Consider the following 57506-nt stretch of genomic DNA (forward strand, 5'->3'; position numbering starts at 1 on the left):
CCCGAGTTCTGGCGATGTCACCGCGAAGCCGGTCACGTCGTCGTCGGCGAAGTCCCCGATTCGGCTCATGGCCGAAGTGTAACGCGTTCTAGTTTGCGCCCACGCTGGGCGGACGGGAGACGCACTGGGCCAGGTACAGCTCCTCGCCCAGCTTGCCCATCAGCTCCAGCTGTGTCTCGAGATAGTCGATGTGCAGTTCCTCGTCGGCGAGGATCTCTTCGAGGAGCGTGGCCGACGTGGCGTCGCCCTTCTCCCGGCACATCATCACACCGGGCCTCAGCCGCCCGACCACCTCGTACTCGATCGCGAGGTCGGCCTCGAACTGCTCGCGCACGGTCTGACCCACTCGCAGCGAGAACAGCCGCTGATAGTTGGGCAGACCGTCGAGGAGCAGGATGCGGTCGGTGATCTTCTCCGCGTGGACCATCTCTTCGAAGGATTCCTTGCGGGTGTGCTCGGCCAGCTCGGTGAAGCCCCAGTTGTCCTGCATCTTCGAATGTAGGAAGTACTGGTTGATCGCCGTCAGTTCGCTCGTCAGCTGCTCGTTGAGCAACTTCAAAACCTCGGGATCCCCTTGCATGGTCAGCTCCTCGAAAGCGGGTGTGGCGGCGTCACGGGCCGTGTGCCGAGCACGTTCAATCTAGTGCACCCAAAACGCTCTGCCACGTAAGTCTGCCCTCAGTGGCGCGACCGTGAGCCTGGACCGTTCGCAAAAAGTTAGGCTAGACTCCGCTACCGTAGGTAAGGCTAGACTCAGCTTGGTTGTGGCACCGACAGTGAGGATGGGCGTAGCGGATGTTCGTCTGCCTGTGCACCGGCACCACCCACCACGCCGTCGGCGAGTTGGTGGCCAACGGGGCCCGCACCTCGCGGGATCTGGCCGAGGCGTGCGGCGCCGGCGGTGACTGCGGCCGTTGCCGGCGCAATCTGCGGGCGATCATCGAGGCGCACTTCGCCGAGAAAGCAGTCGCGTCCGTGGTCAGCGTCGCTGGCTGAACTGGTCCAGCGCCGCGGCATTCGCCACCCCGCCGAGCAACTCGGCGAATTCGGCGTTCTCTCGTGCGGTGGCTTCCGCGATTCCCGGTCGATACCCCTGCGTGATGGTCCGCTTCACGGCCGTCAGGCTCGAAATGGGTCGGGCGGCAAGCACATCGGCGTGCCGACGGGCCTCTGCCATCAACTCCTCGGGCGCGCAGACCTTCCAGGCGATGCCCATCCGGTGCGCCTCCTCGGCATCCACCCACTCCGAGGACAGCAGCATCCAGGCCGCGTTCTGCCGGCCCATCAGCTGTGGCAGCAGATAGGACGACGCGGCTTCCGGGGCGACGCCGAGACTGGTGAACGGGCACTTCAGACGCGCCGTGGACGACATGAACACCAGGTCCGCGTAACCCAGGATCGTGGTCCCGATCCCCACCCCGACGCCGTTGACCGCGCAGATCAACGGTTTCGTCAGCTCCGCGAGCGCGGTGATCATCGTCGGGAAATTGCTGCCGCCGGTGTAGGAGCCGTCGGCGATGCGCGCCTGCATCTCCTTGAGGTCGTTGCCCGCGCTGAACGCGCGGCCCGCGCCGGTCAGAAGCACCACGGCGACATCGGGGTCCGCTGATGCCTCGGTCAGTGCCGTGGCAGTGGCGAGGTAGAGCTCCTCGGTGAACGCATTGAGCGCCTCGGGCCGGTCGAGCACGATCGTGCGAACCCGATTGTCATCGCTGATCTGCAGAGTCACGGTGCCACCGTAGCGAACGGGTCACGCAGCACGTAGCGACTGCTGGGCACGGTGTCGACGTTCTCGTTGGCGCCGAAGGCCGAGGTGCTCGCGATCATTCGCGTCATCCGGTCGGACAGATCGTCGTCGTCGCGCGCACCGAAGAAGGCATGCAGGTCGGTGGTCGCCGCAAGGGGGAAGAGCTCCTCGACGATCGCCGAGATCGGTTCGGCCCCCGCCGTGAGCGCACGGACCACCGTGTTCTGGGTGTAACCGAACGTCGCCTGGGTGTCGATGGCGACCTGGGTGTGTTCACGGTGCCACCGGGTCAGCCACGTCGCCTCGTCCAGCGCAGCCGGCCGGCGCAGCAGCGCGACGTTGGCCAGGCCCGGTGTCCGCTCTCCGGCCGGGGTCTGCGGGGGCTTGAGCGGAACGGACTCGGTGACCAGATACGCCGCGAGCCCATCGCTATGTGACTCCAGAATTTCTGTGGCAGCAGCGATCTGGCTGCCGTAATACTGGTCGGTCCAGATACTGACGACGCCGATCACGGGCGGGTCCAGCGTGGTCAGCGTCATCAACGAGTCGGTGACGGCCGCGTCGCGCACGTTCACGGTGAGACCGGCGACGCCGGTGCCGGCCACCTGATCGGCGATGTCGGTGCGCAAACGTGTGCACCACGCCTCGTCGCCGGGCGCGCCACGCAACGTGATGATGACCTTCTCCACTCCGCGACGATAACCCCGCGCCAGAATGGGGAGATGATCACGGGCGAGTCGGTGCGCGCGGCACTGCCGGAGGCTGCTCCGGTCCTGCGCAGCGTCGTCCTCACCGTCGTCGCCGCGCTGTGTGCGATCCGGTGGGGCCCGGCCGGTTCCGCGACCGCGGTCGCCGGCACCTCGGTGATCGCCGGAGTCGTGGCGCTGCAGCAGGATCCGCGCGGGCGAACCCTGCGGGTGCTGTTCGTCTCGGTGGTGATGGGCATGGCGATCCTCGTGGGCACCTCCGCGTCGGTGTTCTTCGGGCTCTTCGTCGCGGCTGCCGGCATCTGGTGCGCGCTCGCCGCGCTGCCCTGGGTGTGGGGCACATTCGCAGGACTCGTCGCCTCCGCGTCGGGATCTCTCGCGATCGCGGCAGGGCTGACGGCGCCGACGTGGGCCTCGACGATCGGGACGGCGGCGCTCGCGGTGGGTGCGGGTGCGCTGCAGGCCGCGGTGACCGCGGCGTCGCCGCCGCGACGCTGGCGGCGTCAGCGGGAAGCGCTGGCCGCGGCATACCGCTCGCTCGCCGAGGATGCGACACGACTGGCTGCCCATGCCCAGGAGTCGGTGGCCAGCGCCGAGCCGATGATCGCGCTGCGCGCCGCCTTCACCGCCGACGCGGCCCGCCCGACGCGCCGAACCGCCGGCTACCGCAACTGGTACGTGGTGCCCGGACGCATCGGCGCCAGCCTGGCCGACGTGGCGGCGGGCGCAGAGACAACCGACGTGTTGCACGCGGCCGCAGCCACCCTGAACGCGCTCGCCGACCCCGACCGATCAGCACGGGACAGCGTCGATACCGCACTCGCGAAACTCGACGCCGCCGTCGCCGCGTCGAAGGGCGATGCGGCACCCGCCGCCCAACGACTGTCCGCACACCTTCACCTCGCCGCAGCGCGGCGGCCGAACGACAGACTCCACGTGCGGCCGGCTGACCTGTGGACACGGGTGCGGATGGCGGTCAACGGGTTGCGAGACCACATCGACCGGCACTCCCCCGTGCTGCGCCACGCCGCGCGTCTCGGTGTCGCTGTGGCCTTGGCGTTCCTGCTGGGGCGTGTGGCGGCCGTGGGCGACGGGACGTGGATCGCGTTGACGGTGCTCATGGTGTTGCGTCCGGAGACGGCGCACACCTACACCCGCTGCGTGGGACGCACCGCGGGCGTGGCGGCCGGGGCTTTGCTGGTCTCGTGCATCGCCGTGGTGGCACACGCCGCGCCGGCAGTGTTCGCAGTCCTCGCGGGCGTCGCCGTGGGTGCGGCTCATGCGGCGTCGCGGTACGGGTACGTGGCGGTGGCCGCCGTGGTCGCCGCGGCCACGGCGTTCATCCTGGGCATCGATCACGCCGCGGTACTCGTCGACCCGCGCGAGGTGCTGATCGCAACCGCGATCGGCGGGGCACTCGCGGTGCTCGCCCACGTGCTGATGCCCGACGACCCGCTGACCCGGCTGGCGCAGCGGGCCGGGGAGCTCCTCAAGACCGAGATCGATTACGCGGCAACGGTGGTGAAGGTCTACCTGCACGAGATCGACAGCGCGACGGAGGTCCGTGCCACCGCGTGGGAGCGCACGTTCCGTGCTCGGGCGGCGTTCGAGGCCGCCTCCGGCGCGGCACGTCTGGTCTCGGCCGAGCAGCGGCGGTGGTTGCGGTGCTATCGCACGGTGCTGAACTCGATCACGGGGTCGTGCGCGACGCTCGAGGACAATCTTCCGGTCGACGCGTTCCCCCAGCTGCACCGGCCGTTCGTCCGTGCGGTCGACGAGTTCGTCGAGGTCCTGTGCGGTGAACCGATGACGGCCACCGACCCGTGGAGTGTCGACACCGATGAACTGACCGCCGCCGCCGAGCGGGTGCGGCGGTCGGTGCCCGGGCACGAATCGGTCGAGGGTTCGGCCCGCGTGCTGGTGTCCGAGATCGCGGCGATCACCCGTGCGCTGTGCCTGGTGGCCGAGACCCCGTGGCCGGCTGCGCGCTGAGTCACGTCAAGTCATCAACTGTTGACATCCGTGCGGATCGGCCTACAGTCGAAGTCAACAAACGATGACTTTCTGAGGAGATCCGATGACTGCACGCATCCAGGTACTCGTCGTCGGCGCGGGCCCTACCGGCCTGACCGCGGCGGTGGAACTCTCCCGCCTCGGCGTGAGCGTTCGGATCGTCGACCGAGCACCGCATCCGGCGTCGGAGTCGCGGGCGCTGGCCGTGCAGGCGCGCACGCTGGAACTGCTCCGGGTCCGCGGGGTCGGCGAGCAGATGCTGCCGCTGGGCAACCAGGTGCGCGCTGCGGCCCTGCATGCCGGCGGGCGCGATCTCGCGCAAGTCGAATTGAGTCGGATGCCCAGCGCCTTCAACGGCATTCTGATGCTCGCGCAGTCGGAGACCGAACGTCTGCTGACCGAGCAGCTCAGCCGCCAGGGGGTCAAGGTCGAGCGCGGAGTCGAGGTGGTCTCGGTGCGCAATGATGCTTCTTCGCAGTCTGTTTCGGCGGTTCTACGGTCCGCCGAAGGTGCCGAGGAGCACGTCGAGGCGCAGTACCTGATCGCCGCCGATGGTCCACACAGCACGATCCGCACAGCGTTGGGCGTGCCCTTCCCCGGGCGCATACTGCCGCACGACTACGTGCTGGCCGATCTGCACATCGCCGGACCTGTGCCTGAGGACGAGGTGTCGATCTTCCTGGCCCGCAACGGTTTTGTCGCCGTGTTCCCGATGGGTCACGGCCGGTTCCGCATGATGGCCACAGATCCTTCGGGCGTACTGGCTCGAGGATCGACGCCGACGGTCGGTCAGATGCAGGAGCTCTTCGACCGCACGGTCGGCGTGCCGGCGCGGCTGCACGGGGTGAACTGGAGTTCGCAGTTCCGGATCAACAGCCGCGCGGTGCCGGAGATGCGCTCGGGCAGGGTGTTATTCGGTGGCGACGCCGCGCATGTGCACAGTCCGGCGGGCGGGCAGGGAATGAACCTCGGAATCCAGGACATGATCAACCTGAGCTGGAAGCTCGCGATGGTGCTCGACGGGCGGGCGCGCCAGGAACTGCTCGACACCTACTCTTCCGAACGCCTGCCGGTGATCCGAAAGGTGTTGCGATTCACTGAGATCGGGACCCGAGTGTTCAACTCGACCAATCCCCTGGTCCACGCGCTGCGTATTCGCATGGCACCGCGGGCGCTGGCGCGCGACGCCGTGCAGAATGCGGCGGCCTCGATGTTCGGGCAGCTGTCGGCTGGGTATCGGGGGGACGCCCTGGCTGACGGTGCGGGTGGCCTGGGCGCCCTGCGGGCCGGTGACCGCGTGCCGGATGTGGACGGTCGTTATGACGCGCTTGACCTCGGTGCATTGACGCTGTTCGCAGGCGCGGACGCGGGTGCGGTGGTCGACGTGGCGCGGGCGTGGGACGGGGTGGTGCGCGTGCGCGACGGCGTGGATGCGCAGGGTTGGCTGCTGGTGCGGCCAGACGGCTACCTCGCTGCCGCCGGCGGGCCGAGCGACGGGCCCGTTCTCGAAACGTGGCTGCGGCGGTGGTTCGTCCGCCCCTGATTTGTCGGACCTTCGAACTAGTGTTCGATATATGGATGTGGTTGCCGGCGCGGTCGAGGTGATGCGGGGTCAGTTGGCGATCCTGCGCGACGCCTCCGACTCCCTGTCGCATCGTGAGCTGGTGGCGCTGATGGCCGAGGTCACGGCGGTCGTGCGGTCGGTGCCCGCGCTGGAGCATCAGATCCTGGCCCGGCTGACCACCGAGACGGAGCCGCGGCGGCTCGGGGAAGCGTCGTGGAAGAAGGTACTGACCACCACCTTGCGGGTGTCGGAGACGGACGCGAAACGTCGCCTCGCCGAGGCGTCCGCGTTGGGGCCGCGGCAGGCCATTTCTGGCGAGCCGTTGCCGCCGGTGTGGGAGGCCACCGCTAGCGCCCAGGCTTCCGGGGCTCTGGATGCCGACCACGTTGCGGTCATCGCGAAATTCCATGATGGGTTGCCGGTGTGGGTGGATGTCGACACTCGCGCGGCCGCGGACCGCCAACTCGCGTCACTGGGCGCGGGATTGACGCCGGAGGATTTGAAGAAGGCGGCGGATCGGTTGGCGGCGATGATCGACCAGGATGGGCCTGAACCCACCGACGCCGACCGCGCCCGCCGCCGCGGCATCCAGCTGGGTGCCCAGCAGGCCGATGGGATGAGCCGGCTGACCGGGTGGCTCACCCCCGAAGCGCGCGCCCACTACGAAGCCATCCAAGCCAAACTCGCCGCACCGGGGATGTGCAATCCCGACGACGAAAAGCCCTGTGTGGAGGGCGAACCCGCAGACGAGCAGCGCCGGTCGGACACGCGGAGCGTGGCGCAGCGCAATCACGATGCGTGGCTGGCGGTCGGCCGGATGGCGTTAAGCTCGGGTGAGCTGGGGTCGCACAACGGGTTACCCGTGACGGTGATCGTGTCGACGACGCTGCAGGAGTTGGAGAAGGGGGCGGGGGTGGCGGTCACCGGCGGCGGCAGCCTGTTGCCGATGGCCGATCTGATCCGCATGGCCGCCCATGCTCACCACTATCTGGCGGTGTTCGACCGCCACACCAACCAGCCGCTGTATCTGGGCCGCAGCAAGCGCCTCGCGTCTCCGGCGCAGCGGATCATGCTGCACTCCTCAGCCCGCGGCTGCACCCGTCCCGGCTGCAGCGTGCCGGGCTACTGGACCCAGGTCCACCACATCGACGACTGGAAGACCGGCGGCCCGACTGACATCACCAACCTCACCCTCGCCTGCGGCCCCGACAACAGGATGGTCGAACAGACCGGCTGGCCCACCCGCATCAACAGCAGGGGCCAGACAGAATGGGTCCCCCCACCCAACCTCGACACCGGAGGGCGCCGAACCAACGGCTACCACCACCCCGAACGCCACCTTCTCCCCGAAGACGACGATGATCCATAGGTCAACGTGCGCAACAACTTTCATTGCGGGGCAGGGGCTGTCGCTGCGGGCATCGGCAATTGTTCCTACCATTGTGTGCCATGGCAGCGCCGAGCGAAGGTCCGTCGCGGCCGGTGCTGCCCGCGACTCTGGTCGAAGTGGCCGGCCACCGGCTGCGCGATGCGATCCTGTCCGGTCAGCTCGCACCCGGCGAGAAGATCGTCGAAGAACAGCTGTGCGCCGACCTGGGTATCAGCAGGGCGCCGCTGCGCGAGGCGCTGCGTCTGCTGGCCCAGCAGGGACTGGTGGAGCACCTCCCGCGGCGCGGATCGCGAGTCACCGAATGGTCCCCCAGCGACATCCTGCAGCTGTTCGAGTTGCGATACGTCCTCGAACGGCACGCGATCGACACCGCGCTCCCCCTGGCCGATCCCGACCGTCAGCTCGAGCCGATCCGCGCTGCGTTGGATCACATGGTCAGTGCCCAGGATGCGCTCGATCGCGATGACGCCCACCGCGCGTTCCACGCCGCGGTGGTGACCTTGGCCGACAACCGACAGCTGGACATCGCGCTGGCGCCGATCCTGCTGAAACTGCAGCTGCCGATGGCGAAGAACCTCCGTGCGGAGGCGCTGCAGGGCGACCCGGCCGACGGCGTGGAGCGGCATCGCGCGATCCTTGCCGCTCTGGAGTCCAACGATGCGGGCGTCGTCGCGGCAGCACTGCGCGAGCACGGCCACCTCGACTACCTGGGACTCGACACGGACGTCAGCACGGAGCCGTAACGCGGTGCTGAAGCTGTAACACAGCAGCAGAGCGCTTACACAAACGACACATTCTCGACCCGCGATCGCCATGATTCTGTCGACAATCGACAAACATGGAGGAACACCGCGGCCCGTCGATCGGGCCATCCGTGGCCGAGATCCTGGCCTCCCACGCCAGCGGAACCGGATCGCCGACCAAGACCGCAGCCCGCGTCGCCGATGCGATCGAGGCCCGCGGAGACGACGGCACCTGGCTGTCCACCGTCCCTCGCTACGAGCTGATCGCGGCCGCCGAAGCCATCGAACGCCGGCCCGGAGCCCGCACGCTCCCGCTCTACGGCGTCCCCTTCGGAGTGAAGGACAGCATCGACGTCGCCGGCGTGCCGACCACGCTGTCGTGCCCCGACTTCGCCTACGTCGCCGACGCAACCGCACCCGCCGTCCAGCGTCTCCTCGACGCCGGGGCGCTGTACGTGGGCAAGACGAACCTCGACCAGTTCGCGACGGGCCTCAACGGCACCCGCACGCCGTACACCATCCCCCGCAGCGTGTACGGACGCGACATCATCTCCGGCGGTTCGAGTTCCGGCTCCGCACTGGCCGTGGCTCTGGGGCAGGTGCCGTTCGCCGTCGCCACCGACACCGCCGGGTCCGGCCGCGTCCCCGCAGCACTCAACGGCGTCGTCGGCGTCAAACCATCCCGCGGCTTGATCAGCACTGTCGGACTGGTACCCGCGTGCAAGTCGCTCGACTGCCTCACCGTCATGGCTGGCTCCATCGACGACGCCGACCGCGCGCTCGACATCATGATCGCCCGCGACGACGGCGATCCCTGGTCCCGTGACCGCGGTCCACGCGTGACCGGCGCACCCCTGCGCGTCGGACTGCCGCCCGTCGACGACCTGGAATTCTTCGGCGACACCACGATGCGCGCGGCACACCTCGCGTTCCGCGACCAGCTCGCCCGCAAACACCAGATCGTCGACATCCCCCTCGAACCCTTCCTCGCCGCCGGATCCCTGCTCTACCAGGGACCCTGGGTGGCCGAACGTCTCGTCGAATTCGGGGACTTCCTCGCCGAGCATCCCGAGTCGATCCATCCCGTGGTGCGCGAGATCTTCGCCAGCGGCCACCGCTACACAGCCGTCGATGCATTCGCCGCACTGCAGCGCCTCCAGGAACTCAAAGCCGAGGTGGGCAGGCTGTGGCGGCACATGGACGTCTTCGTCCTGCCCACGATCGGTACCACCTTCACCGTCGACGAGGTCCAGGCCGCCCCGATCGAGGCGAACACCGTGCTGGGCCACTACACCCACTTCGGGAACCTCCTCGACCTCTGCGGGGTTGCTGTCCCCGTCGGCGTCACCGAGAACGGAAAGCCCTGCAGCGCCATGCTTCTCGGCGCTGCTCTCTCCGACGACACCGTGCTGCACCTCGCCGCCCAGATACTCGACGAATCCCGGCCCGTCCGGCATCCCTCCCCCACCCCGATACCCTCAGAGGAGCTGCTGTGAACCCGATCCCGATCGCGGCGGAACCGTCGCCGTTCCCTCTCGTCCCCGGCAAGACCGCGCTGATGCTCATCGACATGCAGCGAGACTTCCTGCTGCCCGGCGGTTTCGGGGAGAGCCTCGGCAACGATGTCGGCCGTCTCGCCACCGTCGTCCCGCCGCTGGCGGCGCTGCTGGCCGCGGCACGCTCGGCCGGCCTGATGGTCATCCACACCCGCGAAGGTCACCGGCCGGACCTGTCGGACTGCCCGCCGGCCAAGCTCCGTCGCGGCGCGCCCTCCCAGCGGATCGGCGACCCGGGCGCGTTCGGACGCATCCTGATCCGCGGCGAATACGGGCACGACATCGTCGACGAACTCGCGCCCATCGATGGTGAAGTGGTGATCGACAAGCCGGGCAAGGGCGCCTTCTACGGAACAGACCTGTCCGGCGTTCTGACCGACGCGGGCATCACCCAGCTGATCGTCACTGGCGTCACCACCGAGGTCTGCGTCCACACCACCACGCGTGAGGCCAACGATCGCGGCTATGAGTGTCTCGTGGTATCCGATTGCGTCGGTTCGTATTTCGACGATTTCCACCGCGTCGGTCTGCAGATGATCACCGCGCAGGGCGGCATCTTCGGCTGGGTCGCCGACAGCGCGGCCGTCATCCCCGCACTGCAACAACTCGCCACTACGGCCGCCTGAGGAGATCCGATGAGCACCGACGTCACGACAGGCCCTCAGATGGGGACCCCCGAGGAGAAGTCCGTACCGCTGCCGTGGTGGTCGCGCGGAGATCTCAACGCGTTCTTCGGCCTGGGTTTCAACATCCTGGTCAACGTCTTGACACTGACCGGCCTGATGATCGGCGTCGTCAAGATCCCCGCCGGCGACGTCCTGGGCACCGTGCTCCCCGCTCTCGGGGTCGCACTGATCCTCGGCAATCTGTACTACACCTTCCTGGCCCGTCGGCTTGCCAAGCGGGAGAACAGATCCGACGTCACCGCGCTACCCTACGGCCCCAGCGTGCCCCACATGTTCATCGTGGTGTTCGTCGTGATGCTGCCCGTCTACCTCAACACCGACGACGCGATGCGGGCCTGGGAGGCCGGGTTGGCGTGGGCGTTCATGATCGGCGTGATCGTGATGATCGGTGCGTTCGTCGGCCCGTACATCCGTCGGCTCACCCCGCGGGCGGCGATGCTGGGCACGCTGGCAGGCATCTCGATCACGTTCATCTCGATGCGTCCCGCCGCACAGATGTGGGAAGCCGCATGGATCGGGCTGCCCGTTCTGGCGATCATCCTGATCGGCTTCTTCACCGACATGAGGCTGCCCTTCGGCATCCCGGTCGGGCTGGCGGCACTGCTCGTCGGCACCGCGATCGGCTGGCTCGGCGGCTACATGTCCGCACCGGATGTCAGCCAGGCCGTCTCCGACATCGCGATCGGTGTCCCGGATCTGCGCGTCGACATGTTGGTGTCCGGCCTGTCGAATCTGGCGCCACTGTTGGGGACCGCGATTCCGTTGGGTGTCTACAACTTCACCGAAGCGATGAGCAACGTCGAGAGCGCCGCTGCTGCGGGTGACAACTACAACCTGCGCAGCGTGCTGCTCGCCGACGGTGCGGGCGCGGTCGTCGGATCGGCGTTCGGCTCACCGTTCCCGCCGGCGGTCTACATCGGGCACCCCGGGTGGAAGGACGCCGGTGGCCGGTCGGGCTACTCACTGGCCAGCGGCGTCGTCATCGGAATCCTCTGTTTCCTCGGCCTTTTTGGCGTTCTCGACGCTTTACTGCCGGTTCCGGCGATCGTGCCGATCCTGCTCTACATCGGCCTGCTGATCGGTGCGCAGGCATTCCAGGCGGTGCCCCGGTTGCACGCGATCGCAGTCGTGGCCGCGATCCTGCCGAACCTCGCCCAGTGGGCCAGCGGTCTGATCGACAACGCGCTCAACGCTGCCGGCACGTCGGCCAGCAAGGTCGGAATGGAGGCGCTGGGCAACGCGGGTGTGGTGTACGACGGACTGCTCACGCTCGGCGAGGGTGCGGTGCTCGTCGGCCTGATCCTGGGCACGATGGTCACGTTCATCCTGGAGAAGAAGTTCCTCTTCGCCGCGATCGCTTCGGCTGTGGGTGCGGTGCTGTCGTTCATCGGCCTCATCCACGCACCTCAGGTCGCGTGGGCGGCGAATCCTCAGGTGGCACTGGGCTATTTGCTCTTCGGTGTGGTCTGCCTGCTGTATTCGTTCCTGCCGGGCGCCAAGAAGCCGGTCGAGGTGGACGAGTCCGACGTGGTCGCCGGTCACTGAGGGGGCGTATGCCGCGCGGCTTCCCGGGCCAACTGCACGCGGGAGGCAATGCCGAGCTTGGCGTAGATGTGTGTGAGATGCGTCTGCACCGTGCGCACCGAGACGAACAGCCGGGTGGCGATGTCCTTGTTGGCCATTCCCGTGCTGACCAACTGGGCGACCGCGACCTCGGTCGGCGTCAGCGACTCCCATCCGGTGCTGGCTCGTCTGCGTTCGCCACATCCCCGTCGTGCATAGGCGATTGCATCCTCGCGAGCCAGCGCCGCTCCCTCCGCCCAGGCGGACTCGAACGCGTCGTGGCCGAGCGCTTCCCGCGCGGTCGCCACGGCGGCCGCTGCGTCGGCGACGAACACCGGATAGCCCTTCAGCCCCATGTCTTCGCGAATCGCACTGGCTGAGGCGAGAAGTCGGCTGGCCACCTGATGATTGGCGTGTGCGACCGAGACTGCGGCGAGGATGTCCAACAGGTCGGAGACCGGCTGGTAAGCCTGCACGCGAACGACCTCATCGAGCGCTGTGACCGCATCGCGTCGCGCCTGTTCGATCTCGCCCTGGCGCAGCGCCACGCGCGCCCGATCACCAAGCGCAGTCGCGAGGTGCCATCCGCGCCGCGCCGCGACGGCTGCGTCGGCCTGCGCCCGAGCGTCGGAAGTCCGCCCGTCGAGCAACGCCACGATCGCCGCGGGGTTGGCGCTGATGTGCGCGAAGGCTGGCTGCGGGCCCAGACGCTCCGTCGCCGCCGAACTCGCCGCCACTGCGGCGGCTGTGTCACCGGCTGCCAGTGCGGCCGTCGCAAGGGCGCCGTAGGACAACCCCTGCAACCAGGGACCGAACTGGGCTGACGATTCGACCGCATCTGCTGCTGTCGTTCGCGCCTGCTCGGTCAGCCCCAGCGACGCCAGCGGGTAGGCGAGAAGGATCTGAGCGCTGACTCTGGCCTGCACGTCGTGCGCGGAGTCGGCAGCATCGATGAGCGCCTGGACCACCGAGACCGACTCGGCGCATTCGCCGTTCATGTAGAGCGCGTCACCGATGGACCACCGACTCCAACGGGCCGCCGAGGAATCACCGACCAGATCCGCGATGTCGCAGCCTTCCCGGCCGTAGCGCAGCGCGGCGGTCGGATCGCCCTCGCCGGTCGCCGCGGCATACGACGAGAACGCGAGAACCTGTCCCAGGCCCACCACGTCCCCCGCTGACCGAGCCAGCGACCGCGCTTCCCGCAGGTGGGCCGCGGCGACATCGGCATCGTAGGCGGCGACCGCTCCGCAGGCGGTGAGTGCGCGGGCGACCAGAGCATCATCTCCGACGTCCCGGGCCAGTGCCAGCGCCTGTTCGGCCTGTGCGACGAAGTCGACCGCGACGAGGTGGGCCGCGAGAATTGCCCGGTTGGCCAGAGCCCACGCTCGGGTCTGAGACGTCGCGTCGACGGCGCCGGCATCGGCGAGTGCGGTGTCGAACCACGCCATGCCTTCGAGGATCCTTCCCGTCCCCAGCCAGATCGGCTGTAACGACGACGTCAGGCGCAGCGCGCGATCGCCGGCTCCGCTGTCGCGACTCCACACGAAGGCGGCCAGCAGGTTGTCCATGTCACGCGCGGCCCGGTGGACCCGCTCCCGGTGACCGTCGACACTCGAGGCATCGAGGGCCCGTGCAACATCTGTGTAGTAGTCGCAATGACGTTGCCGTACGGCGTCGGCGTCGTCGTGTTCGTGGAGCCTCTCGGCGGCAAATTGGCGCATCGTCTCCGCCATTCGGTAACGCGTGATGCCAGAAGCGTTCTCGGTGAGCACGAGGGACTTGTCCACCAGAAGCGTGACGAGGTCGAGCACCTGGGCGCGCTCGATATCGCCAGTCGTCGGTGCCGCCGTCACGGCCTCCACCGCCGCGAGATCGCAGCCGCCGGCGAAGACGGCCAGCCGCCGGAACATCGTCCGCTCGGAGTCGGTCAGCAGGCCGTAGGACCACTCGACCGACGCGCGCATCGTCTGATGTCGCCGTACGGCGGTGCGAGCGCCGCCCGTCAACAGTCGGAAGCGGTCGTGTAATCCCGCGGCGATCTCCGACAGCGACAGCGACCTCGAGCGGGCCGCGGCCAGTTCGATGGCCAGCGGCATCCCGTCCAGGCGACGGCAGATGTCGGCGATCGACACGATGTCCCCGCCGCTCACGGGCAGCTGCGGGTTCACTCGCCGGGCACGGTCGATGAAGAGTTCGACGGCCTCGGTGGCCAGCGGCAGCGGTGGCAACCGCCAGGTGACCTCCCCTCCCACGTTCAACGACTCCCGGCTGGTTGCCATCACCACCAACTGTGGGCACCGTCCGAGAAGTGTCGTGACGATCGATGCGACGGAGTCGACCAGGTGTTCGCAGTTGTCCAGCACGACGAGCATGGACTGCTCCCCGACACTGTGGGTGAGAGTGTCGAGGGTGGTACGTCCCGGTTGATCGGGCAACCCGAGGGCACGCGCGAGCGCGATCGGTACCGACTCTGCTCCGGTCACAGTTGCGAGATCGACAAACCATGTGCCCCCGCTGAATTCGGCGGTCATGGAACTGCCGAGCTGGGCGGCGAGCCGCGTCTTGCCGATCCCGCCAGCCCCGGTCAGTGTCACCAGCTGGTGCGTCGCGAGAAGGCGACGCACGTCCACGAGGTGGTCCTGCCGCCCGATGAAACGGGTCAGCTGCGCGGGGAAGTTCTGTCCCGCAGTCACTGTCGTGGTGCGTAGCGGCGGAAAGGTGTTCTCGAGATCGCGGTGGCAGAGTTGCAGCACCCGTTCCGCGCGGGGCAGGTCACGAAGGCGGTGGGTGCCGAGCTCGATCGTCCACGCCCCCTCGGGCAAATGATCCACCACCAGGGACTCTGTCGCGGTGGACAGCACTGTCTGTCCCCCGTGGGCCAGGTCTCGTAATCTCGCGGCTCTGTTGATCACCGGGCCTGCGTAATTCGACTCATCACGCAGCGCGACCTCGCCGGTGTGAATCCCCATGCGCAACAGGATCGGTGGGCTCACCGCGCGGTGGATCGCCACGGCGCAGGCCACCGCGTCGGTGGCTCGCGCGAAGGCCGCCACGAAGCTGTCACCCTCGCCCTGCTCGACGGGCCGCACTCCGCCGTGTGTCGAAATACACTGACTGACAACAGTATCGAGGTGGCGGCAGGCGTCCGCCATCTCCGTAGGCTGCGACTCCCACAGGCGGGTGGAGCCCTGGACGTCTGCCAGGAGCAGCGTCACGGTTCCCGTCGGTAGTTGGCTCATATCTCACCCGTCCACCCTCGGCAAGGCCGCGTGTCAGTGTCGTCATCCTAGGTGTCGACGGTCGGGCTCAGTACCCGTTGGCGAAAGTGACCGGCAGGGCAACGGGTCCTGTGACACCCGTGAGTGCCTTCCAGGGTGCCGGGCCGTCCTGACGGATACGCGGCATCCGCCGCGCCAGAACTGTCAACGCCTCGGCCAGTTCGACCCTGGCCAGGTGCGCGCCGAGGCAGTAGTGCACTCCACCACCGAATGTCAGCATCGCCGGCGCCCCCACTCTGGTGATGTCGAATTGGTCGGGACGATCGAACACGGCGGGGATCGCGGTTGGCTGCCGCAGTGTTGGCGACGACGACGGTTCCTGCCGCAAGGGTCACGCCGGCCACGGTGACCTCCTCGGTCACTCGGCGAAAGGTCGTGAAGATCACCGGGCAGAAACGCATCACCTCGTCGACGGCCTGTGGAGCGAGCTCGGGATGCCGCGACAACAACTCCCACTGGTCGGGGTGCTCGCTGAAGACCTGCACCGCTGCGGCGAGTTGGTTGCGTGTGGTGTCGGTGCCGGCCATCAGCAAGGTGGCGGCGACGTTCAGCAGTTCGGCGTGTGTCAGCCGGTCCCCGTCGACTTCGGCGCGCATCAGGGTGGACAGCAGGTCACCGGTGTCGGTGCGGCCGCGGACGTGCACCATCTCGTCGAGGTAGGCCTCGAGGGCGTTCCAGGCACGCAGGATTGCCGGGGCGTCATCACCGACGTTCCAGTCGAACAGTCTGAAGATGTCGTCCGCCCAGCCGGACAACAGGTCCCAGTCCTGCCGGGGCGTGCCCAGTAGCGCGCAGATGACGGGTACCGGATAGCGACGCGCGACGTCACCGACGATGTCGCAGCGACCTGCCGGAACCACCTGGTAGGCCAGTTCGGCGATGACGTCGGCACACATCGTGCGCAACCGCCCCGCAGCCCTGGGTGTGAACGCGTGAGCGACGAGTCGGCGCAGCCGTGCATGCCGTTCACCGTTGAGGCTGAGCAAACTGTTGGTGACGATGTCCCAGAGTTCACCGGAGGTGACGCCCTGTGCCGTCAGGATGATGCCCTCGGGCATCGCGAAGCGGTTGTCACGCAGAGCCATTCGGACGAGGTCGTAGCTCAGTAGCTCCGGCCCGTGCAATCCCCTGGCGATCGGCGACCGGTCGCGGGCGAATCTGATCAATTCGTGGGCTTCGTGGAAACCGGAGGCCTGCTCGAAGTCGAGTTCCGGCAGGCCGGAGGTGGCGAGCGTGGCGTGATCGTGGGCCGTCGATGCTGACATGGTGGTCACCTGCCGAGAAGTGGTGGACCCCGTCACGGTGTGCGGGTACATCGACTGTCCGCGACAACGGCGCGAAAACCATCCGTCGAAACGCGTATTTTCTCCGCGCGGGGTCGTAGTCACCTGTGCTTTCAGTCGGCACCGATGTCGGCCACGAACGGCACCGACGCGTTCTCGCCCAGCACGATGTACATGCGCCGCCACGGGTCATCGCCCTCGAGGAGCCACTGGTGACCTGAGCCGGTGGTGTCCTCGGCCAACAGCACATCGCCGGGTGAGAGCCGGAACTGTTCGCCGTCGCGCGTGGTGAACAGCAGTGTGCCCGCCAGCGTGACGACGAGCTGACGGACTGGCGCGGTGTGCCAGGCCAGCGTGCCGCCCGAGGCCGTCTCCTCCACCGTCACCGACGTCACCGGCACGCTCGACGACACCATGTCGTCGTTGCGCCCCCGCTCCATGTCCAGGCGGCCGACCTCGACGTGGGACGCATCGTCGGTGCCGGTCCACAGGCGTACGCAACGGATCATGCGCGCCACCGTAGCTTGCGGGTTGCGTCACACCTCGCCCGCGCCGCGCCGGAGATCACCCGCGACTTCGTGGACAATTGTCCACGAAGTTCTTAGGCTGCCTATCATGACCGATCGCGGCCGCAGCGCCGATCCCCGCGCCGAGCGGGTCCGTGCCCGCCTGCGCGAGGCTGCGTTCGCCATGGCGCACGAACGCCCGGTCGACGAGATCACCGTCGGCGATCTCGTGACCCGCGCTCAGGTCAGCCGCCAGGTCTTCTACCGCCACTTCCGTGACCGCGACGATGCCGTCAACGTCGCGTTCACGCAGGCCTTCGCCGACGCGACCACCGACCGACATTCCGACCCGCGCACCCGGATCACCGACCTGTTCGCCTTCGCCGCCGAGCACCGCGCGATGTACCGCAACATCGTCCCGAGCACCGTCACCCAACACGTCGTGACGATGTTCCGCGCTGCACTGTTGCCCGCCTGCGAACAGATCGCGGCCCAGGGCATGGCCGTCGTCTCCACCATCGCGCCGCTGTCCGCCGAGGCGGTCACCCGATTCCTCGTGGGCGGCCTCATGGAGGTCCTGCGCTCGTGGATGGAGGACCCTGACGCCACCGATCTCGCTGCCCGTGTCACCGCCGCGCTCGACACGATCGACGCACTGCTGGGCATCTCCCCGACTCATCCCCCTCTGACCCGAAAGGACTCGTGATGGGTAAGCACCACACCCCCGAAAAGCCTGTTCTGCCCGACCGATCCGCGCTGCGCACGGTCGTCCTCGCCTTGGCCGGTCTGACCGTGTTCGTGATCGCGATGGTCGCCAGCTATTCAGGAGCCTTCGCCAAACCGACGCTGCATCACATGACCGTCGCGGTGTCGGCGCCGCCGCAGATCGTCGACGGCCTGCGCGCACAGGACACCTTGCAGGTCACCGACGTGGGCAACGCAGACGCTGCCCGCCGAGAGGTCTTCGAGCGGCGAGCCGACACCGCGTTCGCCGTCACCCCTGACCGCCAGCTCGCGATCTACGTCGCCGGCGGTGGCGGACACAGCGTGGCCGCGGCCGCCGAGACCGTCGGCCGCACCGTCGCCGACCGCGCGGGTCTGCCCGTCGTCGTCACCGACGTCGCACCGACATCCGCCGGCGACCCGTCCGGCACCGTCGAGTTCTACGCCGTCATCTTCCTGTCCATCGGCGCCTCGCTCGGTGCGGCGCTGCTCGGCCGGCTGATGGGGCCCGTCCGGAGCCCGCGGACCTTCGCCCTGCGCACACTCTCGCTGTCCGCGTTCTCCGCCGTGCTCGCCGGCGCCGTGACCGTCTACGCCGACGTGGTCCTCGGCGCGCTGGTCGGCCACACCTGGCAGGTCTTCGGCGCGCTGTGGCTCTACGCGATGGCCGTCGGAGGTGCGGTCACCGGCGTCGCGGCCGCCTTCGGCACCGCCGCGTCGGTCCTGCTCGGACTCTTCCTCGTCGTCGTCGGCAACGCCGCCGCAGCCGGGCCCGTCGGCCGCCCCCTGCTGTCTGGCTTCTACTCGACCTTCACCGCGATCGTGCCGCAGGGCTCCGGAGTCTCGTTGCTGCGCAGCATCTCCTACTTCGACGGCCACGGCGCCGCAGTGGGGTTGGCGACGCTAGGGGCGTGGGCCGCGGTGGGCTGCGTGCTGGCAGTGCTCGCGACGGCCGTGCGTCTGAATTATCGTGCCGCCTATGAGCGCATCGCCGATCGAGCCGTACTACGACCTCGGCTCCTACAGTCGGCCGACTGACACACCGTCGCCGGAGGCGCAGGTCTGGTTCGACCGGGGCATGGTGTGGGCGTACGCGTTCAACCACGACGAGGCGATCGCGTGTTTCGAACGGGCGCTCGACCTCGACCCGGATTTCGCGCTGGCGCGATGGGGCATCGCCTATGCGATCGGGCCCAACTACAACAAGGCGTGGGAGGCGTTCGACCCCGTCGACCTGACCTCATCGGTGGCGCGGGCGCGTGCCGAACTCGCCCGCGCCGCCGACGGGCGTGCGAGTGCGATCGAGCGGGGGCTGATCGACGCGCTGGCGGCGCGGTTCCCGACCGACGATCCGGAGGACACCGCCGCGCTGCAGGCCGGCCATGCCGCCTACGCCGACGCGATGACGGCCCTGGCGCTGGCCCATCCCGACGACGTCGATGTCGCCGCCGCGCTGACCGCCGACGCACTGGTCAACATCACCGCGTGGGCCCTGTGGGACACCCGCACCGGTGAGCCAGCACCCGGCTCACGCGTCATCGAGGCCATGCAGATCCTCGACGCGGCGCTCGCCACACCGGCGGGACGCGCACACCCCCGGAATCCTGCATCTCTACGTGCACGCGATGGAGATGTCGGCGGCACCGCAGAAAGCACTGCCGGCAGCCGACCTGCTGCGCGGTCTGGTTCCCGACGCAGGCCACCTGCAGCACATGCCGAGTCACATCGACGTGCTGTGCGGCAACTACCACGACTCCGTAGCCGCCAATATCGCTGCGGTGCAGGCGGATCGACGCTTCGTCGAGCGATCGGGCCCGCTCAACTTCTACTCGCTCTACCGCGCCCACAACCTGCACTTCGTGGTCTACTCCGCGATGTTCGAGGCGAACCTCTCCACCGCGCTGTGGGCCGCCGACGAACTGTCGGACCAGCTGACCCCGGAGCTGCTGCGCATCCCGTCGCCGCCGATGGCGGACTGGTTGGAGGCGTTCGTGCCACTGCGCGTGCACGTGCTCATCCGGTTCGGGCGGTGGGACGACCTGATCGCCACGCCGCTGCCGGAAGACGCGGACCTGTACTGCACCACCACGGCAACCATCCACTACGGCCGCGGTGTCGCCTACGCCGCCACCGGACGACTCGACGAAGCGCGCACGGAGCGGGAGGCCTTCGCCACGGTCTATGCACAGATCCCGGAGAGCCGCTACCTGTTCAACAACACCAGCCGGGACATCCTGGCGGTCGCCGAGGCCATGCTCGACGGCGAGATCGCTTATCGAGCACATCAATTCGAGGAGGCGTTCGCACACCTGCGCCGCGCGATCGAACTGGACGACGCTCTCCCCTACGACGAGCCGTGGGGCTGGATGCAGCCCACCCGGCACGCCTACGGGGCGCTGCTGCTCGAGCAGGGCCGCGTCGAGGAGGCCGCCGCGGCCTACGCCGCCGACCTCGGACTGGACCCGACACTGGCCCGGCCGTGCCAGCACCCGGGCAATGTGTGGAGCTTGCACGGCTACCACGAATGCCTGACCCGGCTCGGTCGCGCCGCCGAAGCGGCGATCATCGCCCGCCAGCTCGAGCTCGCGGCCGCCCGCGCCGACGTGCCGATCCGCGCGTCGTGTGCCTGCCGCATGGATGCGTAGACTTCCGCCTGTGTCTCTGAGCGCGGCAGACGTCGACTACCTGCGCCGCTGCGTGGACCTCGCTCGGCAGGCGCTCGAGGCGGGTGACGAACCGTTCGGGTCAGTTCTGGTCGACGCCGACGGTGAGGTGCTGTTCGCCGATCACAACCACGTCGCCGGCGGGGACGCCACCCGGCATCCGGAGCTGGCGATCGCGCTGTGGGCCGTCGAGAATCTCAGCCCGGCGGACCGTGCCGCGGCGACCGTCTACACCAGCGGTGAGCACTGCCCCATGTGCGCGGCCGCCCACGCCTGGGTCGGCCTGGGCCGCATCGTCTACGCGGCCTCGTCGGCGCAACTCACCGGCTGGCTGCAGGCGTGGGACGCGCCGGCACCGCCCGTCGCCGCGTTGCCGGTGAGCGCAGTCGCGCCGGGTGTGCCGGTCGACGGGCCCGCGCTCGAGCTTGCCGACATCATGAAAGCGTTGTACGAGAGGGCCTTTCGTCGATGAGTGAGCCGGACTGGGTCACCCATGCCATCTGGTGGCACCTCTATCCCCTCGGCTTCGTCGGCGCCCACCCGGCCGATCCGCCGCCGGGGCCTGGCGAGCATCGGCTCCGCCGGGTCGTGGACTGGCTCGACTACGCGCGCGATCTCGGCACCTCCGGTATCGCGCTGGGGCCGATCTTCGCGTCGCAGACCCACGGCTACGACACCACTGATCACTACCGCATCGACGAACGCCTCGGCGACGACGGCGATGTCGACCACCTCATCGCCGAAGCTCACGCCCGCGGACTGCGCATCCTGCTCGACGGTGTCTTCAACCACGTCGGCACCGACTTCCCCCGCTACCGTGACGCGCTCGCCGGCGGCGACACGTCCTGGTTCCGGGTGCGGGGCGGTGAGTTCGCCACCTTCGAGGGCCATGGCGGCCTGATCGCGTTGAACCACCGTAATGCGGAGGTGGTCGACTACGTCGTCGACGTGATGTGCCACTGGCTGGATCGCGGTGCCGACGGGTGGCGCCTCGACGCGGCCTACGCGGTGCCCGACCGCTTCTGGGCGCAGGTCCTGCCCCGGGTGCGGGAGCGACATCCCGACGCGTGGATCGTCGGCGAGGTCATCCACGGCGACTACGTGGCGCGGGTGAACGACTCCGGCTTCGATTCGGTGACCCAGTACGAGCTGTGGAAGGCGATCTGGAGCAGCCTCAACGACGCGAACCTGCACGAGCTCGACTGGGCGCTCAAGCGGCACAACGAATTCCTGGATGCGTTCGTGCCGTTGACGTTCATCGGCAACCACGACGTGACCCGCATCGCGAGCCAGCTGGACAACCCCGACCACGTCGACCACGCGCTGGTGATCCTGATGACCACCGGCGGCACCCCGAGCATCTACGCCGGCGACGAGGTCGCCTACCGCGGGGTCAAAGAGGAACGCTTCGGCGGTGACGACGCGGTGCGGCCCGAATTCGGTTCTCCGCTCGAGGGAGTCGGTGACCACGGGCATCAGGTGCTGGCTGCCCACCAGCATCTGATCGGGCTGCGGCGACGCCACCCGTGGCTGCACACCGCGCGGACCGCCCCGCTGCAGGTGACCAACACCGGATACGTCTACGTCTCCCGAGGCGGAGACGACGCGTTGATCGTCGCGCTCAACGTCGGCGACGAATCCCTACCGGTGTCGTTGCGCGAGTTCGGATTCGGTGCTGCCGAGGTGGTGGCCGGGTCCGGGGCGCCGCCGGCGGAGACGGTCACCGAGACGGCGGTGCCGCCCCACGGGTGGCTCATCCTCGCGCCTCGTTGATCCAATTCCGCGCTGATCTCACCGCAGCAGCTCCAGCGTCGCCTCGTCTTCCTCGCCACCGTAGAACGCTTCCACCACGTCCGTGAACACCGATCCCCCGCCCGCACGGGCGAACAGCGTCATCGACGAGCGCACCTCCAGATCGTCGGGATACCCGAGGATGTCGCGGGCAGTTCGGTCGCGGTGGGTCAGCAGCAGCGCGGTGCACTCGTGCAGGCGCGGCCCGAGCACCGCATGCTCGAGGTAGGCGGTCGCCTCCTCCAGGGACGTCACGCCGAACCGGTAGGCCGTGGCGCTGTGTCCGAGGCCGCGCATCTGGGGGAAGACGAACCAGATCCAGTGGGTGCGTTTGCGGCCCGCGCGCAACTCCGCGAGGACCGTCTCGTAGACCCCGGCCTGAGCGTCGGTGAAGCGCTCGAGGTCGAACGGATCGGAATCAGAAGTAGTCATCGTCGGGTCTCGAGTGTGGCAGGCCGGCGCCGTTGATCACTGCGCCGAGTCGTAATCGTTAGCCAACCGCGACCGCGAATGGCTGTGTCGGACAGTGGATCGGCAGGGCCGAACGTGTTCCATGGCGGATGCACACGACGGCACGTTTGCGCGACATGTGGACTTGTAATGAAAGGTGGGTTGGTTGCCGTTATGAAGTTGAGAGAGAAGTTTCGAGGTCGGTGGGTTCGCCGGATGGCGGCCGTCGCCCTGGCTGTCACCACGCTGCCCGGGCTGATCGGCTTCGTCGGGGGATCGGCGACTGCCAACGCGTTCTCCCGTCCGGGTCTGCCGGTCGAATACCTGGACGTGTTCTCCGCGTCCATGAATCGCAACATCCGCGTGCAGTTCCAGGGCGGCGGCCCGCACGCCGTCTACCTGCTGGACGGTCTGCGCGCCCAGGACGATTACAACGGCTGGGACATCAACACCCCGGCGTTCGAGTGGTACTACCAGTCGGGCCTGTCGACGATCATGCCGGTCGGCGGTCAGTCCAGCTTCTACAGCGACTGGTACCAGCCCTCGCGGGGCAACGGCCAGGACTACACCTACAAGTGGGAGACGTTCCTAACCCAGGAACTGCCCGCGTGGCTGGAGGCCAACCGTGGCGTGTCGCGGACCGGTAACGCGGTCGTCGGCCTGTCGATGGCCGGCAGCGCGTCGATGACGCTGGCCATCTACCACCCGCAGCAGTTCATCTACGCGGCAAGCCTTTCCGGGTTCCTGAACCCGTCCGAGGGCTGGTGGCCGATGCTGATCGGGCTGGCGATGAACGACGCGGGCAGCTTCAACGCCGAGAGCATGTGGGGACCGTCCTCGGACCCGGCGTGGAAGCGCAACGATCCGATGGTCAACATCAACCAGCTGGTGGCCAACAACACCCGGGTCTGGGTCTACTGCGGTACCGGTACCCCGTCGGACCTCGATTCGGGTACGGCCGGGCAGAACCTGATGGCGGCGCAGTTCCTCGAGGGCTTCACCCTGCGGACCAACATCAGCTTCCGGGACAAGTACATCGCGGCCGGCGGCACCAACGGGGTGTTCAACTTCCCCGCGCAAGGTACGCACAGCTGGGGCTACTGGGGACAGCAGCTCCTGCAGATGAAGCCGGACATCCAGCGGGTGCTCGGAGCTCAAGCCACCGCGTAACCCTCACACTCAGAGAGCCTGCCGTTTCCCCCGAGCGGCAGGCTCTCTGCTGTGTACCGGTGCAAAGGTGACCAGGGTGTGACCACTGGTCGACGGGGGGTCTTCCGGCGTTTGGGCGTCTACCACCCGGGGGTATCAGGTGGCTGGTCGGGCGCGACGGTCGCGCCGATGTCGAGGCCTCCTGGAGACAGCCGTGATCCCCTTCATCTGCCCCACCTGCGGTTCGGTCGACATCGATTCGGCCGACTGCGTCTCGTGCGTCGCCCCGGGCTCTGACGCCGCGGCCTGAGAGCTCAGCCCTGCCGGGTCGGCCTAATCGTGAGATCGCCGATCTCAACGTCGTGCGGTTGCTGGATCGCGAAGGCGATGGCGCGGGCGACCGCATCGGCGGGCAGACCGAATTCGTCCATCTGAGCCCGGATCTGGGCGGCGAGACCAGAATCGGTCACCGAGCCGTCCAGCTCGGTGTTCACGAAACCCGGTGAGATCGACGTCGTCCTGACGACACCGTCGGTCGATTCCTGGCGCAGTGCCTCCATCACGGTCCGCACCGCGTTCTTGGTGGCCGCGTAGACGCCCATCGTCGGCGTGATCTTGATGCCGGCCGTCGACACCGTGGTGACGATGTGACCGCGGCCCTGGCGGCGGAACACCGGCAGCGCGGCGGCGATCCCGTACAGGACCCCGCGCACGTTGACGTCGATCATCGCGTCCCAGCCGGCGACATCGGCAGCGGACATCTCCCCGATCGTCGCGATACCGGCGTTGTTCACCAGGACGTCGAGCCGGCCGAACCGCTCGACCGCGATGTCGACGACGCGCTGTACGTCCTCGGCCACGGTGACGTCGGCGGGGACCGCGACCGCTTCGTTCGGTAGCTCCGCGAGCAGCGCCTCCAGCCGCTCGGTGCGGCGGGCGGCCAGCACCACCCGCGCACCCCGGGCGGACAGCAAGCGCGCGGTCGCCTCCCCGATGCCGCTGCTGGCTCCGGTGATGGCGACCGCCTGGCCGGCGATCGGATCGGCGGTCACGGGCGCAACACCACCTTGCCGCGGCTGTGGCGCGCGGCCAGATCGGCGTAGGCGGCGCGCACCTCGTCGAGGGGGTAGACCGCGGCGATCGGTAGGTCGAGTTCGCCGCGGGCGATGAGATCGGCCAGCTCGGCCAGGTCGTCGACGCCCGACTCGGCGCCGCCGACGGACAGGACGCCGAACCGTTCGACCGCCGCGAAGTCGATGATCGTGTTCACGCGCTCTGGTGCCACCCCGAGTTCGGTGACGGCCAGGTCGACGTATCCGCCGCCGAACAGGTCGAGGAACGCGTCGACGCGGCCGTCCGGCGCGGTGGCCCGTAATCGCTGCGCGAGGCCGTCACCGTAGTTGACGGGGACGACCCCGTGATCACGCAGCCACTCGTCGTTGCCCGGCCCGGCGATGCCCAGGACCGTCGCACCGGTCCGCACGGCCAGCTGAGCGGCCAGGGTGCCCACACCCCCCGCGGCCGCCGACACGGCGACGGTGTCGTCTGCGGTGAGCTCGAGCGACCGCACCGCCGCGCACGCCGTCGTGCCTGCGACGGCCAGCGATCCGGCCTGCTCCCACGACAGTCCCGGAGGTTTTCCGATGACCTGGTCTGCCGGCACCGCGACGTACTCGGCGTGGCTGGACCGCTCGTCGGAGAAGCCGAGGACGTCGTCGCCCACGGACACGCCGGTGACCTCCGGCGCCGTCTCGACGACGACACCAGCGACGTCGCTGCCCTGTCCGGACGGGAACGTGGCGGGCCATCGGTCGTGCAGGACGCCCTCTCGGATCAGGGCCTCACCCGGGTTGATGCCCGCGGCGCGTACCTCGATCAGCACCTGGCCGGGACCCGGCACGGGCCGTGGGACGTCACGGACCGCCAAGACCTCGATGCCGCCGTAGCGGTCGAACTGGACTGCTCTGCTCATGAGGGGTACGACCCGCGACGGCGCAGGACTATTCCGCGCCGCAACCGGCTATCAGTCAACTCATGGATTTCGCGCAGCGCACCGTCGATCTCGCCCGCCAGAACGTGATGGAGGGCGGGCGACCCTTCGCCACCGTCATCGCCCGCGACGGGCAGGTGCTGGCAGAGAGTCCGAACCTGGTCGCGCAGACCAACGATCCCACCGCCCACGCCGAGATCCTGGCGATCCGCGCCGCGTGCACGGCCGTCGGGTCCGAGCACCTCGGCGGCGCCACCATCTACGTGCTGGCCCACCCGTGCCCGATGTGTCTCGGCTCGCTGTACTACTGCTCCCCCGATGCCGTCGTCTTCCTCACCCAGCGCGACGAGTACGCGCAGTACTACCAGGACAACCGCAAGTATTTCGAGCTGGCCACGTTCTACGACGAGTTCGGGAAATCCTGGCAGGACCGTCGCCTGCCGATGCAGCACCAACCGCACCCCGACGCCATCGACGTCTACCGGCTCTGGCAGGAGCGCCACCCGGAGGCCTGATCCTCACCGGGGCGGGCGGGAACAAAGTCCTCCAGCACAGGGTTGAGCGCATCAGGTTCAACTTCGTGTTGAAAAAGCCCAGGAGGATTGATGGCTGAAGCTCTGCAAGTTCCGGTCTTGTTCGTCAGCGAGCCGATCGTGCTGCCCGGAATGGTGGTGCCGATCGAGCTCGATGACGCCGCCCGTGCCGCGGTCGACGCGGCCCAGGCCAGCCAGACCGGCAAGCTGCTGATCGCGCCGCGGCTCGACGACCGCTACCCCACCTACGGCGTGCTCGCGTCGATCGTGCAGGTGGGTCGCGTGCCCGGCGGCGGCGCGGCGGCGGTGGTGCGCGGTGAGAAGCGCGCCCACATCGGCACCGGCGCCACCGGCCCCGGCACCGCGCTGTGGGTCACGGTCGACGAGGTCGCCGACCCGGAGATCACCGACGAGACACGCACTCTGGCCGCCGAGTACAAGAAGCTGCTGCTGGCGATGCTGCAGCGCCGCGAGGCGTGGCAGATCGTCGACGTGGTCAACAAGATCACCGACCCGTCGGCGCTGGCCGACACGGCCGGCTACGCGTCCTACCTGTCGGACGTGGAGAAGCGCGAGCTTCTCGAGACCGAAGACGTGGCCGCCCGGCTGCGGCTGTTGATCGGCTGGACGAGCGATCATCTGGCCGAGACCGAGGTCAACGACAAGATCGCCGAAGACGTGCGCGCCGGAATGGACAAGCAGCAGAAGGAATTCCTGCTGCGCCAGCAGCTCGCCGCGATCCGCAAGGAGCTCGGTGAGGGTGAGCCCGAAGGGTCCGACGACTACCGGGCTCGCGTCGAGGCGGCCGACCTGCCGGAGAAGGTCCGCGAGGCGGCGCTGCGCGAGGTCGGCAAGCTGGAACGCTCCAGCGACCAGAGCCCCGAAGGCGGCTGGATCCGCACGTGGCTCGACACCGTGCTGGACCTGCCGTGGCACGTCACGACCGATGACTCGGCGGATCTGGTTGCGGCCCGGGCGATCCTGGATGCCGACCACCACGGGCTGGACGACGTCAAGGACCGCATCGTGGAGTACCTGGCCGTGCGGGCCCGTCGCGCACAGCGCGGCATGTCCATCGTCGGCGGTCGCGGTTCCGGCGCGGTGATGGTGCTGGCCGGTCCTCCTGGCGTCGGCAAGACGTCGCTGGGTGAGTCCGTCGCGCGGGCCCTGGGCCGAAAGTTCGTGCGCGTCGCCCTGGGCGGCGTGCGGGACGAGGCCGAGATCCGCGGACACCGGCGCACCTACGTGGGCGCGCTGCCCGGCCGGATCGTGCGTGCCATCGGTGAAGCAGGATCGATGAATCCCGTTGTGCTGCTGGACGAAATCGACAAGGTCGGCTCGGACTACCGCGGTGACCCGTCGGCGGCTCTGCTGGAGGTGCTGGACCCGGCGCAGAACCACACGTTCCGGGACCACTACCTGGACCTGGATCTGGATCTGTCCGATGTGGTGTTCCTGGCGACGGCCAACGTTATCGAGAACATCCCGCAGGCGCTGCTGGACCGCATGGAGCTGGTGCAGATCGACGGCTACACCGCCGACGACAAGGTGGCCATCGCCCGGAACTACCTGCTGCCCAGGCAGGCCGAGCGCGCCGCGTTGACCGTCGACGAGGTCACGGTGACCGACGAGGCACTGCTCAAGATCGCCGCGGACTACACCCGCGAGCCGGGCGTGCGCCAGTTCGAGCGATTGCTGGCCAAGGCGATGCGCAAGGCCACCACGAAGCTGGCGGCAGACCCGTCGCCGATCACCATTGATGAGCCGGATCTCGTTGCCTACCTTGGGCGTCCACGCTTCACGCCGGAGTCGGCGGAGCGCACCGCGGTGCCCGGCGTCGCGACGGGGTTGGCTGTCACCGGACTCGGCGGCGATGTTCTCTACATCGAGGCGGGCTCCACCGACGGCGAGTCCGGGTTGGCCCTGACCGGGCAGCTGGGTGACGTGATGAAGGAGTCGGCGCAGATCGCGTTGTCCTACGTCCGGGCCCACGCCGCCGAACTGGGCGTCGACCCGGCGGCGCTGGACCGTCGCATCCACGTGCACGTGCCCGCGGGTGCGGTGCCCAAGGACGGGCCGTCTGCGGGCGTCACGATGGTGACGGCGCTGGTGTCGATGGCGACCGGGCGCAACGTTCGCTCCGATGTCGGCATGACCGGTGAGGTGACGCTGAACGGGCGGGTGCTGCCCATCGGCGGGGTCAAGCAGAAGCTGCTGGCCGCGCAACGGGCCGGGCTCTCGACGGTGTTCATCCCGCAGCGCAACGAGCCCGATCTGGACGACGTTCCGGCTGAGGTGCTCGAGGCGCTGGACGTCCGACCGATGACCGACGTGGCCGACATCATCGCGCTGGCCCTGGAGCCGGCGGTCGAGTCGGCGACCGCGGCGGCCTGACAACCGATAGGCGCGAGCAGACGCGAACTCGCACGGAATCACGCGATTCCGTGCGAGTTTGTGTCTGTTCGTCGGAAGGAGCGACTGTGCCCGTACGCGGTGCGCCGCTGCGCAAGCTGGGATTTCTCACCATCGGACGGTTCGACGTCGACAACCCGGGACCGGGCATCGAGGAGACCCTGACGGTGATCGAACGGGCCGAGGCGCTGGGCTTCGACAGCGTCTGGCTCCGCGACAGGCACCTGCAGCCCGGCATCTCCTCGCCCGTGGCGATCATGGCGGCCGCCTCGCAGCGCACCAGCCGCATCGACATCGGCACGGCGGTCATCCCGTTGGGCCTGGAGAACCCGTTCCGGCTCGCCGAGGATCTCGCCACCGTCGACATCCTCTCTGGCGGGCGCATCAATCCTGGGGTGTCGGTCGGCACCCCGATGATGTACGACCACTACAAAATGTCCCTGTACCCGGAATCGCATGACCTGCAGGACTTTTCGAAAGACCGCGTGCTGCGCCTGCTGCGCTGCCTGCGCGGTGAGGCGGTCAGCGACTTCTCCGGAACGGTGGGCATCGAGCAGTACACCGACCACATTCAGCCGCACTCGCCCGGTCTGGCCGAGCGGGTGTGGTACGGCGGCGGGCTGGCCTCGGCCATCTGGGCTGGGGAGCAAGGAATCAACTATCTGACGAGCTCGGTGGTCACCACCGAGGGGTCCGCGTCACGGGACTTCGCCACCATCCAGGCCGAGCAGATCGACGCCTACCGGGCAGCGCATCCCCACCCCGAGCGGGCGCGAGTGTCGCAGGGCCTGGTCGTCATCCCCACGGACTCGGCCACCGACGACCAGATCCGCCGCTACCGCGAGTACGCCGCGAGCCGATACGAACGAACCACGGCACCGCAGGGAGCTCGCGGCATGCTGTTCTCCCCCGACTACGTCGGCACCTCTGACGAACTGGCCGACCGACTGTTCGACCATGCCGGGTTCCAGCGTGCCGACGAGGTCGCCTTCGCGCTGCCGTTCACGTTCGAAGCCGACGACTACGCGCAGATCATCGCCGACCTCGCGGAAAAACTCGGGCCCCGGCTGGGCTGGGAGCCGGGGGCCTGACCGCTCGGACACGACACTCCCTAGCGGCGTGGGCCCCACGCCAGGAGAATGGACGCCGTGGCGTACGACACCGACCTCGCCGAGCGGGTGCGTGAGCACATCAGCACCGAACGGGGCCTCGACGAGAAGCCGATGTTCGGCGGCTTGGCGTTCCTGCTGAACGGCAACATGGCGGTCTGCGTGAGCGGCAAGGGCGGCCTGATGGTGCGGGTGCCGCCGAGCGAGACCGACGAGCTGCTCGCCGAAGACCACGTCGAGCCGATGATCATGGCGGGCCGGCAGACCCGCGGCTGGGTGCGAGTGAGCGCCGACGGGGTGACGGGCGACGCCGCACTGCGCGACTGGGTCGGCCGGGGCGTCGCCTACGCGACCAGCCTGCCCGCCAAATAGACGGTTCGCGCGCCGCGGCGCGGGTAGCCGACGGCCATGAGCACAGACGACACCGTGCGGCGCCTGCTGTCCGAAGCCGGCGACACCTACGCCGAGCAGGCCGGGATCACGTTGGCCGACAAGCCCATGCCGCTCTTCGAATTGCTGGTGCTGTGCATGTTGGCGAGCAAGCCGATCGATGCGAACATCGCGACGCGTGCCGCCCGTGAGCTGTTCCGCGAGAAGCTGCGCACTCCTGATGCGGTGCTGTCGGCCAACCGCCGAAACGTCATCGACGCCTTCGGCCGGGCCGGATACGCCCGCTACGACGAGAGTTCGGCGACGCGCCTCACCCAGATCGCCACCGCGGTCAACGACGACTATCGAGGCGACCTGCGGGGCCTGGCCGAGCGCGCCGACGGCGACGTCCGCGCCGCCAAGAAGCTGCTCGAAGAATTCACCGGCATCGGCGACACCGGTGCCGACATCTTCCTGCGGGAGGTCCAGGACGTGTGGACGTGGGTGCGGCCCTACTTCGACCCGCGGGCCCTCGGCGCGGCCAAGGAGCTCGGCCTCCCTGATGACCCCGACGAGCTGGGCAAGTTGGGTGGCGACGCCCCCGCGCAACTGGCGGCAGCGCTGGTGCGGGTGTCGCTGGACCGGACGCTGCGTGACGCGATGGTGAGCTGACGCGCGCTCGGGACGGCGCGAGCGCGCGCGAAATCGCAGAGTTGCTTGCGTGTCGACGTGCAGACACGCGCGCTCGCCGAAGCGGGAGGTGCCCCCAGCTCGCGGAACGACCGGGGTGGCATGCTGGGGCACCGACATGCCTGTGATCACCCGACTCTGTGTTGCGACAGCGCTGGTGCTGTCGGTCGCCGCCTGTACCGGACCGACCGTCGTCACCACCGACGACACCGTCGCCGCGCCGGCCGCCGCACCGCCCCCGGCGCCGGAAACCACGCGGCCGAGCAACGCGCACCTCGCCAACGCCTTCGCTTACGCCACCCCCGATCCCGACGGCGGCACGGCCTACGCGTTCACGACCCCCAGCGGACGCTGGCAGTGCCAGATCACCCCGCGCACGCAAGCGTCCTGCGGAAAAGCCGGCAACAGCGCCACCGCGATCGGTATCACCGGGGCCCCCGACGAGGTACCCGACGCCGACGGCGAGCCCGCGACACCCACCGCGATCCTGGTCGACCGCACCAGTGACGCCCGATTCGCCGCCCTGCCCGCACCGACGGCCGAGGACCCGCCGGAGCTGCCGTTCAACCGCGTCCTCGCCGTCGCCGGATTCCGCTGCAACGTGCAGGAAGCCTCCGGCGTGTCCTGCCTCTCGGAGCTGACAGGCAAAGGCTTCACCTTCTCCGCCGACGGATTCACCACCGCCTACACCGACGTGCCCGCCGACGCGCCCTGACTAGGGTGAGGCCCATGCCAGCTCCCGTCACCGTCACCGTCACCGGAGCCGCAGGCCAGATCGGCTACGCCGCGCTGTTCCGGATCGCCGCAGGCGCGATGCTCGGCCACGACACGCCCGTCGTGCTGCGCCTGCTCGAGCTGCCCGACGCCGTGCGCGCCGCCGAGGGCGTGGTCATGGAACTCGACGACGGTGCCTTCCCCCTGCTCGCGGGCACCGAGATCCACGACGACCCAGTGCGCGCCTTCGACGGCGTCAACGTCGCCCTGCTGATCGGAGCCAGACCGCGCACCAAAGGCATGGAGCGCGCCGACCTCCTGGGCGCCAACGCAGCGATCTTCGCCACCGCGGGCCGGGCCCTCGGCGCAGGCGCCGCATCCGATGTCCGCGTGCTGGTGGTCGGCAACCCCGCCAACACCAACGCGCTCGTCGCAGCCGCGCACGCCCCCGATATCCCGAAAGACCGGTTCACCGCGCTGACCCGCCTCGACCACAACCGTGCCGTCGCCGCGATGGCCCGGCATGCGGGGGTGCCCGTCACCGAGATCAGCCGAATGACGATCTGGGGCAACCACTCCCCGACCCAGTACCCCGACATCTTCCACGCGATCGTGAGTGGCCGCGCCGGCGCCGACTACGCAGCCGACACCCGTTGGCTCACCGACGATTTCATCCCCACCGTGGCGCGGCGCGGCACCGCGATCATCGAGGCGCGCGGTGCGAGCTCCGCGGCATCGGCGGCCAACGGCGCCATCGACCACATCGACGACTGGATCCACGGCACCCCCGAGTCGGACTGGACGTCGGTGGCGCTGCCGTCCCCCGGCGCGTACGGCATCGACGAGGGGCTGGTGTGCTCGTTCCCGTGCCGCTCGGTCGACGGACGCTGGGAAATCGTCGACGGACTCGATCTCAATCCGTTCTCGCGCAGCAGGATCGACGCCTCGGTCGCCGAACTGCGGGCCGAACGCGACGCGGTGGCCGCGCTCGGCCTGCTCTAGTCATTCCAGCGTCGCGGTGCCGTCGGCGTGCACGCGCACGGCCGCACCGGCGATGTCGTCGGTGACCGTGGTCGTGGCCGCATCGGCGTCGGTGATGACCGCCAGCACCCGGTCGTCGCTCGGGGTTCGCACCGCCAGGAACGCCTTCTCGGGTTCCCCGTCACGGTCGAACGGCGTCGTCCATGTCTCCACCGTGCCCACCCCGGTCCAGTCCACCAGCTCGGTGCGGGTCGGCTCGCGGTCCACCTCGTCTTGCACGTTCTCCCAACGGAATTCGTGCTGAGGCTGTTCGGTGCCGTAGACACCGAAGCTGTGCTTGGTGAGATAGCCGCCGTTGGCGGTGATCAGGCCCCGCGTTCCCGGATTGGCGGCCAGCTGCTCGGCCATCGTTGCGATGGAGTGCGTGACGTAGTTGTTCCACGGTCCGCCGGCGAAGGTGAGGCCGCCGGTCACGGTCAGCGGCCTGCTGGGATCGCCGACCGGAAGGCCCAGTTCGGCCGCGGCCACCTGGACCGCCGACGGGAAGCAGGAGTACACGTCGACGAGATCCATGTCGTCGACACCGGCACCGGCCAGGTCGAGTGCGCGCTTACCCGCGATGCGAATCGCCGGCGAGGAATGGAACTCGGCACGCTCACCGATGGCGTAGGTGTCGTGGGCGTCGGCGCCCGCGTACGGGAAAACCCAACGCTCCCGCGGGATCTGGAGATACTGTGCCTTCTCCGCGGACGCCACGATCAACACGGCGCCCTGGTCGACCATGTTGTTCGAGTTCATCAGCTTGGTGTAGGGCCAGCTGATCATCCGGTTCTGCGGTGACGGCTCGTAGATCTCCTCGGCGCTGTAGGTCTGTCGGTTCCACGCGTGCGGATTCTGCGCCGCGACAGCCGAGAACTGCGCCCACAGCGCGCCGATACGCTCCCGGTGCGCCTGGGGAGACTCCCCCGCGGCGATGCGGACGGCCTGCTCGAACATCGGATACACATAGGCCGGGCGATCGAGGTGGATCTTCAGATCGCCGGGGCCTGCCATCGGCATGACCTCGTCCGAGCCGGGCGCCAACGGCACCGTGTCGTCCTGCTTGGTCCAGTCGGCCTTGGCGCCGGCTGCGCGCATCTTCGTCTTGGTTCGCCACGTCTCGGCACCGGCGATCAGCACGACATCGGCCCGCCCCTGCTGGATGTCGAGGCAGGCCAGGTTCACCAGTGTCTGCGGCACGTTGCCGCCGATCCCGGTGTAGCGGGTGGCGGCCTTCTCCGCACCGATCCGTTGCGCCACAGCCAGTCCCGCATCGCGGTAGCGCCACGAGAGCAGGTTCACCACCCGCACCGCGTCGACGGCGGCCAGCACCCGCGGATCGGCGGCCTCGTGTGCCGCCGCGACCATCAGGTCGACGGGCTCGACATCCGCGTTCTCGGTGTGCTGATTGACCTGGCCGTAGCCGACCAGGACCGGGGTTCTGGGATCGAGGGTCATGGGCAACCTTCCTGGTGGTAGTCGAACAGCACACCGGCTGCGATCAGGGCGTCGATACGCTCGGCTGTCAGACCGAGCACGCGGGTGCAGATCTCGCGGGTGTGCTCGCCCGGCATCGGTGCCGGGCGCAGTGGAGCACGGGGAATGCGGCGATAGGGCGCCGGCGCCGTCTCGGCGGGAATCGGACGCTCCAGCAGCGGGTGCACCAGCTCCGTGAACACCTGGCGGTGCAGCACTTGCGGGTCGGCGGGCACGTCGGCCGCGCGATTCATCGGGGCCGCGGGCACACCGTGGCGTTGCAGGAGCTCGGCGACCTCGAGCTTGTCGCGGCCAGAGGTCCACGCCCCGATCGCGGCTATCGCCTCGGACCGTTCCCGCGGCACGTCCTCGCCGAGCAGCGTGCCCAGGGCAGCACGCTCGGTGTCGCCGGCTATCGAGATCACGCACCACTCGTCGTCACCCGCGCACGGACAGACCGCATGCACGGTGTCGTCGTCGACGACGGGCACCCCTGCGGCGCAGGCTGATTCGACGACGTAGCGGTCGGCCAGCTGGTTGATCGCCACTTCGGCCTGCGACAGGTGCACGTGCGCGCCGCCGCCGCCTCGATCCCGCCGGATCAGCGCTGCCAGGGCCGCGACCGCGGTCAACCGGCCCACCACGTGGTCGGGAAAGATCGTCGTCGCATCGAAGAACTCGCCGGGCGGGGCGTCCGGAGACGTCCACAACCGGGTGATGCCGGTGGACGCGCGCACCAGCGGCCCGTACCCCATCTGCGCGCTCCACGGCCCGTGGTCGCCATAGGCGCTGCTCTCGGCGAGCACGATGTCGGGGTTGATCTCACGCAACCGCTCGATCGGGAAGCCCAGGGCAGCAAGCGTTCCGGGCTTGAAGTTGGCGAACACCGCGTCGGCGGTGGCGACCAGGCGGGTGAAGAGCTCCGCGCCCTCGGCGTCGCGCAGATCCAGCCCGAGGCTGTACTCGTTGCGATGGGTCAGCGCCCACGACCGGCTCACGGGCATTCCCGCAGGCGCCTGTCGCAGTCCGTCCGGATAGGCCGCGCTCTCGATCTTGATCACCTCGGCGCCGAGATCGGCGAACAGCCGGCCCAGCTCGCCACCGGCGACGATCACACCGAGATCCAGGATGCGCAGACCGTCGAAGGGATGCGCCGGCGGGGGCGTCACTGTCGATGGCGGGGTGGGGGGACGGAGCCACGTGGCGTCATCGGTCGCGGTAGCCGGTGCAGGAGAACGGAATCCGAGGTGCTCGCCGTCGACGGTGACCGGCCCGACGGGGCTCGTCACCGTCGCATCCGGCGTCAGCGGCAGTTCGGCCAACGCTCCGGTGAGGTGAAAGTGCTCTGCGCTCAACGCCTCTGCGGGAGTGCGAACCGCCGCGATCGGCACGCCACGATCCCGGCCCTGCGCGACGAGATCGTCCATCGACTGCGACGCGAACAGCGCGGCGATCGCCTCGTTCAGTTCCGCCGAGGCCGCGTATCGCGCGGCGATCGTCTCGAACTCCCGGCCCGCGAAGCGCGGCGGCTCACCCAACCACGCCCACATCCCGCGCCACTGCCGGGGAGACAGCAGGCAGATGCGGACATGACCGTCGCGGCAGCCGAAGATCGGATAGATCTGCTGATTTCGCGGACGGCCGCGCCAGAGCGCGGTCGGCGGCTTCAGTCCGACCGCCGCCTGCCCCTCGGAGCCGTACGGCGGATCGAGCGCCTGCAGCACCGCCTCGAAACGGGAGAAGTCGATGAAATCACCTCTGCCGCTGCGGGTCCGACCGAAGTAGGCGACGAGCACCGCCCACGTCGCCTGCACCATGCCCGTCGCCGATCCGACGCCGACGGGCGGGAGAACCGGCGTGCCGGTCGTCGGCCCGGTCCGCGACAGCGCCGAAGAGAGTGCGTAGAACACCGCATCGTTGCCCCGCCAGGATGCCCGCGGCCCGGTCAGCCCGAAATCGGTGACCGACAGCACGACCAGATGGTCGAAGCGGTCCGCGAGCTCCCGGGCGGAAACTCCGAACAGCGCTGCGCCACCTGGGATTCCGCTGTCGACAACGATGTCCGCGCTCGCCGCGAGGTCGAGCAGACGATCACGGTCGGAGGCGGGATCGAGCGTTGCGCAGCGCTTGTTCGCGTTGTCCAGCGCGAAACCGATTCCCGCACCGGCGATCGTCGGCGCCGCCGACCGCGCCGGGCTGCCCCCGGGTGGTTCCACCTTGAGGACGTCGGCACCGAGGTCGGCGAGGATGCGCCCCACCCCGTCGCCCGCACCGGAGCACAGGTCGAGCACGCGCACGGACGTCAGCAATGCTGCCTCGCCCATCGATCCTGCCTGCCCTTCTCTCCCTCGGCGCAAAGATTAACCCGTTGCTCATCGGGTACGGCTTGACGGTCCGCCGATGAACAGTTGGATGGGGATCATGACGACAGCCTGGACGACCGTCGACCGCGAACCGATCAGCGACGAGACCGTGGTCCGGCTGAACCGCTGGTGGCGCGCCGCCAACTACCTCTCGGTCGGCCAGATCTACCTGCTGGACAATCCGCTGCTGCGCACTCCGCTGGCGCGCGAGAACGTCAAACCCCGCCTGCTCGGGCACTGGGGTACGACTCCCGGCCTGAACTTCCTCTACGCCCACCTCAACCGGGTGATCGCCGAGCGCCAGCAGTCCACGATCTACCTGACCGGCCCCGGCCACGGCGGTCCCGGTCTGGTGGCCAACGCCTACCTCGACGGAACCTACAGCGAGATCTACTCCGACATCACCGCCGACGCCGAGGGCATGCGCCGGCTGTTCCGGCAGTTCTCCTTCCCGGGCGGAATCCCGTCACACGTGGCCCCCGAGACGCCCGGTTCCATCCACGAGGGCGGCGAGCTGGGCTACGCGCTCTCCCACGCCTACGGGGCGGCCTTCGACAATCCCGACCTGCTCGTAGCCGCCGTCGTCGGCGACGGCGAGGCCGAGACCGGGCCGCTGGCGACCAGCTGGCATTCCAACAAGCTGGCCAACCCGGCGCACGACGGCGTGGTGCTGCCGATCCTGCACCTCAACGGCTACAAGATCGCCAACCCGACGGTGCTGGCCCGGATCCCCGAGGACGAGCTGCGCAGCCTGCTCGTCGGATACGGGCACGCACCGTACTTCTTCGAGGTGCCCGACGACGCCTCGGCCGACGATCACCTGGATGCGCACCGACGGTTCGCCACGCTGCTCGACGACGTCCTCGACGAGATCGCCGCGATCAAGGCGCGCGCCGCCGACGGCGACCCCTCCCGGCCGGCCTGGCCGATGATCGTGTTCCGCACCCCGAAGGGCTGGACCGGTCCCGCCACCATCGACGGCAACAAGACCACCGGTTCCTGGCGCGCTCACCAGGTGCCGCTGTCGAATGCCCGCGACACCGCCGAGCACCTCGCGGTCCTCGGGGACTGGCTGGCGTCCTACCGGCCCGAGGAACTGTTCGACGACGACGGCCGACTGCACGACGACATCGCGGCGCTGGCGCCGAAAGGGCCGCTGCGGATGAGCGACAATCCGCACGCCAACGGCGGCCTGCTGCTCAAGGACCTGCGGCTACCCGACTTCCGGTCCTTCGGGGTGGATGTGCCCGCACCCGGCGCCACCGTCGCCGAGGCCACCCGCGTGCTGGGCCAGTGGCTCACCGAGGTGATCCGGCTCAACCCGGAGAACTTCCGCATCTTCGGTCCCGACGAAACCGCGTCGAACCGGCTCCAGGCCGTCTACGACGCGACCGACAAGCAGTGGAACGCCGACCTGATCGGTCCCGAGGTCGACGAGCACCTGGCCCGGGCCGGGCGGGTTGTCGAGATGTTGTCCGAACACCAGTGCCAGGGCTGGCTCGAGGGCTACCTGCTGACCGGTCGGCACGGGCTGTTCAACTGCTACGAGGCGTTCATCCACATCGTCGACTCGATGCTCAACCAGCACGCCAAGTGGCTGAAGGTGACCGACAAGATCCCGTGGCGCCGGCCCATCGCGAGCCTCAATTACCTTCTGTCCAGCCATGTCTGGCGTCAGGACCACAACGGGTTCTCCCACCAGGACCCCGGCTTCATCGACCACGTGGTCAACAAGAGCGCCCACGTGGTCCGCGTCTACCTGCCCCCGGACGCCAACACGCTGCTGTCCACCTACGACCACTGCCTCCGTTCGCGCCAGTACGTCAACGTCGTGGTCGCGGGCAAGCAGCCCTCCCCCACCTACCTGACGATGGAGGAGGCGATCGCGCACTGCACCCGCGGCCTGGGGATCTGGGAGTGGGCAGGCAGCGAGGAACTGGGCACCGAGCCCGACGTCGTGCTCGCCGCCGCGGGCGACATCCCGACGCTGGAGGCGCTGGCCGCCGCCGACATCTTGCGGCAGCACCTACCGGATCTGAGGGTGCGGTTCGTCAACGTGGTCGACCTGATGCGGCTGCAGGACGACAAGGAGCATCCGCACGGGCTGTCGGATCGCGACTTCGACATGATCTTCACCGCCGACCGGCCGATCATCTTCGCCTACCACGGCTATCCGTGGCTGATCCACCGCCTGACCTACCGGCGGACCGGTCACGCCAATCTGCACGTGCGCGGCTACAAGGAGGAGGGCACCACCACGACACCGTTCGACATGGTGATGCTCAACGACCTGGACCGCTATCACCTGGTGATGGACGTGATCGACCGCGTGCCCTCGCTGGGGTCGCGGTGCGCCACGCTGCGCCAGCAGATGGCCGACAAGCGCATCACGGCGCGCGAGTACACCCGCGCCCACGGCGACGACATCGGCGAGGTCAAGGACTGGGTGTGGCCCGCTGCGCGCGAATCCGGCTTCGGCGTCTCCGGCGCCGACTCCGATACCGGCGGCGACAACGAGTAGCTGACCTGCGCGGATCGCCGGATTCGGTAGTCTGAGCCGGTTATGACCGAGAACGCCGCCGTGCACCCTGAACCCCACCCGCTGGTGGAGCAGTTGGCGGCGCTGCACCACGCCCGCGCTTATGTCGACGTCGGTGTCGTCGTCGTGGTGCTCGCGCTGACGAACCTGATCGCGCACTTCACCACGCCGTGGGCCAACATCGTCGTGGTCCCGGCCGCCGCGGTCGGCCTCGTCGTGCTCGTGCGCTCACGCGGCCTCGGCTGGCACGAACTGGGGTTGGGGCGGGAGCACTGGCGCTCGGGCGCCGGCTACGCGCTGGGCGCCGTCGCGGTGGTCGGCACGGTGATCGCGCTCGGGACACTGCTGCCCTGGACTCGGCCGATGTTCCTGAACAACCACTACGCGACGCTGTCGGGCGCGCTGCTCGCGTCGATGATCATCATTCCGCTGCAGACCGTGATCCCCGAGGAGCTCGCGTTCCGGGGGGTCTTGCACGGCGCACTGGACCGAGCCTGGGGATTCCGGGGCGTGGCCGCCGCCGGCTCCCTGCTGTTCGGGCTCTGGCACATCGCCACCTCGCTGGGCCTGACGGCCAGCAACGTCGGGTTCACCCGCATCCTGGGCGGCGGCCCGTTCGGCATGATCGTCGGCGTCATCGGCGCCGTCATCGCCACGGCCGCTGCCGGATTCGTCTTCACCTGGTTGCGCAGGCGCAGCGGCAGCCTGATCGCACCGATCGCCCTGCACTGGTCACTCAACGGGCTCGGTGCACTCGCGGCGGCGCTGGTCTGGCACCTCAGCTGAGCGCCTAGTTGCGCCGCTGCACCATCCCGACGATCCAGAGCAGGATCACCGAGCCGAGGATCGCGGTGAACAGCGTGAACCACCAGCCGCCGCCTGCGGTGTCCAGGAAGAAGCTGAGCAGGAAGCCGCCGATCAGCGCGCCGATGATGCCGATCACGATGTTCATCAGGATGCCCGAGCCGGAGCCCTTGACGATCTTGCCCGCGATCCAGCCGGCGATCGCGCCGATGATGATGTAGCCGATCCAGCCCACGCTGGTCTGGGTGGTGGAACGCGCCAGATACTCCGTCGCCGCCACGATGTCGGTGGTGGTCATGTCGATCTCCTGCCTGTCGCAGTCAGGCCCGGTTGCGGGTGCAAGCGGGCCTGACTCCGGTATAGCCCCGGCAGGTCACGGTTGGGTCAATCGATCGGACACGATCGAAAGACACATCACGCGGGAGGCAGCATCCCCGGTGCGGTGTTCGGGTCGACCGGCACCGGCGTGCCGACGGCCGGACGCGGCGGTGGCGCGTTGGGATCGGCAGGCGGCGGCGGGGCGCCCGGATCCGCCGGCGGCGGCGGGGGCGGGGCTGTCCAGGGCCGGATCGAGTTCGCCAGCGTGACGGCCTCGGCCTGCGGGATCGGATTGGTCGCGGTGCCCAGCCAGACCACGAACCAGCGCTCGGGGGCGCGCTGACCGCGCGGGGTACCCGGCGCCGTCGGATTGCCGACCACGCCGGCCCAGATCTGACCGTTCGGCTTGTTGGTGTCGGTGAACTTCACCTCGTACGACGACGCCACACCGGTCATGCCGTTCGCGTTGAGCGGCACGGTCTGCTGGTTGACGCGAGTTCCGGGGAACGGCATGAAGAATTCGCCCATGTCGGAGGCGAGCCGCTGGGCCGCTTTCGTGTTGTCGGTCTCCGCGCCGGCGAACAGCTTCAGATCCAGACGACCGAGCAGCACGCTGGTGTCGTTCGGTGCCGGCGCATCCGGCGGCGATCCGGCGGGCGGGAGCTTGCTCAGCAGCGCCTGGCCGTAGGACAGCGAGGCCGCGTCGGCCACCTTCCAGCCGGCGGGCACGACGTAGCTGAATCCGCCGGCGGCGTTGTCCACACGACCCGGCTCCGGGGCGGGCGGCGGTGCGGGGGCCGGGGCATTGGGATCGGCCGGCGGGGCAGGCGGCGGCACTGGTGCGTTCGGATCCGCGGGTGGCGCCGGCGGCGCGGGAGCGGGAGCCGGGGCCGGTGCGTTCGGGTCCACCGGTGGAGCTGCCGGAGCCGGCGCACCGGGAGCTGCCGGCGCTGCCGGAGCAGGCGATGGCGGCGGCGTGGGCGCGGGCTGCGCTGTCGCCACGGCGGGCAAGGTCAACGCGGCGACGGTCGCGCCGGTCAGGGCGGCGAGCCCGATCGACGTCGACAGGCCTTTGCGGCGGGGTGACGACATGTCTGGATCACGCATGCCGAAGAAACTACCGTGTTACTGCCGTGACGCAAGTGTGTGCAGCTGAGAATGTACCAAATTGTGACATAGCTATCGGATTGATCATCACAGCTTACGGCGTTTTGGCAATTTGCTGACACGACAAGCACCCCGGCTCGCGGCTCGGGGTGCTGCGAGCGAGTCGGACAGGGACCTCCGACGGGCTCACGGGTTTGATCGCACGGTCGCGCGCCACCGTTACCGACACGGGCGCGTCGTCTGCCGCCGGCTAGCTACCCTCCAGTAACATGGGCGGGACTCGCTGGGGTTCAGCGCCGAACACAACAGGAGGCCGATGATGGATGTGCTGATCACGGGATGCGACACCGACCGGGGCCGCGCCATCGCGGAGAACTTCAGCACCGCCGGCCACCGCGTGATCGTCGCCGGTCGACGCGCCGATGACGTCGAGCTGCTGGCCAAGGAGCTCGAAACAGACGCGGTGGTCCTCGACACCACCGATCCCGCGTCGATCGCCGCGGCGAACAATCAGCTCCCCGCTCATCTGGACACCGTGATCAACGTGCCGGCTCCGCTGCGGACCGCCGGGGACCCGCGGACCTACACCTTGGACGACCATGCCGCCGAGTGGCGCAGCCTCTTCGACGCGGGCCTGCTCTCCGCGGTCCTGACGGTGCAGACCATCGGCGACCAACTGCGGTCCGGGGGCTCCATCGTGACCGTGATCGGCGATGCGATGGCCGAAGGCAGTGCCGCGGCCGCCGTCAAGGCGGCGGTGTCGTCCTGGACGGCCGGGCAGGCGCACTACCTCGGCATCCGCGGCATCACGGTCAACGCGGTGGCGATCGGCCGTGGCACCGAGCCCGGATACGAGGGTCTTGGCTCGTCGTCACCGACCGTGGACGCCGAGATCGCCCGGCTCGCACTGTTTCTGACCACGCCGGCGGCCCGGCACATCACGGGGCAGACCCTGCACGTCAGCCACGGCGCCCTCGCCAACTTCGGCTGATCCTCAACCGCTGCGAGCGGCTGTTTATTCCGCAGATCAGCGGGCTTCGCCCCCGGCGAAACCGTCTAGAACGCCCTGGTCAGACTGCGTAGGGTCGGCCAGGTGACGATTCGACTCGGACTGCAGATCAACAACTTCTCCTACGGGACCGGCGTGGGCGAGCTCTTCCCCACCGTCACCGCCCAGGCCCGGGAAGCCGACGAGGCCGGCTTCGATTCGGTGTTCCTGATGGACCACTTCTACCAACTGCCGGGCATCGGCAACTACGACGAACCGATGCTCGAGGCGTACACCGCACTCGGCGCACTCGCTGCCGCCACCCGCAACGTCCAGCTGGGCACGCTGGTCACCGGCAACACCTACCGCAATCCCACCCTGTTGGCCAAGGCGATCACCACGTTGGACGTGATCAGTGCCGGCCGCGCGATCCTGGGCATCGGCGCCGGGTGGTTCGAACTCGAGCACGATCAATTGGGTTATGACTTCGGCACATTCACCGACCGGTTCAACAAGCTCGGTGAGGCGCTGCAGATCATCCTGCCGATGCTCGCCGGCGAGCGTCCCACCGTCGACGGAAAGTACTACCGCACCCAGGAGGCGCTGGCCAATCCCCGCTTCCGCGACCACATTCCGCTGATGATCGGCGGCAGCGGTGAGAAGAAGACAATTCCCCTGGCGGCCAAGCACTTCGACCACCTCAACGTGATCGCCGGCTTCGACGAGCTCGCCCGCAAGGTGGCCGTGGTCAAGCAGCGCTGTGAGGAGATCGACCGGGATCCGGCCACGTTGGAGACCTCGATGCTGATCGGTGCGGTCGTGGGCGACGGCGTGACCCAGGACATGATCCCCGACGATTTCAAGCAGCGGATGGTCGCCGGCAGCATCGAGGACATCGCCGAGCAGGTGCAGACCAAGGTGCTCGACGCGGGCATCGACGGCGTCATCCTCTTCGTGCCCACACAGACCGTCGGGTACCAGCCCGGTCAGATCACCGCGCTCGGCGAGGCGCTCAAGCCGCTGGTCACAGGGTGAACGGGCGCGGTGGGGTATCTCACCGCGCCACCCGGAAGCGCGACGGCTAAGGTTCTGGTTGTTCTGAATGGGTAAAGAAGTTCCGGTAAGGACACCCGCGAGAACCGTGCACAGGAGTAGCCATGAGCAATCCCGGAGCCATTGCATCCGATCGCCACAAGGTGGTCATCATCGGATCGGGATTCGGCGGTTTGACCGCGGCCAAGACGCTCAAGAACGCCGACGTCGACATCAAGTTGATCGCCCGCACCACCCATCACCTGTTCCAGCCGCTGCTGTACCAGGTGGCGACGGGCATCATCTCCGAGGGCGAGATCGCGCCGGCCACCCGGGTGATCCTGCGCAAGCAGAAGAACACTCAGGTTCTGCTCGGCGACGTCACCGGGATCGACCTCAAGACCAAGACCGTGCGTTCGGAGCTTCTCGGCCACACCTACGTCACGCCGTTCGACAGCTTGATCGTCGCCGCCGGTGCCGGGCAGTCCTACTTCGGCAACGACCACTTCGCCGAGTGGGCGCCGGGCATGAAGACCATCGACGATGCCCTCGAACTGCGGGGCCGCATCCTCGGTGCGTTCGAGCAGGCCGAGCGGTCCAGCGACCCGGCCCGCAGAGAGAAGCTGTTGACCTTCGTGGTCGTCGGCGCGGGGCCGACCGGCGTCGAAATGGCAGGGCAGATCGCCGAATTGGCTGACCAGACGCTCAAAGGTGCGTTCCGGCACATCGATTCGACCAAGGCGCACGTGATTCTTCTCGACGCCGCCCCGGCAGTGCTGCCGCCGATGGGCGAGAAGCTCGGCAAGAAGGCTCAGGCCCGGCTGGAGAAGATGGGCGTCGAGATCCAGCTCAACGCGATGGTCACCGACGTCGACCGCAACGGCATCACGGTCAAGGACCCCGACGGCAAGATCCGTCGCATCGAGGCGGCCTGCAAGGTGTGGTCGGCCGGCGTGTCCGCCAGCCCGCTGGGGCGCGACCTCGCCGATCAGTCCGGCGTGGAACTCGACCGCGCCGGCCGCGTGAAGGTCCTGCCGGATCTGTCGATCCCCGGCCACCCCAACGTGTTCGTCGTCGGCGACATGGCCGCCGTCGAGGGAGTGCCGGGAATGGCGCAGGGCGCCATCCAGGGCGCCAAGTACGCCGCCAAGGCCATTCTCGCCGGGCTCAAGGGTGCCGACCCCTCGGAGCGGGAACCGTTCAGCTACTTCGACAAGGGGTCGATGGCCACGGTGTCGAAGTACAGCGCGGTCGCCAAGGTCGGACCGATCGAGTTCAGTGGGTTCATCGCCTGGCTGTCGTGGCTCGTGCTGCACCTGGTGTACCTCGTCGGGTTCCGGACCAAGATCGCGACCCTGCTGTCGTGGACGGTGACGTTCCTGGGCCGCAACCGCGGTCAGCTCACGATCACCGAGCAGCAGGCCTACGCGAGAACGCGCATCGAGGAACTCGAGGAGATCGCGGCCGCCGTGGACCAGAAGGCGGCGAGTTAGCGACGCTGCAGGGAACCGATGAACTCCATCGGGTCCGGGTCGGTACCGATCGGCTGGAACACCACGGTGTCGATGCCGGCGGCACGGTAGGCCGCGACTCCGTCGCGAATCGCCTCTGCTGAACCGCCGACGCCGAAGTCCGTCTCGGGCGTGACGTGCCAGCGCCGCGCTTCCTCGACGAGCCTGGTGCCCACGTCGACCAGTGATGGCGCACAGGCCAGGTACATGACGCGCCGGAACCCCGCGGCGTCGCGCCCTGTGCCGCCGTGCGAGACGTGCCCGAGTGCAGTGGTCACGCTGGCCGCGGTGTGCTGACAGTCGAGCAGCACACCGTCGGCGATCTCGCCGGCCAGCGCCAGCGTCTTGGGACCGGTGCCGCCGATGAGCACGGGTACCGCCGTGTCGGGAACCCAATCGAGGTGCACCGCGTCCAGTCGGACGTAGTCACCGGTGACGTCGACGGTCTGTCCGGCTAGCAGATCCCGCAGCGCGGTGACGTACTCGCGCAGGTAGGTCAGCGGCGAGGCCACCGCCACGCCGGCCTGGCGCATCCAGTCCTGCACGCCGTGCCCGATACCGACCTGCACCCGTCCGGGGAACATCGTGGCCAGCGTCGAGATCTCCAGCGCCGTGGCCACCACGCTGCGCAGCGGTGCGGGGAGCACCCCGATGCCCACCACCAGGGACCGGGTCGCCATCAAGGCGACGGCGGCCTGGGCGATCCCGCCCTGCAGGAAACAGTCCTCCCAGAGCCAAACCTCCTCGAACCCCGCGCGCTCGGCCTGCTCGCAGAACGGCGCCAACGTCCGCGGATCGCCGTCGGGCCGCCACACCACCCCGTACCGCTGCGTCACAGTCGATCCCCCTGCCAGGTGCTCAGGCATCCGCCGCCGGCCAGCGCGAGTACCACGCCGGGAGCATCGATGTCGGTTGCCGGATAGTGGAATTCGCCTTCATAGGCGCGGGGCGCGGTGATCTCGTCGTCGGCGAGCGAGCCACTGCCCAACTCTATCCGGTGGCGAAGCAGCGCCGTGCCGTCCAGATCGGCCCGAAGCGCGCCGGACCAGTAGCCCTGCCGCTCACCGGATCTGCCGATCTGCACGCGTTCCCGCACCCGCACCGTCGCGTTCGCGGTCAGAGACAGTGCGGTGCGAACGACGTGGCGGGACGGGCCGGCCACGATCGTCGGTTCCGGATCCAGATCCAGCTCGCCTGCGACCTCCACCGTCCAGCACGCGTGTGACTCCGCGGTGGCTGTACCGGGCAGCACCATCGTCGCCGCCACGGTGCACACCCGAAGTCTGGCGCCGTCTTCCACGACCACCCGCATCCGCATCACGTCACCGCCCAGCGGGGTGGCCGCGGCCGACACCAGGTGCACGGTGTCCGGCCCGGTACGCCGCACCGCAAGGGCGCCGGTGCTCTCCATATGCGGGGAGCGCCCGGGCCGCGCCACGATCAGCACATCGGAGCGCACCTAGACCGCCTGGGTGACCCGCAGCTGCTCGCGCACCCAGTCCAGCACCGGCGTCGCCGCCGGGTCGGCGGTCAGGGAGATCATCGCGAAGGGGCGATCCGCACGCACCGCAGCCGCGTCACGGCTCATCACGCCGAGATCGGCGCCGACCATCGGGGCCAGGTCTGTCTTGTTGATCACCAGCAGATCCGAGAACGTGACGCCGGGACCACCCTTGCGCGGCACCTTGTCCCCTCCCGCCACGTCGATCACGAAGATCTGCACGTCGATCAGGCCCGACGAGAACGTCGCGGTCAGGTTGTCCCCGCCGGACTCGACGAGAATCAGATCGAGATCGTCGTGCGCGGCGATCAGGTCGTCGATGGCGTCGAGGTTGGCGGTGATGTCGTCGCGGATCGCGGTGTGCGGGCAACCGCCGGTCTGCACCGCCGCGATGCGGTCATCCGGCAGTACTGCGTTGCGGCGCAGGAAATCCGCGTCCTCGGTGGTGTAGATGTCGTTGGTCAGCACCGCGAGGGACAACTCGTCCCGAAGCTGACGGCAGAGCGCGGCGACCAGCGCAGTCTTCCCCGAGCCGACCGGTCCGCCGATGCCGATGCGCAGCGGCTCTCCGGGCTGACGTGACCGGCGCGGGCGGTCAGGGCGGTCATGGGAGTGGCCGACACCGTCGATGAGATGTGGTGGCATGCAGGTTCTTTCCAGTCAGGACGCGAACAGGGGGCGGTCACGGTCGAGGTGGCGCTGGGCGAGTACGTCGAGCAGCGGATCGGACAGGTCGGCGAGACCGCGGGTGGCTTCGGCCGCGGTGTCCTCGCACAGCGGGGCCAGCGCGAACGTCACCGCCGCGACGTCGCCGGGATCCAAGGCCAACAGTCGCTGGGCGGCGGTGGCCGACCCCGTCATCGTGGTGTAGACGATCGACAGCGCGGTGTGCTCGGTGGCGATTCCGCTGGCGCGACCGACTGCGCCCGCCGCCACCGCCAGGTGCGGGGTGGGTCCGAGCGCTGCCCAGTCGGTGTCGGGCCAGACGCGCCGGGCCAGCCGGACCAGTCCCCTGCCCTGGGCGCGCGACGCCGCGCGCGCCGCGGGAGCCGGTGTGCGTGCATCGGTTTCGGTCTCCCCCGAGCCGCCCGCGGCCGACGAGAGTGCCCCGCCGTGTACCGCTGCCGCCAGGGATGCCGTGACGAGGCCGGTCGTGCGCACGCGGCGGTGCAGGTAGGCCCGCAGGGTGGGCAGGTCGACGACCAGGCCGCTGGTCACGGCCTCCTCGACACCACCGGAGTGCACGTGGCCGCCGGTGGGCAGCCGCGAATCCGCCAGCGCGAGAAGCGTTGTGATCATCAGAACAGGAAGTAACGTTGCGCCATCGGCAGTTCCGCGGCCGGTTGCTCCTGCCACACCTCGCCGTCGATGTGCACGGTGAACGTGTCGGGATCCACCCGGATGTCGGGCAGCGCGTCGTTGAGCGGCATCTGCGCCTTGCCGATCGCGCGGACGTTCTCCACGGCGACGAGGCGGCGCCGCACCGCGAGACGATCGACCAGTCCGTCCTCGATCGCCTGTGGCGCAACGAAATGCACCGACGTAGCGGCGGCTGCCGTGGGCGTCGCCCCGAACATGGGACGTGGCAACACCGGCTGCGGGGTGGGAATCGAGGCGTTCGCATCACCCATGGCAGCCCACGCGATCATGCCGCCCTTGAGCACGGCGTGCGGACGCACCCCGAAGAACGCCGGCTCCCACAGCACCAGATCGGCGAGCTTGCCGACCTCGACCGAGCCGATCTCGCGATCCATGCCGTGGGCGACCGCGGGGCAGATCGTGTACTTGGCCACATAGCGCTGCGCCCGGGTGTTGTCGGCCCGGGTGTCCCCGGGCAGGAAGCCGCGGCGGCGCTTCATCACGTGCGCGGTCTGCCACGTGCGTAGCACCACCTCGCCGATGCGGCCCATGGCCTGGGCGTCGCTGCCGATCATCGAGATCGCGCCGATGTCGTGCAGCAGATCCTCGGCTGCGATCGTCGACGGCCGAATCCGGCTCTCGGCGAACGCCAGATCTTCGGGCACGCTCGGGTTCAGGTGATGGCACACCATGAGCATGTCGAGGTGCTCGTCGAGGGTGTTGACCGTGTGCGGTCGTGTCGGGTTGGTGGAGCTGGGCAGCACGTTCGGCTTGCCCGCCACCGTGATGATGTCGGGCGCGTGCCCTCCGCCCGCTCCCTCGGTGTGGTAGGCGTGGATCGAGCGGCCCTTGATCGCGGCGAGCGTGTCCTCGACAAACCCCGCTTCGTTGAGCGTGTCGGTGTGGATGTTGGCCTGCACGCCTGCGGCCTCGGACACGGTCAGACAGGCATCGATCGCCGCCGGGGTGGTACCCCAGTCCTCGTGCAGCTTGAATCCTGCTGCGCCACCCCGCAATTGCTCCCACATCGCCTCGGCGCTGACGGTGTTGCCTTTGCCCAGGAGTGCGACGTTGAGCGGCCAGCTGTCGAGGGCTTCGAGCATGCGCGCCAGATGCCAGGCCCCGGGAGTGACGGTGGTTGCCTTGCTGCCTTCGGCGGGACCGGTGCCGCCCGCGACGATGGTGGTGATGCCGCCGCCGAGCGCCTCCTCCATGATCTGCGGGCAGATCAGATGGACGTGGCAGTCGATGGCACCCGCGGTGACGATGCGGCCGTTGCCGGAGATGATCTCGGTGGACGGGCCGACCACCAGATCGGGATGGACGCCCGACATGATGTCGGGGTTGCCGGCCTTGCCGATCGCGACGATGCGACCGTCGCGAATGCCGATGTCGGCCTTGATGATTCCCCAGTAGTCGAGGATCACCGCGCCGGTGATGACGGTGTCCGGCGCGCCCTCGGCGCGGGTGGCGCGCGACTGCCCCATGGACTCACGCAGCACCTTGCCGCCGCCGAAGACCGCTTCGTCGCCGGCCAGTCCCGGTCCGCCGCTGCGGTCTTCGGTGATCTCGACGAACAGATCGGTGTCGGCCAACCGGATGCGATCACCCGTCGTTGGGCCGTAGAGCGCGGCGTAGCGCGCCCGGGACAGTGACGTCATCAGTTGGCATCCAATCTGCCCGGTGGGTCCAAGCTCAGGCCGTGCACCTCGCGTGCGCCGCGCAGCGGCACCAGGCTCACGCGCTGGGCGATGCCCGGTTCGAAGCGGATCGCGGTGCCTGCCGGTATGTCGAACCGGTAGCCGTGTGCGGCGGGGCGGTCGAAGTCCAGCGCCGAATTGGCTTGCGGCACATGGACGTGGCTGCCGACCTGCACCGGCCGGTCGCCGGTGTTGACGATGTCGAGCTCGAGGCGTTGCGCGCCGGGGTTCAGTTCGATGTCGTCGTCGTCGAAGACGAATTCGCCGGGGATCATGTGATCGGATCGTGGACGGTGACGAGCTTGGTGCCGTCGGGGAACGTCGCCTCGACCTGGACGTCGTGCAGCATCTCGGGAATCCCGTCCATCACCTCGTCGCGGCCCAGTACGCCGCGGCCGCTGGCCATCAGCTCGGCGACGGTGCGTCCGTCGCGCGCGCCCTCGAGGATGTGGTCGGTGATCACCGCGACTGCTTCGGGGTGGTTCAACCGCAATCCGCGTGCCTGGCGGCGACGGGCGAGTTCGGCGGCATAGGAGATGAGCAGCCGCTCCTGTTCATGCGGTGTCAGGCGCATAGACGGCGATCCTGCCACGACCGGCGGCTCTGGGCAGCGCACACGTGTGCGGCGCTACTCCTCGGTCATGTTCTGCAGGCGAACCTGTCCGCGGGCGACCAGGCGCCCGCTCTCCTCGGTGCCCTCGGTGATGGTCACCAGCCACAGCTGCTGGCGCCGGCCCCGGTGGATCGGCGTCGACCTGGCCGTCACGGTGCCCGAGCGGATGGCGCGCAGGAAGTCGGTGGTGTTGTTGACCCCGACGACGTATCCGCCGCCGTTCTGAGTCAGCCAGACGTGGCCGGACACGCTGGCCATGCTCTCGATCACCGCGCAGTAGACCCCTCCGTGCACGATGCCCCAGGGCTGCAGCAGTGCGTCGGTGATCTCGAGGGTGGCGCGGCCGCCGTCGGCCGACATTTCTTCGTAGCGCAGGCCGAGCACGGTGTCGAAGCCGTCACCGAGTCCTTCGGGAAGATCAGTCACGGATCGTGTCTACACGCCGTCGGTGGGGCCCCGAGGAATGGGCCCGAGTAGACGGGCCGAGCGAACGGGCCCCACGCCATACGGCGTGGGGCCCGTTCTGTGGTCGGACCGGGGGTCTCTGCAGCCCTCAGGACTCCGGCGCGGTCCGGGTGGTACCCGTTCAATATAGGCAAGGCTGCCCTAATTAAGCAAGAGCTTTGTCGCAATTGGCCGGTGGCCGCCGCGCACCGGGAGGCCGAAGCTCATCAGCGCATCGAGCACTGCCTGGGTACGTCGCATGCTCACCGCCTCACTGCTGCCGGCCAGCAGGGGAATCTGCGTCGCCGCGCTGACCGCTGCAGCGCCGACGGCGTGCCACATCACCGACACCGGCGTGCCGTCGCCCTCGGCGCAGAGTCGGGTGAACAGCGGGCCCAGTGCGCGGTGGCTGCGGTGAGCCACCCACGTCGTCAAGGCGGCTTCGCTGGGCAGCGCGATGATGCCCTCGCGCCGGAGGGTGCGACGGCCGGCGAAGGCCGGATCATCCGACAAGGCCCGGAGCGTCGGATCGGCCACGCCCACCCAGTCGATCGTCCCCTCGGAATCCACGTGCACCCAGAGGTTTTCGGGCCCGGTGTCCCAGGCCCGTCCCTCCAGCACCAGCAGCGGGATCACGCGACCAACGACGACGTGAGCGAACGTCGCCGCGAGCTGCTGGGTGACGGTGGCGGGGTTGCCGATCTCGGCCAGCCCGGCCGCGTACATCCGAGAAAGCCGGTCGGTTGTCAGGAGTTCGGCCAGCGGCCACCAGCGGCGCCGGGACAGGTCGCCCATGACCGCGACTCCGTGCACGCGCGGACTGTCCGGGTCCAATTCTCGCAGCCGGTTGCTGGACGCGTGGATCGGCAACGGACGCCTGATCGTCATGCTGGCTATGAGTGGATCGTCGACGAGAACCGACACGGAAACCTCCAGTGAGTTAGGTTAGCCTTACTATAACCACGAGGGGCACCCGCTCCGCAGGAGGTCGTCGCCGTGATCGGACTCACATCACCGCCCGGCACCGGTGCGCGCCGGGCCGGCGTTGCGAACGACAAGCTCGTCGCACTTGATACGACGCGCGGTAGTAATCCCGTAGTAGGCTCGCAACCACCCCCGGTAGGAGAGAGGACCATGCCGAAGTTGACACGGCTCGGAGAGCTCGAGCGCTCCGTGATGGACCACCTGTGGTCCGCGGGTGAGCCGCAGACCGTGCGGCAGGTCCACGAGACGCTGTCGTCGGAACGTGACCTCGCGTACACGACGATCATGACCGTGCTGCAACGGCTGGCCAAGAAGAACCTCGTGGTCCAGCACCGCGACGACCGGGCCCACCGCTACGCCCCCACCCACGGGCGCGACGAACTGGTCGCGGGACTGATGGTCGATGCCCTCGACCAGGCCGCGGACTCCGGCAGCCGGGAGGCGGCCCTGGTGCATTTCGTCGAGCGCGTCGGCGCCGACGAGGCCGCTGCACTGCGCCGGGCCCTCGCTGAACTCGAGGACAAACACCGCACAGGCCCACCCGCTGGCGATCACGGCACCACCTGAGAGACACTGACAGCGTGTCCGCGCTGGCCTTCACCATCGTCGCCCTGATGTTGTCGGGGCCGGTGCCTGCGTTGCTGGCCCGCGCATCATGGCCGTTGCGTGCGCCCAGGGCTGCGATCGTGCTCTGGCAGTCCATCGCGCTGGCCGCCGTGCTGTCGTTCTTCTCCGCGGGCATCGCGATCGCGAGCCGGCTGTTCGAGCCCGGTCCCGACGGCAGGCCCACGGCGACGATCGTCACCGCACTGGACGATCTGGGCTGGCCGCTGTGGACCGCCTACATCGTCGTCTTCGCGCTGACACTGGTCGTCGGGGCCCGGCTGGTCATCTCCGTCCTGCAGGTGGCCATCGCCACCCGGCGCCGTCGCGCCCACCACCGGATGATCGTCGACCTCGTCGGCGCCCACCCCACCCGACCGATGGCTGCCCACGGTGTCCGCATCCTCGACGTCGCCCAACCACTGGCCTACTGCCTGCCCGGTGTCCGCAGCCGCGTGGTGGTCAGCGAAGGCGCGCTGAACACGTTGTCGGACAACGAGATCTCGGCCATCCTGTCGCACGAACGCGCACACCTGCGGGCGCGGCACGACCTGGTGCTCGAGATGTTCACCGCGGTGCACGCCGCGTTCCCCCGCATCGTGCGCAGCGCCCACGCGCTGAACGCGGTGCGGTTGCTCATCGAGGCGCTCGCCGACGACGCCGCGGTTCGCCACACCGGACCCACTCCCCTGGCGCGCGCGCTGGTCGCCTGCGCCGCCGGACACACCCCGCGCGGCGCGCTTGCCGCCGGCGGACCCACGACGGTGGTGCGGGTGCGGCGCCTGGGTGGAGCCCCGAACAGTCGCGCGCTGGCCGCGGGCGCCTACGTCTGCGCCGCCGCAGTGCTCGTCGTGCCGACGATCGCGCTGGCGGTGCCGTGGCTCACCGAGTTGCACCGGCTGTTCACCGCTTGATGCTTGCCTGAACTCACACAACCGCACAACGAAAGGCGCTTCATGACCGACTCTGCCAACTCGACGACCGGCACCGCGCAGATCGGAGTGACCGGCCTTGCAGTGATGGGGTCGAATCTGGCGCGCAACTTCGCCCACCACGGCTACACCGTCGCGCTGCACAACCGGACCACCGCCAAGACCGACGCGCTGCTCGCCGAGCACGGCTCGGAAGGAAAGTTCGTGCGCAGCGAGACCATCGAGGAGTTCCTCGACGCGCTGGAGAAGCCGCGCCGCGTGATCATCATGGTCAAGGCCGGTGATCCGACCGACGCCGTCATCAACGAACTGGCCGACGCCATGGAGGACGGCGACATCATCATCGACGGCGGCAATGCGCTCTACACCGACACGATCCGTCGGGAGAAGGCGATCCGGGAGCGTGGCCTGCACTTCGTCGGCGCAGGTATCAGCGGCGGTGAAGAAGGCGCGCTCAACGGCCCGTCGATCATGCCGGGCGGGCCTGCGGAGTCCTACAAGAGCCTGGGCCCGCTGCTCGAGGAGATCTCCGCCCACGTCGACGGCGTGCCGTGCTGCACCCACATCGGGCCCGACGGCGCAGGCCACTTCGTCAAGATGGTGCACAACGGCATCGAGTATTCCGACATGCAGCTCATCGGCGAGGCCTACCAGCTGCTGCGTGACGGGCTGGGCAAGACCGCCCCCGAGATCGCCGACATCTTCGCCGAGTGGAACAACGGCGACCTGGACAGCTTCCTGATCGAGATCACCGCGACCGTGCTGCGCCAGACCGACGCCACCACCGGCGAGCCCCTGGTCGACGTCATCCTCGACGAGGCCGAACAGAAGGGCACCGGGCGGTGGACGGTCAAGTCGGCGCTCGATCTGGGCGTACCGGTCACCGGTATCGCCGAGGCCGTGTTCGCGCGGGCGCTGTCCGGATCGGTCGCCCAGCGCAAGGCCACCAGCGATCTGGCCTCCGGGGCGCTCGGTGAAAAGCCCTCTGATGCACAGCAATTCATCGACGACGTCAGCAAGGCCCTGTACGCGTCGAAGATCATCGCCTACGCGCAGGGCTTCAACCAAATCCAGGCGGGCAGCGCCGAGTACGACTGGGACATCACCCCGGGTGACATGGCCAGGATCTGGCGCGGCGGCTGCATCATCCGAGCCAAGTTCCTCAACCGGATCACCGACGCGTTCGACGAGAACCCCGACCTGCCGACGCTGATCGCCGCGCCGTACTTCCGCGACGCCATCGAAGCCGGCATCGACAGCTGGCGCCGGGTCGTGGTCAAGGCCACCGAGCTGGGCATCCCGATCCCGGGCTTCTCCTCGGCGCTGTCCTACTACGACGCGCTGCGCACCGAGCGGCTGCCCGCCGCGCTGACCCAGGGGCTGCGCGACTTCTTCGGCGCACACACCTACGGGCGCATCGACGCTGATCCCGCCAAGCGCTTTCACACGCTGTGGAGTGGGGACCGCAGCCAGATCGAGGCCTGAGTTCTCTCCGCGAGCAGGGGTTAGTGACCCCACTAGACTCGTCGGCGTGAAGTTCCTCGAGGGCCACCGGCCGCCGTACGACCTGACCTACAACGACGTCTTCATCGTTCCGGGCCGCACGCAGGTCGCCTCACGGTTCGACGTCGACCTGTCCACCGTCGACGGCTCCGGCACCACGATCCCCGTCGTGGTGGCCAACATGACCGCGGTGGCCGGCCGGCGGATGGCCGAGACCATCGCCCGCCGCGGCGGCATTGTGGTGCTGCCCCAGGACCTGCCGCTGTCCGCGGTGCAGCAGACCGTCGAGTTCGTCAAGAGTCGCGACACCGTCGTCGACACACCGGTCACCCTCTCCCCCGACGACTCCGTCTCCGACGCGTGCGCGCTGATCAACAAACGGGCGCACGGCGCCGCGGTCGTCGTCGCCGACGGTCGCCCCGTCGGCCTGGTCACCGAGGCCGCTTGCACCGGCGTCGACCGCTTCACCCGGGTGAGCGACGTGGCGATATCGGACTTCGTCACCGCGCCGGTGGGCACCGACCCGCGCAAGGTGTTCGACCTGCTCGACCACGCACCCCAGAAGGGCACCGACGTCGCGGTGCTCACCGACGGCGACGGCGCCCTGGCCGGCGTGCTGACCCGCACTGGTGCGGTGCGCGCCGGCATCTATGCCCCCGCCGTCGACGCGCAGGGCCGGCTGCGCATCGCCGCCGCGGTCGGCATCAACGGCGACGTCGCGGCCAAGGCCCGCGGTCTCGCCGACGCGGGTGCGGACCTGCTGGTGATCGACACCGCCCACGGCCATCAGGCCAAGATGCTCGACGCGATCGCCGCCGTCGCCGCGCTCGACCTCGGGCTGCCGATCGCGGCAGGCAACGTCGTCTCCGCCGAGGGCACGCGCGACCTGATCGCCGCCGGCGCGTCGATCGTCAAGGTCGGCGTCGGTCCCGGCGCGATGTGCACGACCCGGATGATGACCGGCGTCGGACGCCCGCAGTTCTCGGCGGTCGTCGAATGTGCCGCGGCCGCAAAGGAACTGGGCGGTCACGTATGGGCTGACGGTGGCGTGCGTCATCCCCGCGACGTCGCACTGGCGCTGGCCGCCGGCGCGTCGAACGTGATGATCGGGTCATGGTTCGCCGGTACCTACGAATCCCCCGGCGATCTGCTGCACGACCGAGACGACAAGCCGTACAAGGAGAGCTACGGCATGGCCTCCAAGCGTGCCGTCGCCGCGCGCACCGCGGCCGACAGCGCCTTCGACCGTGCGCGCAAGGGTCTGTTCGAGGAAGGCATCTCGACCTCGCGGATGAACCTCGACCCGGCACGCGGCGGCGTGGAGGACCTGCTCGACCACATCACCTCCGGCGTGCGCAGCACCTGCACCTACGTCGGCGCGCGCACGCTGCCCGAGCTGCACGAGAAGGTGGTGCTCGGGGTGCAGTCAGCCGCCGGCTTCGCCGAGGGCCATCCCCTGCCGACCGGATGGTGACGGGTAGGCCAGGACCTGCCCGCAGACCTCGACGGTGACGTCAGCGCCGGGCGCGACGTCGACCCGGCCGGGGGCGCGCATCCGCACCGCGGCACCGTCGGGGAGCACGAGATCGACGGCGGTGTCCGGGCCGTAGAAGCGGCAGGCCGTCACCCGGGCCGGGGCGCCGGAACCCAGGCGCAGCTGTTCGGGCCTGAGCACGACCACCGCGGGGCCGTCGGAGATCGGCAACAGCGCGGGCAGCGAGCCCAACGCGGTGCGGATCACACCCGCCGCCGCGCTGCCGGGCACCTCCACCGTCGCGCCGACGAACCGGGCCGCCGCCAGCGTGGCCGGGCACTGATACAGCTCGGCGGGGCTGCCGTGCTGAGCCACGGACCCGTCGATGAGCAGGGCCACCGAATCCGCCAGCGACAGTGCCTCGGTCTGGTCGTGGGTGACCAGGATCGACGTCGTGGCGGTGTCCCGCAGGATCAACGCGATGTCCTCCCGCACCCGGGTGCGCAGCCCGGCGTCCAGCGCCGCGAACGGCTCGTCGAGCAGCAGCACCCGCGGCCGCGCCGCCAGCGCGCGGGCCAGCGCCACCCGCTGCTGCTGCCCACCGGAGATCTCGTGCGGCCGGGCGTCGGCGAGCCCGCCGAGGCCCACCACCTCGAGCCAGTGCTCGACCCGCTCACCCCGCGGCATCCCGAACGCCACGTTGCCGCCGACGCTGAGGTGCGGGAACAGCGCGCCCTCCTGCGGCATCAGGCCGACGCGACGCCGGTGCACGGGCACCGGCGCGGACCCGCCGGCCACCAGCTGACCGGCGATGCGGACCGTGCCGGCGTCGGGATCGGCGAACCCGGCGAGGATGCGCAGCAGCGTCGTCTTACCGCAGCCCGACGGCCCGAGCACCGCCGTCATGGTGCCCTCGGGGACCACCAGATCCACCCCGGCGAGCACCCGGCGACTGCCGAAGGACTTCTCGATGCCGTGCGCCGCCACCCCCATCAGTCACCGCGCACACTCCATGCGCCCAGCAGCGCCGTCGGCACCGCGGCGAAGACCAGCAGGGCCGCCGCGTACGGCGCCGCGGCGGCATAGTCGCTGACCGAGCTGTAACCCCACAGCCGGGTGGCCAGCGTGTCGGTGCCGGTCGGATGCAGCAGCAGTGTCACCGGCAGTTCCTTCATGCACGTCAGCAGCACCATCGCCGCGCCCGCCGCGATACCCGGCAGCGCCACCCGCGCCGTCACCGCGGTGAACGCGCGCACCGGCGGGCGGCCCAGCGACCGCGCGACCTCCTCCAGTCGGATGGGCGCCGATTCGACCGCCGCGCGCACCGATCCGACGGCCAGGGGCACGAACAACACCGTATAGGCCAGGATCAGCAGCGGTTCACGCTGATAGATCGGCCGCAGCAGCAGCACCCCGAGCGACACCATCGAGATCGCGATCACGATCGCGGGCAGGCCGTGCGCGACGTAGCTCGCACCCTCCAACGCTCGGGTGGCACGGTCACGGTGCCGGGCGGCCAGCACACCGAGCGGCAGCGCAGCGAGGGTCGACACCACCGCGGCGGCGGCCGACAACCACAGCGTCGACCCCAGCGCCGCGATCC

General features: G+C 69.0%; 52 protein-coding genes and 2 pseudogenes (1 of these 54 running past the window's edge). 30 read left to right on the plus strand and 24 right to left on the minus strand.

Going from position 1 to position 57506, the window contains the following annotated elements; all coding sequences use genetic code 11:
- Positions 1–88: 88 nt before the first annotated feature.
- Complete coding sequence (bfr, locus tag PGN37_RS19400; RefSeq protein ID WP_111512459.1) at positions 89–580, minus strand: bacterioferritin; 492 nt, start codon at positions 578–580, stop codon at positions 89–91.
- Between the two features lie 215 nt (positions 581–795).
- Between bfr and PGN37_RS19405 the strand changes: the two genes are divergently transcribed.
- Complete coding sequence (locus PGN37_RS19405; protein WP_335332635.1) at positions 796–996, plus strand: (2Fe-2S)-binding protein; 201 nt, start codon at positions 796–798, stop codon at positions 994–996.
- Here PGN37_RS19405 and PGN37_RS19410 read toward each other — a convergent pair.
- Together PGN37_RS19410 and PGN37_RS19415 are read right to left on the minus strand one after the other, a co-directional pair.
- Positions 980–1729 carry an enoyl-CoA hydratase/isomerase family protein gene (locus PGN37_RS19410; RefSeq protein WP_335332636.1) on the minus strand — a complete coding sequence of 250 codons (750 nt, stop codon included), beginning with the start codon at positions 1727–1729 and terminating at the stop codon, positions 980–982. The two genes, PGN37_RS19405 and PGN37_RS19410, sit on opposite strands and share 17 nt — an antisense overlap.
- Positions 1726–2436, minus strand: coding sequence for a hypothetical protein (locus tag PGN37_RS19415; RefSeq protein ID WP_335332637.1), 711 nt, complete (start codon positions 2434–2436; stop codon positions 1726–1728). The genes PGN37_RS19410 and PGN37_RS19415 overlap by 4 nt, the downstream gene beginning before the upstream one ends.
- A gap of 33 nt (positions 2437–2469) precedes the next feature.
- Here PGN37_RS19415 and PGN37_RS19420 point away from each other — a divergent pair, with 33 nt between their 5' ends.
- The 7 genes from PGN37_RS19420 (at position 2470) to PGN37_RS19450 (ending at position 11951) form a co-directional block, all read left to right on the plus strand.
- Positions 2470–4446: an FUSC family protein gene (locus PGN37_RS19420; RefSeq protein WP_335332638.1), complete on the plus strand. Its 1977-nt coding sequence runs from the start codon at positions 2470–2472 to the stop codon at positions 4444–4446.
- Positions 4447–4531: 85 nt separating this feature from the next.
- Entirely contained in the window at positions 4532–6010 is a 1479-nt protein-coding gene (locus PGN37_RS19425) for an FAD-dependent monooxygenase (RefSeq protein WP_335332639.1), read from the plus strand.
- A 31-nt stretch (positions 6011–6041) separates the two neighbouring features.
- Positions 6042–7400, plus strand: a complete 1359-nt coding sequence (locus PGN37_RS19430) for an HNH endonuclease signature motif containing protein (RefSeq protein WP_335332640.1) — start codon at positions 6042–6044, stop codon at positions 7398–7400.
- A gap of 80 nt (positions 7401–7480) precedes the next feature.
- Positions 7481–8164: a GntR family transcriptional regulator gene (locus PGN37_RS19435; RefSeq protein WP_335332641.1), complete on the plus strand. Its 684-nt coding sequence runs from the start codon at positions 7481–7483 to the stop codon at positions 8162–8164.
- A gap of 95 nt (positions 8165–8259) precedes the next feature.
- On the plus strand, positions 8260–9660 hold the full coding sequence (locus PGN37_RS19440) for an allophanate hydrolase (RefSeq protein WP_335332642.1): 1401 nt from the start codon (positions 8260–8262) through the stop codon (positions 9658–9660).
- Positions 9657–10346: a cysteine hydrolase family protein gene (locus PGN37_RS19445; protein ID WP_335332643.1), complete on the plus strand. Its 690-nt coding sequence runs from the start codon at positions 9657–9659 to the stop codon at positions 10344–10346. The genes PGN37_RS19440 and PGN37_RS19445 overlap by 4 nt, the downstream gene beginning before the upstream one ends.
- 9 nt (positions 10347–10355) lie before the next feature.
- Positions 10356–11951, plus strand: coding sequence for a regulator (locus PGN37_RS19450; RefSeq protein ID WP_335332644.1), 1596 nt, complete (start codon positions 10356–10358; stop codon positions 11949–11951).
- Here the strand turns inward: PGN37_RS19450 and PGN37_RS19455 are convergent.
- The 3 genes and pseudogenes from PGN37_RS19455 to PGN37_RS19465 all read right to left on the minus strand — a co-directional run bounded on the left by PGN37_RS19455 (position 11945) and on the right by PGN37_RS19465 (position 17042).
- Positions 11945–15211 carry a helix-turn-helix transcriptional regulator gene (locus PGN37_RS19455; RefSeq protein WP_335332645.1) on the minus strand — a complete coding sequence of 1089 codons (3267 nt, stop codon included), beginning with the start codon at positions 15209–15211 and terminating at the stop codon, positions 11945–11947. The two genes, PGN37_RS19450 and PGN37_RS19455, sit on opposite strands and share 7 nt — an antisense overlap.
- Before the next feature lie 67 nt (positions 15212–15278).
- Positions 15279–16515 (minus strand): annotated as a pseudogene (locus PGN37_RS19460) (cytochrome P450).
- 131 nt (positions 16516–16646) lie between these two features.
- Positions 16647–17042 carry a hypothetical protein gene (locus PGN37_RS19465; protein WP_335332646.1) on the minus strand — a complete coding sequence of 132 codons (396 nt, stop codon included), beginning with the start codon at positions 17040–17042 and terminating at the stop codon, positions 16647–16649.
- 106 nt (positions 17043–17148) lie between these two features.
- Here PGN37_RS19465 and PGN37_RS19470 point away from each other — a divergent pair, with 106 nt between their 5' ends.
- The 5 genes and pseudogenes from PGN37_RS19470 (at position 17149) to PGN37_RS19490 (ending at position 22198) form a co-directional block, all read left to right on the plus strand.
- Positions 17149–17745 carry a TetR/AcrR family transcriptional regulator gene (locus PGN37_RS19470; RefSeq protein ID WP_335332647.1) on the plus strand — a complete coding sequence of 199 codons (597 nt, stop codon included), beginning with the start codon at positions 17149–17151 and terminating at the stop codon, positions 17743–17745.
- Positions 17745–18800 carry a hypothetical protein gene (locus tag PGN37_RS19475; protein WP_335332648.1) on the plus strand — a complete coding sequence of 352 codons (1056 nt, stop codon included), beginning with the start codon at positions 17745–17747 and terminating at the stop codon, positions 18798–18800. The genes PGN37_RS19470 and PGN37_RS19475 overlap by 1 nt, the downstream gene beginning before the upstream one ends.
- Positions 18742–20407 (plus strand): annotated as a pseudogene (locus PGN37_RS19480) (tetratricopeptide repeat protein). Before PGN37_RS19475 ends, PGN37_RS19480 begins: the two are co-directional and overlap by 59 nt.
- Complete coding sequence (locus tag PGN37_RS19485) at positions 20400–20897, plus strand: nucleoside deaminase (RefSeq protein ID WP_442932966.1); 498 nt, start codon at positions 20400–20402, stop codon at positions 20895–20897. Before PGN37_RS19480 ends, PGN37_RS19485 begins: the two are co-directional and overlap by 8 nt.
- Positions 20894–22198 (plus strand): alpha-amylase family protein, encoded by a 1305-nt coding sequence (locus PGN37_RS19490; protein ID WP_335332650.1) that lies wholly within the window; start codon positions 20894–20896, stop codon positions 22196–22198. Before PGN37_RS19485 ends, PGN37_RS19490 begins: the two co-directional genes overlap by 4 nt.
- 18 nt (positions 22199–22216) lie before the next feature.
- Here the strand turns inward: PGN37_RS19490 and PGN37_RS19495 are convergent, their stop codons facing one another.
- The gene (locus PGN37_RS19495; protein WP_335332651.1) at positions 22217–22648 is read right to left on the minus strand and encodes a DUF1810 domain-containing protein; all 432 of its coding nucleotides are present in this window, start codon (positions 22646–22648) and stop codon (positions 22217–22219) included.
- Between the two features lie 192 nt (positions 22649–22840).
- Here PGN37_RS19495 and PGN37_RS19500 point away from each other — a divergent pair, with 192 nt between their 5' ends.
- Positions 22841–23836 carry an esterase family protein gene (locus PGN37_RS19500; protein ID WP_335332652.1) on the plus strand — a complete coding sequence of 332 codons (996 nt, stop codon included), beginning with the start codon at positions 22841–22843 and terminating at the stop codon, positions 23834–23836.
- A 293-nt stretch (positions 23837–24129) separates the two neighbouring features.
- Here PGN37_RS19500 and PGN37_RS19505 read toward each other — a convergent pair whose 3' ends face one another.
- Both PGN37_RS19505 and PGN37_RS19510 read right to left on the minus strand, forming a co-directional pair.
- Positions 24130–24867 carry an SDR family oxidoreductase gene (locus PGN37_RS19505; RefSeq protein ID WP_335332653.1) on the minus strand — a complete coding sequence of 246 codons (738 nt, stop codon included), beginning with the start codon at positions 24865–24867 and terminating at the stop codon, positions 24130–24132.
- The gene (locus tag PGN37_RS19510) at positions 24864–25787 is read right to left on the minus strand and encodes an NADP-dependent oxidoreductase (RefSeq protein ID WP_335332654.1); all 924 of its coding nucleotides are present in this window, start codon (positions 25785–25787) and stop codon (positions 24864–24866) included. Before PGN37_RS19510 ends, PGN37_RS19505 begins: the two co-directional genes overlap by 4 nt.
- 62 nt (positions 25788–25849) lie before the next feature.
- Between PGN37_RS19510 and PGN37_RS19515 the strand changes: the two genes are divergently transcribed.
- The 7 genes from PGN37_RS19515 to PGN37_RS19545 all read left to right on the plus strand — a co-directional run bounded on the left by PGN37_RS19515 (position 25850) and on the right by PGN37_RS19545 (position 32634).
- Positions 25850–26320, plus strand: coding sequence for a nucleoside deaminase (locus tag PGN37_RS19515; RefSeq protein ID WP_335332655.1), 471 nt, complete (start codon positions 25850–25852; stop codon positions 26318–26320).
- A 90-nt stretch (positions 26321–26410) separates the two neighbouring features.
- Positions 26411–28732 (plus strand): endopeptidase La, encoded by a 2322-nt coding sequence (gene lon / locus PGN37_RS19520; protein ID WP_335332656.1) that lies wholly within the window; start codon positions 26411–26413, stop codon positions 28730–28732.
- 86 nt (positions 28733–28818) lie between these two features.
- Positions 28819–29841: an LLM class flavin-dependent oxidoreductase gene (locus PGN37_RS19525; RefSeq protein ID WP_335332657.1), complete on the plus strand. Its 1023-nt coding sequence runs from the start codon at positions 28819–28821 to the stop codon at positions 29839–29841.
- Positions 29842–29898: 57 nt separating this feature from the next.
- Positions 29899–30231, plus strand: coding sequence for a TfoX/Sxy family protein (locus PGN37_RS19530; RefSeq protein ID WP_335332658.1), 333 nt, complete (start codon positions 29899–29901; stop codon positions 30229–30231).
- Positions 30232–30267: 36 nt separating this feature from the next.
- The gene (locus PGN37_RS19535) at positions 30268–30900 is read left to right on the plus strand and encodes an endonuclease (protein WP_335332659.1); all 633 of its coding nucleotides are present in this window, start codon (positions 30268–30270) and stop codon (positions 30898–30900) included.
- A 136-nt stretch (positions 30901–31036) separates the two neighbouring features.
- On the plus strand, positions 31037–31633 hold the full coding sequence (locus tag PGN37_RS19540) for a hypothetical protein (protein ID WP_335332660.1): 597 nt from the start codon (positions 31037–31039) through the stop codon (positions 31631–31633).
- 14 nt (positions 31634–31647) lie between these two features.
- Positions 31648–32634 carry a malate dehydrogenase gene (locus tag PGN37_RS19545; RefSeq protein WP_335332661.1) on the plus strand — a complete coding sequence of 329 codons (987 nt, stop codon included), beginning with the start codon at positions 31648–31650 and terminating at the stop codon, positions 32632–32634.
- On the opposite strand, the gene PGN37_RS19550 is transcribed toward PGN37_RS19545, so the two are convergent.
- Both PGN37_RS19550 and PGN37_RS19555 read right to left on the minus strand, forming a co-directional pair.
- Entirely contained in the window at positions 32635–34110 is a 1476-nt protein-coding gene (locus PGN37_RS19550; RefSeq protein WP_335332662.1) for an acetyl-CoA acetyltransferase, read from the minus strand.
- Entirely contained in the window at positions 34107–36452 is a 2346-nt protein-coding gene (locus PGN37_RS19555) for a CaiB/BaiF CoA transferase family protein (protein ID WP_335332663.1), read from the minus strand. The genes PGN37_RS19550 and PGN37_RS19555 overlap by 4 nt, the downstream gene beginning before the upstream one ends.
- 97 nt (positions 36453–36549) lie before the next feature.
- Between PGN37_RS19555 and PGN37_RS19560 the strand changes: the two genes are divergently transcribed.
- Complete coding sequence (locus PGN37_RS19560) at positions 36550–39012, plus strand: phosphoketolase family protein (protein WP_335332664.1); 2463 nt, start codon at positions 36550–36552, stop codon at positions 39010–39012.
- Positions 39013–39054: 42 nt separating this feature from the next.
- On the plus strand, positions 39055–39816 hold the full coding sequence (locus tag PGN37_RS19565; protein ID WP_335332665.1) for a CPBP family intramembrane glutamic endopeptidase: 762 nt from the start codon (positions 39055–39057) through the stop codon (positions 39814–39816).
- Positions 39817–39820: 4 nt separating this feature from the next.
- Here PGN37_RS19565 and PGN37_RS19570 read toward each other — a convergent pair whose 3' ends face one another.
- Both PGN37_RS19570 and PGN37_RS19575 read right to left on the minus strand, forming a co-directional pair.
- On the minus strand, positions 39821–40132 hold the full coding sequence (locus PGN37_RS19570; RefSeq protein WP_335332666.1) for a GlsB/YeaQ/YmgE family stress response membrane protein: 312 nt from the start codon (positions 40130–40132) through the stop codon (positions 39821–39823).
- A gap of 116 nt (positions 40133–40248) precedes the next feature.
- Entirely contained in the window at positions 40249–41259 is a 1011-nt protein-coding gene (locus PGN37_RS19575; RefSeq protein ID WP_335332667.1) for an APA family fibronectin-binding glycoprotein, read from the minus strand.
- A gap of 319 nt (positions 41260–41578) precedes the next feature.
- On the opposite strand from PGN37_RS19575, the gene PGN37_RS19580 reads away from it, so the two are divergent.
- From PGN37_RS19580 to PGN37_RS19590, 3 genes are all read left to right on the plus strand, one after another.
- Positions 41579–42250, plus strand: coding sequence for an SDR family oxidoreductase (locus PGN37_RS19580; RefSeq protein ID WP_335332668.1), 672 nt, complete (start codon positions 41579–41581; stop codon positions 42248–42250).
- Positions 42251–42352: 102 nt separating this feature from the next.
- The gene (locus PGN37_RS19585) at positions 42353–43282 is read left to right on the plus strand and encodes an LLM class F420-dependent oxidoreductase (protein ID WP_335332669.1); all 930 of its coding nucleotides are present in this window, start codon (positions 42353–42355) and stop codon (positions 43280–43282) included.
- Between the two features lie 122 nt (positions 43283–43404).
- Positions 43405–44772: an NAD(P)/FAD-dependent oxidoreductase gene (locus PGN37_RS19590; protein WP_335332670.1), complete on the plus strand. Its 1368-nt coding sequence runs from the start codon at positions 43405–43407 to the stop codon at positions 44770–44772.
- On the opposite strand, the gene PGN37_RS19595 is transcribed toward PGN37_RS19590, so the two are convergent.
- From PGN37_RS19595 to PGN37_RS19635, 9 genes are all read right to left on the minus strand, one after another.
- Positions 44769–45626, minus strand: a complete 858-nt coding sequence (locus PGN37_RS19595; protein WP_335332671.1) for an LLM class flavin-dependent oxidoreductase — start codon at positions 45624–45626, stop codon at positions 44769–44771. The two genes, PGN37_RS19590 and PGN37_RS19595, sit on opposite strands and share 4 nt — an antisense overlap.
- Positions 45623–46249, minus strand: a complete 627-nt coding sequence (locus PGN37_RS19600) for an urease accessory protein UreD (RefSeq protein ID WP_335332672.1) — start codon at positions 46247–46249, stop codon at positions 45623–45625. The genes PGN37_RS19595 and PGN37_RS19600 overlap by 4 nt, the downstream gene beginning before the upstream one ends.
- Entirely contained in the window at positions 46250–46936 is a 687-nt protein-coding gene (ureG, locus tag PGN37_RS19605; protein ID WP_335332673.1) for an urease accessory protein UreG, read from the minus strand. It lies immediately after the preceding gene.
- A gap of 15 nt (positions 46937–46951) precedes the next feature.
- Positions 46952–47590, minus strand: a complete 639-nt coding sequence (locus PGN37_RS19610) for an urease accessory protein UreF (RefSeq protein ID WP_335332674.1) — start codon at positions 47588–47590, stop codon at positions 46952–46954.
- Positions 47590–49311 (minus strand): urease subunit alpha, encoded by a 1722-nt coding sequence (locus tag PGN37_RS19615; RefSeq protein WP_335332675.1) that lies wholly within the window; start codon positions 49309–49311, stop codon positions 47590–47592. Before PGN37_RS19615 ends, PGN37_RS19610 begins: the two co-directional genes overlap by 1 nt.
- Positions 49311–49625, minus strand: a complete 315-nt coding sequence (locus tag PGN37_RS19620; protein WP_335332676.1) for an urease subunit beta — start codon at positions 49623–49625, stop codon at positions 49311–49313. Before PGN37_RS19620 ends, PGN37_RS19615 begins: the two co-directional genes overlap by 1 nt.
- On the minus strand, positions 49622–49924 hold the full coding sequence (locus PGN37_RS19625) for an urease subunit gamma (protein WP_335332677.1): 303 nt from the start codon (positions 49922–49924) through the stop codon (positions 49622–49624). The genes PGN37_RS19620 and PGN37_RS19625 overlap by 4 nt, the downstream gene beginning before the upstream one ends.
- 54 nt (positions 49925–49978) lie before the next feature.
- Entirely contained in the window at positions 49979–50389 is a 411-nt protein-coding gene (locus tag PGN37_RS19630) for a PaaI family thioesterase (protein ID WP_335332678.1), read from the minus strand.
- Between the two features lie 180 nt (positions 50390–50569).
- Positions 50570–51331 (minus strand): iron reductase, encoded by a 762-nt coding sequence (locus PGN37_RS19635; protein WP_335332679.1) that lies wholly within the window; start codon positions 51329–51331, stop codon positions 50570–50572.
- 210 nt (positions 51332–51541) lie between these two features.
- On the opposite strand from PGN37_RS19635, the gene PGN37_RS19640 reads away from it, so the two are divergent.
- The 4 genes from PGN37_RS19640 to PGN37_RS19655 are packed head-to-tail and all read left to right on the plus strand — an operon-like array spanning position 51542 to position 55903.
- A complete protein-coding gene (locus PGN37_RS19640) occupies positions 51542–51958 on the plus strand; it encodes a BlaI/MecI/CopY family transcriptional regulator (RefSeq protein ID WP_335332680.1) in 417 nt (138 codons plus the stop codon).
- 14 nt (positions 51959–51972) lie between these two features.
- On the plus strand, positions 51973–52908 hold the full coding sequence (locus tag PGN37_RS19645; protein ID WP_335332681.1) for a M56 family metallopeptidase: 936 nt from the start codon (positions 51973–51975) through the stop codon (positions 52906–52908).
- Between the two features lie 42 nt (positions 52909–52950).
- Complete coding sequence (gene gndA, locus PGN37_RS19650) at positions 52951–54411, plus strand: NADP-dependent phosphogluconate dehydrogenase (RefSeq protein ID WP_335332682.1); 1461 nt, start codon at positions 52951–52953, stop codon at positions 54409–54411.
- Positions 54412–54457: 46 nt separating this feature from the next.
- Positions 54458–55903: a GuaB1 family IMP dehydrogenase-related protein gene (locus tag PGN37_RS19655; RefSeq protein ID WP_335332683.1), complete on the plus strand. Its 1446-nt coding sequence runs from the start codon at positions 54458–54460 to the stop codon at positions 55901–55903.
- Here the strand turns inward: PGN37_RS19655 and PGN37_RS19660 are convergent.
- Positions 55856–56896: an ABC transporter ATP-binding protein gene (locus PGN37_RS19660; protein ID WP_335332684.1), complete on the minus strand. Its 1041-nt coding sequence runs from the start codon at positions 56894–56896 to the stop codon at positions 55856–55858. The genes PGN37_RS19655 and PGN37_RS19660 overlap by 48 nt on opposite strands.
- Positions 56896–57506 carry the 3' portion of an ABC transporter permease gene (locus tag PGN37_RS19665; RefSeq protein ID WP_335332685.1) on the minus strand. The gene runs 922 nt beyond the window's last position, so 611 of the gene's 1533 nt are visible here — the last part of the coding sequence; its start codon lies beyond the right edge, outside the window; the stop codon is at positions 56896–56898. The genes PGN37_RS19660 and PGN37_RS19665 overlap by 1 nt, the downstream gene beginning before the upstream one ends.

The organism is Mycobacterium kyogaense, from assembly GCF_036946525.1.
Taxonomy (GTDB): Bacteria; Actinomycetota; Actinomycetes; order Mycobacteriales; family Mycobacteriaceae; genus Mycobacterium; species Mycobacterium kyogaense_A.

Excerpts from the sequence above, each read along its gene's own strand:
- bfr (WP_111512459.1), bottom strand. The coding sequence starts at position 580 with ATGCAAGGGGATCCCGAGGTTTTGAAGTTGCTCAACGAGCAGCTGACG.
- PGN37_RS19405 (WP_335332635.1), top strand. The coding sequence starts at position 796 with ATGTTCGTCTGCCTGTGCACCGGCACCACCCACCACGCCGTCGGCGAG.
- PGN37_RS19420 (WP_335332638.1), top strand. The coding sequence starts at position 2,470 with ATGATCACGGGCGAGTCGGTGCGCGCGGCACTGCCGGAGGCTGCTCCG.
- PGN37_RS19425 (WP_335332639.1), top strand. The coding sequence starts at position 4,532 with ATGACTGCACGCATCCAGGTACTCGTCGTCGGCGCGGGCCCTACCGGC.
- PGN37_RS19430 (WP_335332640.1), top strand. The coding sequence starts at position 6,042 with ATGGATGTGGTTGCCGGCGCGGTCGAGGTGATGCGGGGTCAGTTGGCG.
- PGN37_RS19435 (WP_335332641.1), top strand. The coding sequence starts at position 7,481 with ATGGCAGCGCCGAGCGAAGGTCCGTCGCGGCCGGTGCTGCCCGCGACT.
- PGN37_RS19440 (WP_335332642.1), top strand. The coding sequence starts at position 8,260 with ATGGAGGAACACCGCGGCCCGTCGATCGGGCCATCCGTGGCCGAGATC.
- PGN37_RS19450 (WP_335332644.1), top strand. The coding sequence starts at position 10,356 with ATGAGCACCGACGTCACGACAGGCCCTCAGATGGGGACCCCCGAGGAG.
- PGN37_RS19455 (WP_335332645.1), bottom strand. The coding sequence starts at position 15,211 with ATGAGCCAACTACCGACGGGAACCGTGACGCTGCTCCTGGCAGACGTC.
- PGN37_RS19465 (WP_335332646.1), bottom strand. The coding sequence starts at position 17,042 with ATGATCCGTTGCGTACGCCTGTGGACCGGCACCGACGATGCGTCCCAC.
- PGN37_RS19470 (WP_335332647.1), top strand. The coding sequence starts at position 17,149 with ATGACCGATCGCGGCCGCAGCGCCGATCCCCGCGCCGAGCGGGTCCGT.
- PGN37_RS19475 (WP_335332648.1), top strand. The coding sequence starts at position 17,745 with ATGGGTAAGCACCACACCCCCGAAAAGCCTGTTCTGCCCGACCGATCC.
- PGN37_RS19485 (WP_442932966.1), top strand. The coding sequence starts at position 20,400 with ATGCGTAGACTTCCGCCTGTGTCTCTGAGCGCGGCAGACGTCGACTAC.
- PGN37_RS19490 (WP_335332650.1), top strand. The coding sequence starts at position 20,894 with ATGAGTGAGCCGGACTGGGTCACCCATGCCATCTGGTGGCACCTCTAT.
- PGN37_RS19495 (WP_335332651.1), bottom strand. The coding sequence starts at position 22,648 with ATGACTACTTCTGATTCCGATCCGTTCGACCTCGAGCGCTTCACCGAC.
- PGN37_RS19500 (WP_335332652.1), top strand. The coding sequence starts at position 22,841 with ATGAAGTTGAGAGAGAAGTTTCGAGGTCGGTGGGTTCGCCGGATGGCG.
- PGN37_RS19510 (WP_335332654.1), bottom strand. The coding sequence starts at position 25,787 with ATGAGCAGAGCAGTCCAGTTCGACCGCTACGGCGGCATCGAGGTCTTG.
- PGN37_RS19515 (WP_335332655.1), top strand. The coding sequence starts at position 25,850 with ATGGATTTCGCGCAGCGCACCGTCGATCTCGCCCGCCAGAACGTGATG.
- lon (WP_335332656.1), top strand. The coding sequence starts at position 26,411 with ATGGCTGAAGCTCTGCAAGTTCCGGTCTTGTTCGTCAGCGAGCCGATC.
- PGN37_RS19535 (WP_335332659.1), top strand. The coding sequence starts at position 30,268 with ATGAGCACAGACGACACCGTGCGGCGCCTGCTGTCCGAAGCCGGCGAC.
- PGN37_RS19540 (WP_335332660.1), top strand. The coding sequence starts at position 31,037 with ATGCCTGTGATCACCCGACTCTGTGTTGCGACAGCGCTGGTGCTGTCG.
- PGN37_RS19545 (WP_335332661.1), top strand. The coding sequence starts at position 31,648 with ATGCCAGCTCCCGTCACCGTCACCGTCACCGGAGCCGCAGGCCAGATC.
- PGN37_RS19550 (WP_335332662.1), bottom strand. The coding sequence starts at position 34,110 with ATGACCCTCGATCCCAGAACCCCGGTCCTGGTCGGCTACGGCCAGGTC.
- PGN37_RS19555 (WP_335332663.1), bottom strand. The coding sequence starts at position 36,452 with ATGGGCGAGGCAGCATTGCTGACGTCCGTGCGCGTGCTCGACCTGTGC.
- PGN37_RS19560 (WP_335332664.1), top strand. The coding sequence starts at position 36,550 with ATGACGACAGCCTGGACGACCGTCGACCGCGAACCGATCAGCGACGAG.
- PGN37_RS19565 (WP_335332665.1), top strand. The coding sequence starts at position 39,055 with ATGACCGAGAACGCCGCCGTGCACCCTGAACCCCACCCGCTGGTGGAG.
- PGN37_RS19570 (WP_335332666.1), bottom strand. The coding sequence starts at position 40,132 with ATGACCACCACCGACATCGTGGCGGCGACGGAGTATCTGGCGCGTTCC.
- PGN37_RS19575 (WP_335332667.1), bottom strand. The coding sequence starts at position 41,259 with ATGCGTGATCCAGACATGTCGTCACCCCGCCGCAAAGGCCTGTCGACG.
- PGN37_RS19580 (WP_335332668.1), top strand. The coding sequence starts at position 41,579 with ATGGATGTGCTGATCACGGGATGCGACACCGACCGGGGCCGCGCCATC.
- PGN37_RS19590 (WP_335332670.1), top strand. The coding sequence starts at position 43,405 with ATGAGCAATCCCGGAGCCATTGCATCCGATCGCCACAAGGTGGTCATC.
- ureG (WP_335332673.1), bottom strand. The coding sequence starts at position 46,936 with ATGCCACCACATCTCATCGACGGTGTCGGCCACTCCCATGACCGCCCT.
- PGN37_RS19610 (WP_335332674.1), bottom strand. The coding sequence starts at position 47,590 with ATGATCACAACGCTTCTCGCGCTGGCGGATTCGCGGCTGCCCACCGGC.
- PGN37_RS19615 (WP_335332675.1), bottom strand. The coding sequence starts at position 49,311 with ATGACGTCACTGTCCCGGGCGCGCTACGCCGCGCTCTACGGCCCAACG.
- PGN37_RS19620 (WP_335332676.1), bottom strand. The coding sequence starts at position 49,625 with ATGATCCCCGGCGAATTCGTCTTCGACGACGACGACATCGAACTGAAC.
- PGN37_RS19625 (WP_335332677.1), bottom strand. The coding sequence starts at position 49,924 with ATGCGCCTGACACCGCATGAACAGGAGCGGCTGCTCATCTCCTATGCC.
- PGN37_RS19640 (WP_335332680.1), top strand. The coding sequence starts at position 51,542 with ATGCCGAAGTTGACACGGCTCGGAGAGCTCGAGCGCTCCGTGATGGAC.
- gndA (WP_335332682.1), top strand. The coding sequence starts at position 52,951 with ATGACCGACTCTGCCAACTCGACGACCGGCACCGCGCAGATCGGAGTG.
- PGN37_RS19660 (WP_335332684.1), bottom strand. The coding sequence starts at position 56,896 with ATGGGGGTGGCGGCGCACGGCATCGAGAAGTCCTTCGGCAGTCGCCGG.